Raw genomic sequence first — 57,671 nt, 5'->3', positions numbered from 1 at the left:
CACACTGAGCGGGTGAGCAGCACCTCCACGGACCCCTCCGGAACGCCTCCGGAGGGGTCCGTGCTCGTTCCACGTGGAACGGCCGGCGACGCGGGGATGCCGGAGCGGCCCGACCGCGTGGTGCCCTCCTGGGTCGACCCGGTCGTGGCGCAGGCCAGCGAGGCGGTGGGCGGGCCCTGGGGGCGGCACGCGGCCACCGGCCGCGCCTGGTTCTGGACGCCGCTGCGCGTGTGCCTGCTGTTCGCCACCTGCGTCCTCGCCCTGGCCTGGATGAAGCAGGCACCGTGCGCGGCCGGCGACTGGAGCGGCTCCCGCCAGTACACGCACTTCTGCTACTCCGACGCGGTGCCGCTCTTCGGCGGCTACGGGCTCGGCGACGGCGCGCTCCCCTACCTGGACGCCCGCGTCGAGTACCCGGTGCTCACCGGCGGTCTGATGGCGCTGGCGGCGGCCGGCGCGCAGCTGTACGACGACGCCTCGGCCGGGGTGGGCCTGCTGCCCGACGTCCCGCCCGTGCAGGCCTTCACGGTGCTGACCTGCCTGCTGCTGTCGTCCTGCGCGCTGCTGCTGGTGCGTGCCGTCCTCGGGCTCACCGGCCGCCGTCCCTGGGACGCCGCGATGATCGGCCTCTCCCCGGTCCTCCTGGTCCACGCCTTCACCAACTGGGACCTGCTGGCCGTCGCGCTGGCGACCTTCGCGATGTTCGCGTGGGCGCGGTCCCGGCCGGTGCCGGCCGGCCTGCTCCTCGGGCTCGGCATCGCCGCGAAGTTCTACCCGCTGCTGCTGCTCGGCGTCCTCTTCGTGCTGTGCCTGCGCGCCGGCCGGCTGCGCGAGTGGGCCACCACCCTGGCCGCCGCCGTGGTGGCCTGGTCGGCGGTGAACGTGCCGGTGGCCCTGCGGGCGCCGGACAACTGGTCCTGGTTCTTCGTCTTCAGCCAGCAACGGCCGGCGAACCCCGAGTCGATCTGGAACATGCTCCTGCACGCCACCGGCTCGCGGATCCTCGACGGGCCGCTCGCCGCGGGCGAGACGCCGACGGTGCTCAACGCCGTGGTGACGGCCTGCCTGCTGGCACTCGCGGCCGGCGTCGCCTGGCTGGCGCTGGCCGCGCCCGTGCGGCCGCGGGTGGCCCAGCTGGCCTTCCTGCTGGTGGCCGGCTTCCTCCTGCTCAACAAGGTGTGGAGCCCGCAGTTCTCGCTGTGGTTGCTCCCGCTCGCCGTCCTGGCCCGCCCGCGCTGGCGCTCCCTCCTGCTCTGGCAGGCGACGGAGGTGCTGGTGTGGGTCGTGACGATGCTGCACTACCTCGGCACCGACAACCGGGGCATCGAGGTCGAGTGGTTCTTCTTCGGGGTCCTGCTGCGGGACGCGGCCGTCGTCGTCCTGATGGTCCTGGTCGTGCGCGACGTCCTGCGCCCCGACGGCGACGTCGTCCGGACCAGCTGGCTCGGGATCGACGACCCCGCGGGCGGCCCGCTGGACCACGCCCGCGACCGCGTCGTCCTCCGCGGGTGGCGGCTGGTCGCTGCCTCAGCCGCCCAGGGCCGTCCTCAGCAGGCTGATCTCCGCGGCGTGCGACGCGGCGTCGCCGGGCGTCTCGAGCACGATCGGGCAGTCGGCGGCCCGGGCGACCTCGAGGAGTAGCTCCGTCGGGATCTCGCCGTCGGCCAGCGGCGCGTGCCGGTCGCGGCTCGAGCCGTGCGGGTCGCGGCTGTTGTTCAGGTGCACGAGGTCGATCCGGCCGGTGCGGGCGCGGACGTCGTCGACCACGGTGGCGAGGTCCCACCCGGCCGCCCAGGCGTGGCAGGTGTCGAGCACGAACCCTGCCCCGTGGTCCCCCACGGCGTCGAAGAGCCGGTCGACCGCGTCGAGGTCGCGCGCCATGGCGTTGCCGCCGCCGGCCGTGTTCTCGATCAGCAGCGGCAGGGGGAAGCCGCCGTCCTTCTCCTGATAGGCGAACGTCTTGCGCCAGTTGTCCACGCCGACCGCCGGGTCGTCCTCGGCCAGCACGTGGCCGCCGTGCACGACCAGGCCCGCGGCGCCGATGGCCGCGGCCGCCGAGGCGTGGGCAGCGAGCAGCTTGCGGCCGGGCACGCGGATCCGGTTGTTCGTGGTCGCCACGTTGAGCATGTACGGCGCGTGGACCACGACGACGACGTCGGAGGCCAGCAGGTCGGCCTGGTCGGGGCGCGGCTTCGGGTTCTTGTAGCTCTGCGGGTCGGTGAGGAACACCTGCACGCCGTCGGCGTCCATCTCCGCCGCCCGGGCCAGCGGCCCGCCGTCCTCGAGCTCGCCGTCATCGGTCAGGCCTGGTCCGACGTGTACGCCGATCGGGTGTCTGCCCACGCTCGCCGACCCTAGTTCGTCGGTGAATTCAGGTTTAGCCGTAACTGCGATCACACATCATCGTTCATGCAGCGTGACGGGGGTTACTCGCCAGTAGGCGGGGTGTGGTTCCGCAGCGCACAGTGGAGGTAGAGCAGAACATGGCAACCGGTCGGATCCGTCGAACGGCGCAGCGGGGCATCGCCGCTGCCGTCCTCGGCTGGCTAGGTGTGGCCGCCTTCTCGGTGCTGATGGCCCCCAGCGCCGCCGCAGCCCCCACGGCCACGATCGAGATCAGGAACCTGACGCCCCCGGTGGCGAGCGTGGACGCCGGCGGCACGATCACCTTCGTCAACAAGATCCCGGCCGCGAACAAGGGCGGGATCAACCTCGGCATCGTCAGCGTCTCGGCGACGGTCTACACCGACGTCTCGGTGAGCTTCTTCGGCGAGCAGCGCACGCTGGCCCCCGAGCAGAGCACGGCCTGGACGTTCAGCGCTCCGGCGACCCCCGGCACCATCACCTACACCTACCGGGTCGTCCCGCAGGCGCAGCTGCCGCTGGGCGTCTCCGCCAACCAGGTGGTCAACGCCGTGCTCGGGTCGCTCCCCCCGCTCCCGGCCCCGATCCCCTACGTCGTCCAGACCATCGCGCCGAACCTGCCGAACCTGCCCAGCGTCGGGCTCCCGCCGCTGCCCCAGGTGAACGTGCCGCTGCCGACCGGCCAGGTCCCCGCGCCCCCGGGGACCGGCGCGCCGCTGCCGGCACCCGAGGGCGCCCCGGCGCCGACGGCGCCCACGAACCAGATCCCGCCGACGCCCGGCGACCCGTACGCCTACGACGTCGGCGGCTCGGCCCCGCGCATGTCGCCGTCGGACATCGTCGCCGCCGCCGCGTTCGACCCCTCGCGCTACTTCGTCCCGGGCCAGAGCCTGGGTGGCTCCGACCGTGCCGGCGCCGGCGGCGCCGGGGGCGTGCCCGGCAGCTACGACGGCGCCTCCGTCCCGGTCTTCGGCCAGCTCGCCGGGCTCGACGGCGCCGCGCTCGAGGAGGGCGACGCCGTGACCGAGGCGGCGTCGGAGTCCACGCCGGCGCAGGCACTGCCGGCTGCGGCCCTGGCCGCGGTCGTGGCCCTCGCCGCGGTGACCGCCGCGCTGGTCCGCACCCACCAGGCATCCCGCGCTTCGCGCTAGCCATCGCACGGCCGCCGGCCGCCGTCCCACGGGACGGCGGCCGGCGTCGTCGGGGGGCCCTGTGGACGGCGGAGGACGGCGCCGTCCGAGGCGCTGGTAGCCTCGTGCTGCGCGCTCTCGGCACGTGCCGGGGCGCGCTACGCATGCACGACCCTCCTGCTGCAGATGTCCTGCAGCCGCCAAGTCCAGAGGAGGTGGGGTTCTCCGTGCGGAATTACGAACTGATGGTCATCCTCGACCCCGAGCTCGAGGAGCGCACGATCGCTCCCTCGCTCGACCGGTTCCTGACCGTGGTCACCAAGGCCGGTGGCACCGTCAAGACCGAGATCTGGGGCCGGCGTCGCCTGGCCTACGAGATCAAGAAGCAGGTCGAGGGCATCTACGCGATCGTCACGATCGAGTCCGAGCCTGCAGCGGTCGCCGAGCTGGACCGCCAGCTCAACCTGAACGAGTCGGTGCTGCGCACGAAGCTGATGCGGCCCGAGGTCCACTGACCATGGCCGGCGAAACCGTCATCACCGTCATCGGCAACCTGACCGCCGATCCGGAGCTGCGCTTCACGCCGTCGGGCGCTGCCGTCGCCAACTTCACCGTTGCGTCGACCCCCCGCACCTTCGACCGCCAGTCGCAGGAGTGGAAGGACGGCGAGGCGCTGTTCCTCCGCTGCAACGTCTGGCGGCAGGCCGCGGAGAACGTGGCCGAGTCGCTCACCCGCGGCTCGCGGGTCATCGTCAGCGGCCGGCTCAAGCAGCGTTCCTTCGACACGAAGGAAGGCGAGAAGCGCACCGTCATCGAGCTCGAGGTCGACGAGATCGGCCCCTCGCTCCGCTACGCCACCGCGAAGGTCACCCGTGCCTCGCGCGGTGAGGGCGGCGGCAGCTTCGGTGGTGGCGGCGGCGGCTTCTCCGGCGGCGGTGGCGGCGGGGGCGGTGCGAGCGACCCGTGGTCGACGCCCGCCGGTCCGTCCGACGAACCGCCCTTCTGATCTCACCTCCCTGAACGACACACCTGGAGAACCCGGTGCCCAAGCCCCCCATCCGCAAGGTCAAGAAGAAGGTCTGCCAGTTCTGCAAGGACAAGGCGACCTACATCGACTACAAGGACACGACGCTGCTGCGGAAGTTCATCTCCGACCGCGGCAAGATCCGTGCCCGCCGCGTCAGCGGCAACTGCAGCCAGCACCAGCGGGACGTCGCCACGGCCGTCAAGAACAGCCGTGAGATGGCCCTGCTGCCCTACACCTCGACGGCGCGCTGATCATGAGCACGATGAAGCTGATCCTGACGCAGGAGGTCACCGGCCTCGGTTCCTCCGGCGACACCGTGGAGGTCAAGGGCGGGTACGGCCGCAACTACCTGCTGCCTCGCGGCCTGGCCATCAAGGCCACCCGCGGCGCCGAGAAGCAGGTCGAGTCGCTCCGCCGGGCGCGTGCCACCCGTGAGGTGCGCTCGCACGAGGAGGCCACCGCCGTGGCCGGGCAGCTGTCCGGCCTCACGGTGCGCGTCCCGGCCCGTGCCGGTGAGGGTGGCCGCCTGTTCGGCCGCGTCACCACCGCCGACGTCGCCGCCGCGGTCACCGCTGCCGGCGGCCCGGAGCTCGACCGTCGCCGGATCGAGCTCCCGAGCAGCATCAAGACCACGGGCGAGCACACCGTCACCGTGCGGGTGCACCCGGAGGTCACGACCCAGCTGGCGATCGAGGTCGTCCCCGGCTGAGCCGGCTGGCAGCACCGCCCGGAAGGGGCGTCGGACTCCGGTCCGGCGCCCCTTCCGGCGTCTCGGGGCACCTCTGCGTGCACAGGGCCCCCGCGGGTCGTGGAACAGGGCGCTGTCGGCGGCCACCCCCTGCTCCGAGCCGTGGCTCGGGACCGACGAGGAGACGCGGTCGTCCTGGGCGTCGGAGCACATGGGCGAGGCGTCGACCGCGAGGCGGTCCCGGCCGGACGGGGCGCATGGGGGCAGCCCGTCACTCCTCCCTCGCCTCTGCGGCGACGTCGAGCACGCGGCCGGCACCCCAGCCCGGGGCAGCCGGCCGACCGGAGCACGACGCCGACCGGCTGCGCGTCGTCGGAGGCACCGGGTACCGCAGCTCCCCCGAGCGGCCCGTAGGACGGGCCACCCCGGTGTCCCGGGCCGCGGGACCCCTCACCGTCGCGGTGCAGCCGGAGAGGAGCGCTGACAGGGCCAGGAGGCAGGCTCCGCTGACGAACGCTCCGCCGCTCGGCACGGACGGAATCCAGCCGTGCCGGACGCCGGCCTGCCGGGAACACCCCGGGGAGTCGGCGGAACGGTGGACGGACGTGGGCGCGAGCTCCGCGACGGGTGGTGCGCGCCTGTGACACGTGGTGCACGACGGGGAAAAATGTGGAGAACTTTCTCCCGTCCACAGCCCGTGGGTGGCGTCAGCGCAGGTGACGAGGGGGAGGACAGGGGATGACCGCCTCGTGTCCCCCGACGTCTCCACATGTCGACAGGCGTGAATCCACCGACTTGTCCACAAGTTGTGCAGATCGACGTGCACACGGGTGTTGGACCTGGCCCCCTCCCGCTCCATAACGTCCTCCCCAGCTGCCGCCGGGCACCGAATCTGTCAGTGCCCGGCGGTAGCAATCACCGAACAGATGTTCGGTCCGGCGGCGCCCGTCGAACTCCGGCTTCCCCACGGAGTGGTGGTGCGGGCGCGCCCTGCACGAGATGGAGGAACCCAGCGTGGCGGTGGCCGACGAACTCAGCCGGCCCTCAGCGACGGCGCCGGCCTACGACCGGCAGCCGCCGCAGGACATCCCCGCCGAGCAGTCGGTGCTCGGCGGCATGCTGCTCAGCAAGGACGCGATCGCCGACGTCGTCGAGGCGCTGCAGGGCCCCGACTTCTACCGGCCCGCGCACCAGATCATCTTCGACTGCATCCTCGACCTGTACGGCCGCGGCGAGCCGGCCGACGCGATCACCGTCGCGGCCGAGCTCAACCGCACCGACCAGCTGTCCAAGATGGGCGGCGCGGTCTACCTGCACACGCTGATCGCCTCGACGCCCACGGCGGCCAACGCGGGGTACTACGCCGCGATCGTCGCGGAGCAGGCCGTGCTGCGGCGGCTCGTCGAGGCGGGCACCCGGGTGGTCCAGCTCGGCTACGGCGCGGCCGGCGGCAAGGGCGACGTCGACGACATCGTCGACCGGGCGCAGCAGGAGATCTACGACGTCACCGAGAAGCGGATGAGCGAGGACTACTCGCGCCTCGAGGACATCCTGCAGCCGACGATGGACGAGCTGGACGCCATCGCCAGCCGCGGCGGGGTCAGCCGCGGGGTCCCGACCGGCATCCGGGACCTCGACGAGCTCACCAACGGCCTGCAGGCCGGCCAGATGGTCGTCATCGCCGCCCGTCCCGGTGTGGGCAAGTCGACGCTCGGCCTGGACATCGCGCGGTCGGCGTCGGTGAAGCACCACCTGCCGGCCGCCATCTTCTCGCTGGAGATGAGCAAGCACGAGATCACCATGCGTCTGCTGTCGGCGGAGGCCAAGGTGCCGCTGCACCACATGCGCGCGGGAACGCTGAGCGACGAGGACTGGTCGAAGCTCGCCCGGCGGATGGGCGAGATCGCGGACGCACCCCTCTACATCGACGACTCCCCGAACATGACGATGATGGAGATCCGGGCCAAGGCGCGGCGGCTCAAGCAGCGCAACGACCTCAAGCTCGTGGTCATCGACTACCTGCAGCTCATGACGTCCGGCAAGCGCGTGGAGAGCCGCCAGCAGGAGGTCTCGGAGTTCTCCCGTGCGCTCAAGCTGCTGGCCAAGGAGCTCGAGGTGCCGGTCATCGCCATGTCGCAGCTCAACCGTGGCTCCGAGCAGCGTCAGGACAAGAAGCCGATGCTGTCCGACCTCCGCGAGTCCGGCTCGATCGAGCAGGACGCCGACATGGTCATGATGATCCACCGCGAGGACATGTACGAGAAGGAGAGCCCGCGGGCGGGCGAGGCCGACATCATGCTGGTCAAGCACCGCAACGGCCCGACCGCGAACGTCACGGTCGCCTTCCAGGGCCACTACAGCCGCTTCGTGGACATGGCGAACTGACGTGGCCGCCGCCATCGCGCCGGGCAGCCTCGTGCTGGAGGTCAGCACGCGTGCTGCCGACTCACCGAGCCAGGAGCGGCTCGGCCGGATCGCCGGCATGCTCCGCGCCGCCGAGATGGCCGCGCACCCGTCAGCGGGCCGGCGCAGGCCGAGGACGTGACCGCGAGAGGTCCGGGACCACGAGGTCCCGGGCCTCTCCGGCCCCCGGCGGCGGCGAGAGAACTTCCGGCTGGAAGGACCCGGTGGTGAGACCCACGTCACGCTGAGCTAGGAAGAGGGTCCACCGAGTCATTGGAGACCCCGTGCCCCACTCCCTCTGGCGCCGCACCAGCGCATCCCTGGTCGGCGCCCTGGCCCTGACGCTCACCGTCACGGCCACCGCCTCACCCGCCCTCGCCGCTCCGGCCAAGGCCGAGCCGGTGTCGTTCTTCCCGACCGACTCGCTGACCGTCCCCGATGCCCGCCAGCTCACCGGCCGGCGCGTGGCGCTGCCCACCCAGAACTGCGGTCCGGTCATCACCTGCGGGCTGGTGCAGCGGCTGAACGAGCTCGACGGCTTCGACCTCGACCCGCGGCTGGCGATCACCTTCAGCTCGCCGGTCGACCCGGCGCAGATCGCGCAGCGGATCACCGTCCAGGAAACGCGGGGCGGCTGGCGCACCGGTGTCGACCGGGTCGTCCACGACCCGGCGACGAACACGATCTACGCCCACCCCGCCGAGCAGCTCGCGCCCGGCACCACCTACCGGCTCAGCGTCCAGGGCGGCCCGGCCAACAAGGCCGCCCGGGACACGTTCACGACGCTGAGCGCCACGGACGGCCTCCAGGACCTCACCCGCCAGATCCAGTTCGGCAGCCGGGCGCTGACGGCCGTCGGCGTGACGCCCGGCCTGACGATCGACGGCGTCTTCCCGGTCGCGGGGACCACGGTCGCGCTGCGCCCGGACCGTGGCACGCTCGCCCAGCCGGTCCAGCCCACCGCACAGCTCCCCGCGGACAGCCGGCTCGTGTTCGGTTCCTACCTCGCGCCGTCGTGGCTGCGGCAGGACGTCACGATCGCGCAGACGCCGACCCGGGACCTCGGCCCTGCCCCGGTGGCCGCCGCACGGCTGCCCTTCGTGGCCGTCCTCCCGCCCGGTCGGGCACCGGCCGGCGGCTGGCCGGTCGCGGTCTTCGGCCACGGGTTCACCGCATCCATGACGTCGGTCCTCCTCGCCGCGCCGGCGAACGCCCGCAGCGGGATCGCCACGATCGGGACGAACGTCGTCGGCCACGGCTTCGGGCCGGGCAGCACCTGGGAGATCACCACCGCCGGCGGCACCCGCAGCCTGCCCGCCTACGGCCGTGGCGTGGACCAGAACGGCGACGGCCAGATCGGCAACACCGAGGGCTCGTCGGCCACCGGCGACGCGGCAGCCATCTCCTCGCGGGACGCCCTGAGGCAGACCTCGGCGGACATCTCCACCCTGATCCGCACCCTGGGCGGCACCGACGTGGACGGCGACCGCACGCCGGATCTCTCCGGACAGGGCGTCACCTACTTCGGGCAGAGCTTCGGGGGCATCTACGCGACCCTGCTCACCGGTGCCGACCCGGCGGTGACCCGGTCGGTGCTGAACGTCCCCGGTGGTCCGATCACGGAGATCGCGCGGCTGTCGCCGTCGTTCCGCCTGCTCACCACGCAGGCCCTCCAGGCGGCCGGGCTGCTCAACAGCCAGGACGCGACCCGGGCGTTCTTCCAGGAGCAGCTCCCGTTGCGCGGGGAGGGCCCGGTCACCGCGACGGTCCCGGGGGCGCTGGCGATCCAGGACTACCTGGCGAGGTCGACGTGGTTGACCCGGTCGGGTAGCCCGGAGGCGTTCGCGCCGCTGATCCGGCCCGAGCGCGTGCTCGTCCAGGTCGCGTTCGGGGACCAGACGGTGCCGAACCCGACGTCGTACACGCTGGTCGACGCCGGTGAGCTGTGGTCGCGCACGAGCCTCTACCGCAACGACAGGGCGGTGACGCCGCTGGCGAACCCGCACTCGTTCCTGCTGGTGCTGACCAACCCGGCCGCGGCGCAGGGACAGGCCCAGGTGACGGCCTTCCTGGGCCGGGGAGAGGTCATCGACCCCGACGGCGCCGGTGCCGTGTGGGAGGTGCCCGTCGCCGACCCGGCGGTGCTGCTGCGGCTGAACTTCCCGCAGCCGGCGCTGCGTCCCTGAGACAGGTAGGGACGGCGACCCGAGGGGCCCAGGACCGCAGGTCCTGGGCCCCTCCGGGTTCCACGTGGAACGCGCCCGGTCCTGTCGGACCCCGGTGCGAGGGTGCGGGCATGAAGCTGCTGACCGCGACGCACGACACCCAGGGAGCCCGGGAGGGCGACTTCTGCTTCGCGATCGAGGGCGAGCTGGTCCTGCTCGGCTACGTCTGCCCGGAGGACGAGGCCGACCCCGACGGCGGCTGCGGCTGCGGTCGGGCCTTCTCCGGGATGAGCTCGATGCGGGCGACCACGACGGCCCTGGTGCGCGACCTCGACGTCTCGCCGGACGACGTCCGCATGGCCGTCGAGGGTTACCACGTCTCCGCCGGGATCGGTCCGGACGTGATCGGGGGGACGGAGTTCCAGGAGGTGGTCGCGGCGACGCTGGAGGACCTGGCGCAGATCGCGCAGCTGCCGGTCGGCGCCGTGGTCGGCCGGCGGCTGGACCACCTGACCTGGCGGTCGGAGCCCAGCGGGATCGCGGAGCAGTGAACGCAGCGAGGCCCGGAACCAGGACGGTTCCGGGCCTCGGCGGCTCGACGAGCTGCGGAACTAGGCGGCGACGCGCGACAGCTGGCGGCGGACCTGCTTGCCGCCGAACGTCATGCGGGCCAGCTTGACGACCTGCGCCGGCGCGTTCTTCGGCGTCGTCTCGGCCAGCCAGCCGTTGGGCAACGACAGCCGGATCACCTTGTGCCACGCGCTCGCGACCTGCTTGTACAGCGGGGCGGAGTGGTAGGTCAGGCCGTAGCGGTCGAAGACGTCCTTCACCCGCGGCGCGATCTCGGCGTACCGGTTGCTGGGGAGGTCGGGGAACAGGTGGTGCTCCACCTGGTGGCTCAGGTTCCCGGTCATGATGTGCATGGCCTTGCTGCCCGAGATGTTGGCCGAGCCGAGCATCTGGCGCAGGTACCACTCGCCGCGGGTCTCGCCGTCGATCGACTTCTTCTCGAAGGTCTCGACGCCCTCGGGGAAGTGGCCGCACATGATCACCGAGTGCGACCAGAGGTTGCGCACCACGTTGGCCGTGAAGTTCGCGGCCAGGGTGGGCAGGAACGAGGGGCCCGAGAGCACCGGGTGGACCAGGTAGTCCTTGGTGGCCTGGTTGCGGATCTTCTTCAGCACGTTCTTGGCGTCGGCCCGGAACTTCGGGTTCGCCCGGCGCTTCTTGGTCGCCAGGTTCTTGCCCAGCTCGAGGTCGTAGGCGGCGATCCCGTACTCGAAGAAGCAGGCGTTGATGAAGTTCCACAGCGGCTGCGCCAGGTACATCGGGTGCCACTTCTGGTCCTCGTCGACGCGCATGATGCCGTAGCCGAGGTCGTTGTCCTTGCCGATCACGTTCGTGTACGTGTGGTGCAGCTCGTTGTGCGAGTGCTTCCACTGCTCGGCCGGGCTGGCCATGTCCCACTCCCACGTCGTGGAGTGGATCTTCGGGTCGCGCATCCAGTCCCACTGGCCGTGCAGGATGTTGTGCCCGATCTCCATGTTCTCGAGGATCTTGGCGACCGAGAGGCCGACCGTCCCGACGACCCAGGCCGGCGGGAACATCGAGACCAGCAGGGCCGCGCGGCTGCCCAGCTCGAGCTTGCGCTGGACGTCGATGACGCGGCGGATGTACTTGGCGTCGTCCTCGCCCAGGCTGTCGCGCACCTCCTGGCGGATGGTGTCGAGCTCCTTGCCGATGATCTCGATGTCCTCGGCGGACAGGTGGGCGATCGGGTTCTCGGACTTCTTCTGGATCACGGTCACGGTGGTCTCCTCAGAGGTCAGTGGTCGATGTCGCAGGCGCCGGCGGCGGCGCTCACGCAGGTCTGGATGAGCACGCCGTCGCCGGGTGCGGCGACGGTCAGCTCGCCGTTGCGCAGGTCGCGCACGGCGCCCTCGCGCAACGGGAGGACGCAGCCGTAGCAGATGCCCATGCGGCAGCCGCTCGGCATGAGGACGCCGGCGTCCTCGGCGGCGTCGAGGATCGGGGTCGCCCCGTCGGCCTCGAGCGTGGTGCCGTTCTTCGTGAACGAGACCGTGCCGCCCTCGCCGGTGACGACGACCGAGGGGCGGAAGCGCTCGGTGTAGAGGCGGTCGGCGATACCGGCCTGCGCGAAGTGCTCCTCGAGGGCCTCGAGCATCCCGACCGGGCCGCAGGCCCAGGTGGCGCGCTCGTGCAGGTCGGGCACCAGGTCGGCGACGGAGCGGGCGTCGAGCATCCCGGCGGAGTCGGTGTGCTGCTCGATCAGGGTGATCCGGCCCTCGGCCGCCATCTGCCGCAGGTCGGCGCCGAAGACGACGTCGTCCGCTGTGGGCGCGGAGTGCACCAGGACGACATCGGTCAGCTCGGGGTGGTTGCGCAGGATGCCCATCACCGGGGTGATGCCGGAGCCGGCGGTGACGAACAACGCCTTCTCGGGACGGTCGTCGGGCAGGCAGAACTCACCGGCGGCCTGGTCGAGCTGCACGATGGTGCCGGGCTTCGCGCGGTGCACCAGGTGGTTGCTGACCTTGCCGCCCGGGATGGCCTTCACGGTGACGGAGATGCAGCCGTCGGTGCGGGTCAGGTCGGACGTCAGCGAGTAGGCCCGCCACTGGCGGACGCCGTTCACGTCGATCCCGATGCGGATGTACTGCCCCGGCTTGTGCGGGCGCCAGCTGCGACCGGGTCGGATGACGATCGTGGCGGCGTCGCGCGTCTCGGGGTGGATGGCCTCGATGCGTCCGCGCAGGTCGGCGCCCGACCGCAGCGGGTCGACGAGGTCGAGGTAGTCGCTGGGGAGCAGGGGGGTGGTCACCAGCTCGGCGAATTTGAGCAGCCGGTCGCGCAGGGCTCCCGATGATCGACCACGGCGCGGCGCAGCCGTGGTCGGACGCGGATCGGTGGTCGTCATGCACCTAGCTTTCCCAGCCCAGCGCGCAACTACCTGTGCCCCCGACGTGAATCGGCGGGTAGGTTCTGTTCCCTGCGAACAAGAGGGTGGAATGACCGACGACGAACTGAGCATCCCACCGGCCGCGGCCGAGGCGATCCGCGACGAGCTGCCGGCGGTGGCCGAGCAGACCGTCGCCGCGATCGTGGTCGAGGTGCCCAGCTACGCCGATGCGTTCAGCGGCGAGATGGGGCCCAAGATCGAGACCGCCGTCCAGCTGGCGCTGGGTGGTTTCCTCGTGCTGGCCTCGTCCGGTGGATCCACCGACGCCAGCACCCCGATCCAGCCGGCGCTGGACGGCGCCTACGCGCTCGGCCGCGGCGAGGCGCGCAGCGGCCGGTCGATGGACGCGCTGCTGGGCGCCTACCGCGTGGGCGCGCGCGTGTCCTGGCGGCACATGGCGGAGAGCGGGGTCCGGGCGGGCCTCACCGCCGAGCAGCTCGCGCGGTTCGCCGAGCTGGTGTTCGCCTACATCGACCAGCTCTCGGCGGCCAGCGTGGCCGGGCACAGCGACGAGCTGGCCACCACGGGGCGGGTCAGGGAGCGGTACCGCGAGCGGCTCGCCGACCAGCTGCTGGCCGGCGCACCGCGGCAGGAGCTGGATGCGGCGGCGGAACGAGCCGACTGGACGCCGCCGCGGACCCTGACGGCCGTGATCGTGCCCGAGGCCCGTGTCCGTGGGGCGCTGGCCTCGCTGGACCCCCGAACCCTGCGCTCCACTGCCGAGGTGCCGGCGCCGGAGTCCTCGGGCGAGATGGTGGCGCTGCTCGTGCCCGACGCGGAGGGACGGTCGCGACCGGCGCTGATGCGCTCGCTGGCGGAGTCGGAAGCGGTGGTCGGGCCCGCGCGACCGTGGGAGCAGGTCGGGGGTTCCTACACGCGAGCCTGCCGGGCCGCCCAGCTCGGGCTGGCCCCGGACGGCGTGGAGCCCGTGGACACAGAGGTGCGGCTGGCCGAGCTGGTGCTCCGCGCCGACGAGGGAGCGCTGGCCGACCTCCGCGCCCAGGCGCTGGCCCCGCTGGCAGATCTCGGCGACAGCGCCCGCGAGAAGCTCACCGAGACCCTGCGCGCGTGGCTGCTGCACCACGGCCGCCGGGAGGCGATCGCGGCGGAGCTGTTCGTGCACCCGCAGACGGTGCGCTACCGCATGGGGCAGCTGCGCGAGCTGTACGGCAAGCGGCTGGAGGACCCGCGCACGGTCCTGGAGCTCACGTTGGCCCTGGGCGTCCCGTCGCAGTCATGATCACCTCATGACCGTCGACCTCGCCGCGGCCGCGGACTTCCTGGCCGGCTCCGCCCGGGTCCTCGACCGGCGCCGGTTCGACCTGCTGTTCGGCGACGGCGGACCCGAGGCGGTGCTCGCCGCCGTCGACGGCTACCGCAACCCCGACGGCGGCTACGGGTGGGGGCTGGAGCCCGACCTGCGCTCGCGCACCAGCCAGCCCGGCGGCGCCCTGCACGCGCTCGAGGTGTTCGCCGATGTCGCCCCGCTGGTCTCCACCCGCGCCGTGCAGCTGTGCGACTGGCTCGACGCGGTGACCCTCCCGGACGGCGGCCTGCCGTTCGCGCTGCCGATACCCGACCCGGCCGCCTGCGCGCCGTTCTGGTCGGGGGCGGACAGCGGGACGTCCTCCCTGCAGATCACCGCCGTCGTCGCGGCGGTCGCCCACCGGGTCGCGGCGGCGGATCCGGCGGTGGCGGGCCACCCGTGGCTGGAACGGGCGACCGGGTACTGCCTGCGGGCCGTGCGGGACCTGGACGACGAGCCGCACGCCATGGTGCTCGCCTTCGCCGCGCAGCTGCTGGACGCGGCGGCCCCGTCGGTCCCCGAGGCGGGCACGCTGGTCGACGCCCTCCGGCCGCACGTGCCCGAGGACGGACTCCTGCACGTGACCGGCGGTGCCGACGACGAGTTCATGCGACCGCTGGATCTCGCGCCGCTCCCGGGTGGGCCGGCGCGCACGTTGTTCGCCGACGGGGTGGTCGAGGCCGAGCTCGAGCGGCTCGCGGCCGGCCAGCAGCCCGACGGCGGCTGGGCGGTGGACTTCGCCAGCTACTCCCCCGCCGCCGCCCTGGAGTGGCGCGGCCACCGCACCGTCCAGGCGCTGGTCCTGCTGCGCGCCAACGGTGTCCTCGGGTGACCGGGGCCCGATTCACGGCGGCCTGACACCCGACTCACAGGTTGCCGCCAGGTTCGCCCGACACGGTCGTCCCGAGTCCTTCCCGCGCGCGGGCGCCACTGGTCGGGGCTCCCCGCTCTCCGTCGGGCGCACGGCCGTCTCCGGATCGGCGGTCGTGCGCCCGGCGGGTCAGAACGGTGGAGGGTCGTCCGCTGGTATGTGCGGCGGTGGTTCGGGTGGTCGCAGGCCCGGTGGCCGGGTGGTGCGGGTGATCCCGGACGGGCTGGTCACGTGCAGGGTGCCGTCGGCGTCCATGCGGAAGACCCAGCCGCGGGCGAAGGTCTTCAGCCGGTGGTGCGAGCGGCACGCGCAGCACAGGTTCGAGCAGGCCGTCGCGCCGCCCCGGGCGTGCTCGACCACGTGGTCGAGGTCGGCCCAGCCGACCCGCTGCCCGCAGTTGGGGAACCTGCAGCGGCGGTCCCGGGTCTTCACGAACCGCCGTTGGGCGGCCGTGGGCTCGTAGGCGTCGGTGGCCGGCGGCGCGTCCAGCACCGGGCACCGGCAGTCGGCGCCCGTCTGGCCGTCGGCGTCCGAGTGCTCGGGGCAGCCCCGCGTCGCCCGACGGTCGAGTTCGGCGGCGGAGAGGGCTGCGAGCAGCTGCCCGTTCTGGTCGGTGATCGCGACCGTCAGCGACCCGCCCTCCGGCGTGGTCAGGCCGAGCGCGCCGAGCCGGCGGAGCAGTTCGCGCAGGTGGGCAGCGGTGACCGGGAAGCCGTTGACCTCCCCGCCCCGGGCGCTGGAGCCCTCCAGACCGTCGAGGGCTGCGGTGACACTCAGGTCGACAGTGACCCCGGGCAGGCCGGAGTCCGCCGGCCGCAGGATCAACATGGAGTGGATCGAGGACCGGATCTCGCCGATCGGGCGCGGATCACCGTCGGCCTTCGCCATCGTCGCCAGCTGGTCGATCACGTCGTAGCAGGCGGCCGCCTCGTCGGCGGTCATGTCGGTGGTCAGGCTGGCCATGCCGTCGCCGGTGCCGTAGGCGCGCACGTCGGCGGCCCGCTGCGCCTGCCGCCGCCGCTCGTCCATCGCGGTGGCGTCGAGCTCGGCCAGCAGTTCCAGCGCCCGTGCCCGCAGCCGGGCCGGGGACAGGTCGCCCGCCTCGGGCAGCAGCCCCGCCTCCACCGCACGAGCCAGGTCGGGCGTGGTGTGCTGCAGCGCGTCGGCGAGCACCCCAGCCCGGCGCTCGTCGATCTCGCCGCAGTGCAGCGCGGCGAACGTCGCCGGGAGGTTGTCACGCCAGGTGTAGGCGCGCCGGGCACGGAACGCGGCCGTGCCGCGGCCGAGGTTGAGCGCGAGCGCGACCTCGTCGGGGAAGAACTCGCTCACCCCGGGGAACTCCGGGTCGGTTCGCCGCCAGGTGCGGCTGCGCCCACCGCGGCTGCCGGGGGGAGGGTCGTCCGTGTCGGGGCGCAGTTCGGCCAGACGGAGGATGAGGTCGGCTTCGCGTGCGGCGTCCCGCGCCCGGTTGCGCTCTATCCGCGCCAGTTCGGCGGTGACCTCCCCGTCGCCCAGTGATGTCAGGGGCCGCTGCAGCTCGGGCTCCGGTCGGCCGCGCAGCCAGTCGCTCACCAGGCTCTCGAACCTGGACGACGCCTGCATCCGCTGCATGAGGAGAACATACGTTCGACCAGTGACACTTTTCGGGGAAGGTCCAGGTCGCGGGCCAGTCGGGTCACAGCGGACGCCGTCATCGGCAACCCCGAGCGGTCCGCACGGGGACCGACGGACGAAAGGAGCAGACCCATGGACGACGTGGACCAGCAGCCCGCCCGCCGCGAACGGATCGGCGGCCACGCCTGGGTGCGCACGTTGGGCCTGGTCGCCGGCGGCACCCTGAGCGACGGCGCGACGGCGCGACGGCGCGACGGCACGACGACCGACGAGGACGCGACCACCGGCGGGGCGTCGAGCAGCGACCCGGCCGTCCAGGCCCCGGCTCGCGAACACCGGATGTCGCGCGGTCCGCCCCATGCCCCCAGGGTGGGCCGCGCGACGCCCGGTCAGGCCGGGCGGAGGACGGCCACCAGGAAGTCGGACTCCGGCCCGAAGGGACGCAGGTCCCAGGTGGACAGCAGCAGGTCGGGTGCCCAGCCGGCGGACCGGGCGTCAGCCAGGAAGTCGTCGAACTCGTAGCCCCGGCCGGCGCCGAACCCGATCGCCGCCCGTCCCCCCGGCCGCACGTGGGCGCGCATGCGGCGCAGCACCTCGGTCCGGGTGGACTCGGCCAGGAAGGTCACCACGTTCCCGGCGCACACGACGACGTCGAACGGCTCGTCGATCCCCGCGGCCGGGAGGTCGAGCTCCGCCAGGTCGCCCACCAGCCACCGGGCCCCCGGGTGCAGCCGCTCGGCCTCGGCGACGAGCACCGGGTCGCCGTCCACACCGACGACCTCGTGCCCCACCGACGCCAGGAAGCCGCCGATCCGGCCCGTTCCCGAGCCGGCGTCCAGCACCCGCGCGCCCCGGGGCAGCATCGCGTCGACCATCCGAGCCTCCCCGACCAGGTCGTGGCCGGCGGCGGCGAGGTCGCGGAAGCGCTGCACGTACGCGGTGGAGTGGTCCGGGTTCTCGGTCGTCATCCGCGTCCACGCGCTGGGTTCGGTCACGGTCCGGTTCTACACCGGGCCCACGAGCACCCCGGGGTTGAGGACCTCCGCCGGGTCGAGCGCCGCCTTGGCCGCCCGCAGCGCGACGGCGAACGGCTCCGGCCGCTGCCGGTCGTAGCCGGGGCGGTGGTCGCGGCCGACCGCGTGGTGGTGGGTGATCGTCGCCCGGAGCCGCCCGAGCACCTCGGTCGACGCCGTCTTCACCTCGTCCCACATGGCCACCTCCGATCCGGGCCGGCCGGCGGCGATCACCGTGAAGTAGGGCGCCGGTCCGTCGGGGTACACGTGCGTGAACCGGCAGTTGACCAGCCCGTCGGCCCCCGTCACCTCGCGCACGGCGGCGCCGACCTCCGCCCGCACGGTGGCGTAGAGCTCCTCGGCCCGGTCCCAGGTGCACGCCGTCTCGAAGGTCTCGACGACCGCGCTCATCCGGGCCATCCCGTCCCGGACGTACGGCATGCGCAGGAACGCCGAGCGCCACGTGTCGGCGGCCGACCCGCGGCTGCCCTCCTCCACCGTGCCGCCGGCGTCCTGCGCCAGGGCGGTGAGCTCCGCCAGCCGGCTCTCCACCGGGTGCACGGCCGACTCCACGCCCAGGACCAGCACGGGCGAGCCCGCCGACGCCCCCGACATGGCGGCCTCGCCGGGGTCGAGCAGGCGGCAGTTCGCCGGGTGCAGACCCGACTGCGCGATGGCCCGGACGGCGGCCGTGGCGGCCGTCATGTCCGCGAACGTCACCGACGCCGAGGCCTTGGACCGGGGCCGGTCCTGCAACCGCATCCAGGCCTCGGTGATGACGCCGAGCGTGCCCTCCGAGCCGAGGAACAGCCGGTCCGGTGAGGGGCCCGCCCCGGAGCCGGGCAGCCGCCAGGACTCGCTGACGCCGATCGGCGTGACCACCCGCATCGACTCGACGAGGTCGTCGATGTGCGTGTGCAGGGTCGCGTAGTGCCCGCCCGCCCGCGTGGCCAGCCACCCGCCGAGGGTGGAGAACTCGAAGCTCTGCGGGAAGTGCCGCAGCGTCAGCCCGTGCGGGCGCAGCTGCGCCTCCAGCACCGGTCCGAGCGCGCCACCCTGGATGCGGGCTGCCCGGCTCACCGGGTCGATCTCCAGCACGCGGTCCAGCCCGGTGAGGTCCATCGACACCCAGGGCCGGTCACCGCGGTACTCCACGCCGCCCACGACCGAGCTGCCGCCGCCGAAGGGGACGACGACGGTCCCCGCCGACGCCGCCCAGTCGAGCAGCCGCACCACGTCGTCCTCCGTGGCCGGGTGCGCCACCGCGTCGGGGGCGCCCCTCAGGTCGCCCGACAGGGCACGGACGACGTCCCGGTAGGCCTTGCCGTACGTGTGCGCCGCCCGGTCCGCCGGGTCGGTGGTCAGGGGGAGCGTGGACGGCGGGCCGACCCGGGGCGCCGGTAGTTCGAGGTCGGCCACGCGGGGCACCGGGCGCGGGCGGTCGGGCAGGCCGGGGATCATCGCCGCCAGGGCCGCGCACTCGTCGTCCGGCAGGGCGCGGTCGGTCGTTCCCCAACCCCACCAGGAACGTTCGGCGGCGATCACTCGGGGATCCTCCAGTCCGGCGGGTCGGCGGCGTGCAGCAGCGGGTCGTCGGCGGCCAGTGTGCGCACCGGGCCGGGAGCGGTCCGCGGGCCCTCGAAGCGGACGGTGACCCGGCCGAGCCCGCGTCCCCACACCCAGCCGGCCCCGAGCTCCTCGTGGCGCACGTCCTGCCCCGGCCACCAGCGCGTCTCGGCCGGTTCCAGCGGCGGCTCGGCGGCCGGCTCGGGGTCCGCCGTGCCGGCGGCGAGGACGTCGGGGGCGTCGGCGGGGTCCTCCTCGGCGAACAGGTCGCCCTGCGCGTACACCGACAGCCCCGAGACCCCGACGCCGAGCAGCCGCAGACCGCCGTGCGTGCCGGCCTCGCCCAGCAGCCGCCGGGCCGTGGTCGCGATGGTGCGGACGTCGTCGGTCGGCTGGGGCAGGGTCTGCGAGCGGGTGAGCGTGGTGAAGTCGTAGCGCCGCAGCTTCAGCGTCACCGTCCGCCCCGACACCGACGACTTCCGCAGCCGCTCCCCCACCCGCGCGGCCATCGAGTCGATCTCCCGCCCCAGGACGTCGAGGTCGGTGAGGTCCCGCTCGAACGTCTCCTCGTGCGAGACCGACTTTGCCTCCCGGTCTGCGACGACGGGGCGGTCGTCCTCCGCCCGCGCGAGCGCGTGCAGCCCGGCGCCGTGCGCGCGGCCGGCCAGGGCGACCAGGTCGGCCAGGGACTTGGCGGCCAGGTCGCCGACGGTCTTCACGCCCACCTGGTGCAGCCGCTCGGCCGTCGCCGGGCCGACCCCGCCCAGCCGGGTGACCGGCAGCGGGTGCAGGACGTCGAGCTCGCGGCCGGGCGGGACGACGACCAGCCCGTCGGGCTTCTGCAGGTCCGACCCGATCTTCGCCATGAGCTTCGACGTCCCGATGCCCACCGACCCCGTCACTCCCCCGGTGGCCGCCGCGATCCGCTCCTTGAGCCGCCGCCCGATCTCCGTCACGCCCTCCACCGACAGGTCGTGCCCGTCACCGGCCGCCAGGTCCACGTACGCCTCGTCCAGCGAGGCGGGCTCGACCAGCGGGGACAGCTCGCGCAGCAGGGCCATGACGACGTCGGAGGTCCGCCGGTAGGCGGCGAACCGCCCGCCGAGGAACGCCGTCCCGGCCGGGCAGCGCCGCCGGGCCTCGGCCGTGGACATGGCCGAGCGGGCGCCGTAGGCGCGCGCCTCGTAGGACGCCGTGGCGACGACGCCGCGGCCGCCGACGCCGCCGACGACCACCGGCCGGCCGCGCAGGGAGGGCTTGTCCCGTTGCTCGACCGCGGCGAAGAAGGCATCGAGGTCGAGGTGCAGCACGCTCGCCTCCCGCCGCATGCCCCCGATGATCGCCCGTGCCACCGACCGGCCGCGCCGCGGCCCCGCGTCACCCGACTGTGGATTTCCTTGCCGCGGCCGTGCCGGAACTGGGAGGCTGCGGCCACCAAGATCGACGAGGAGGACGCGCGGAGTGGCAACGGTCTTCCTCGTCGTCGGCGCGCTCGGCCTGCTCGTGCTCCTCGTCTCGCTGTTCGTCGGCGAGATCGGTGAGCTGGGGCTGGGCGACGTCGACGCGGACGGGCCCTTCTCGGTGCCGGCGATCGCCGCGCTCCTCGGCGGGATCGGCTTCGGGGGAGCGGCCGCGGTGAGCCTCCTCCCGGACGGCCTGCCCGACGCCGCGGCGGCCCTGCTGGCGCTGGCCGCGGGTCTCGTGGTCGCCGTCCCCCTGGCCTGGGGCGCGATCCGCCTCACGCGGGCGCTGAAGGACATGCCGACGCAGGCCACGCTGACCCGCGACGACCTCGCCGGCACGCAGGGCGTCGTCGTCTCGGCCGTGCCGAGCGCGGGCTTCGGCGAGGTCCGGCTCGCGCTGGCCGGCCAGCACCTCAAGTTCGCCGCCCGCAGCGACCTGCCGCTGCCCGCCGGCACCCCCGTCTACGTCGTCGAGGCGCTCAGCGACACCTCGGTGCACGTCGTCTCGACCGCTCCGCACCCCCTGCCCGAGCCCGGAGGAACCCCATGACGCTGCTCTACGCCATCGGCGGCATCGCCGTCCTGGTCATCCTGCTGGTCCTCCTGGTCCTGTCGCGGATCAAGGTCGCCGGGCCGAACCAGGCGTTCCTCGTGACCGGGCGCCAGGGGCGCCAGATCACCGACGCCTCGGGCGTGGTGTCCCGGGACAGCTCCGGCCAGAAGGTGGTCATGGGCGCGAGCGTCTTCGTGCTCCCCGTGGTGCAGAAGCTGCACACGATGGACCTCTCCAGCCGCCGGATCCCGGTCGGCATCCGCGGGGCGGTCTCCAAGCAGGGCGTGAAGTGCGACCTCGAGGGCGTGGCGATCGTCAAGGTCGGCGGGACGGAGAGCTCCATCCGCGCCGCCGCGCAGCGCTTCCTCAACCAGCAGGAGGGGATCGACACCTTCACCTCGGAGGTGCTCGCCGGTGCCCTGCGCTCGATCGTCGGCCGGCTGACGATCGAGGAGATCATCCGCGACCGCGCGGCCTTCGCCTCCGCCGTCGCCGAGGAGGCCGAGTCCTCGCTCACCGGGCAGGGGCTGGTGCTCGACACCTTCCAGCTCCAGGACATCCAGGCCGAGGGCTCCTACCTGGCCGACCTCGGCCGCCCGGAGGCGGCGCGGGTGCTCAAGGAGGCCAGCATCGCCGAGGCGCGGGCCCGTCAGGCCGCGCAGCAGGAGCAGCTGCTCGCCGACGAGGCGATCGCGGTCGCGCAGCGCCAGCTCGCCCTGCGGCAGGCCGAGATCACCGCCGAGACCGACGCCGCCAAGGCCCGCGCCGCCGCGGCCGGCCCGCTGGCGCAGGCCGCGCAGGACCAGGCGGTGCTCATGGAGCAGGAGAAGGTCGCGGAGCGGACGGCGGCGCTGACCGAGCGCCAGCTGGACACCCAGGTCCGGCGGCCCGCGGACGCCGAGCGCTACCGCGTCGAGCAGGAGGCCGAGGGCCGCAAGAACTCCGCCATCCTCACCGCCGAGGCCCAGCGCCAGGCCACCATCGCTGCCGCCCAGGCCGCCGCCGAGCAGGCGAAGCTCTCCGGTGAGGGCGAGCGGGCCCGCCGCTCGGCGCTCGCCGAGGCCGAGGCCATCGAGGGCGCCAAGCGCGGTGAGGCGGAGAAGCTGCGCCGCCAGGCAGTCGCCGACGCCGTCGAGCGCGAGGGTGCCGCCGAGGCGGCCGCGATCCTGGCCCGCGGTCAGGCCGAGGCCGAGGCGCTGGACGCCCGGTCGGACGCCTTCGCCAAGTACGGTGAGGCAGCCATCCTCGAGATGCTGGTCAAGGTGCTGCCCGACGTCGTCGGCGCGGCCGCGGCCCCCCTGTCGTCGGTGGACAAGATGACCGTCATCTCCTCCGACGGCGCCGGCGCGATCGGGAAGTCCGTGGCCGCCAACGTCGCCCAGGGGCTCCAGCTCTCCGGCGACCTCACCGGCATCGATGTCGCGGCGCTGCTGCGCCGCCTCAGCGGCAGCACGGCGAGCACCGTCGACGGCGTCACCCGCGTCCCCATCTCGTCGGACGGCGACGCGGCGGCGCAGAACGGGCACGCCTGACCCGACGGCGCGGGCCGGCCGGAGGGCCGACAGACTGGGTGCGATGACCGACCGACGCGCCGCCCAGCACTGGCCCTCGATCCCTGTCGCCGACTGGGTGGACACCCGGGACACGTTCCAGCTGTACACGCAGGTGATCGGCAAGATCCGGATGGCGAACACGACGCTGGCCAACCACTGGTGGAACGTCCCGTTGTACGTGACCGCCCGCGGGCTGACCACCTCGCTGATGCCGCACCCCACGGGTCCGTCCTTCCAGATCGACCTCGACCTCGTCGCGCACCGGCTCGAGGTCGTCACCGTCGACGGCCGGACAGGAGTGCTGCCGCTGAGGCCCCGCCCGGTGGCGGACTTCCACGCCGAGGTGGTGCGGCTGCTCGACGAGCTCGACGTCGGGACGGAGATCTGGCCGGTGCCGGTCGAGATCCCCGGTGCGATCCCGTTCCCCGACGACCGGGAGCACGCCAGCTACGACGCCGACGCCGTGCATCGCTTCTGGCTGGCTCTGGTGCAGATGACCCGCGTCCTCACCACGTTCCGGGACGGGTTCGTGGGCAAGTCCAGCCCGGTGCACTTCTTCTGGGGTGCCATCGACCTCGCCACGACCCGGTTCTCCGGCCGCCCCGCGCCCGAGCACCCGGGTGGCGCCCCCAACTGCGGGCCGCACGTGATGCTCGAGGCCTACTCGCACGAGGTCAGCAGCTGCGGCTACTGGCCCGGCGGCCCGGGCGAGGAGGGCGTCTTCTACAGCTACGCCTACCCCGAGCCGGCCGGCTACCGGACGATCGGTGGACTCCCCGAGGGCGCGCGCTGGGACGACGAGCTGGGCGAGTTCGTGCTGCCCTACGAGCTGGTGCGCACCGCCCCGGACCCGGACGCGCTGCTGCTGGCGTTCCTCCAGCGCACGTACGAGGCGGCGGCCGACCTCGGCGACTGGGACCGGACCGCGCTGGAGCGCGACGCGCGGGACCCATCGGCGCGCTGATCGGCCCTAGGGTCTCCGCGCATGAGCGTGATGGCGCAGGCCCGCGCCGAGCGGGAGGACCTGCTGGAGCTGCTCGAGCGGCTGCCCGACGAGCAGTGGCGGACGCCGTCCCTGTGCCCCGGGTGGACCGTCCGCGACGTCGTCGCCCACGTGCTGAGCTACGACGGTCTGGGTCCGCGTGAGCTGGCGACCCGGTTCGCCCGCGGCCGGTTCCTGGTCGACCGCACGAACGCCGTCGGTCTGGCCGACGACGGCGGACGCTCGCCCGCCGAGCTCGTGGAGCTGCTCCGGCAGCACCTCACGCCCCAGGGTCTGACCGCCGGGATGGGCGGGGCGATCGCCCTGACCGACGGCCTCATCCACCAGCAGGACATCCGCCGCCCGCTCGGGGAGCCGAGGACCATCCCGGCGGACCACCTCGTGCCGGCGTTCCGGACGGCGCTGTTCGGCCCGGTGCTGCGCGGCGTGCTCCGGGCGCGCGACGTCCGGCTCGTGGCCACCGACATCGACTGGTCGTTCGGGCGGGGGCCCGAGGTGCGCGCGCCGGCGGAGGCGCTGCTCCTGGCCGTCGCGGGGCGGGCCGCGGTGGCCGGTGAACTGACCGGCCCCGGAGCCGGCCGCCTCGCCGGGCGCCTGGGCTGACGGGGGCGCGCGATGGACCGGATCGGCGGTGTCTACCGGTGGGCGCTGGCGGCGTTCGTCCTGCTGGGCGCGGTGCAGATCTTCCTGGCCGGCCTGGGGGTCTTCTCCTCCCGCGGCGACCCCGGCTTCGAGCCGCACCGGTTCTTCAGCCTCGTGATCGCCGGGGCGGCCGTCGTCCTGTTCGTGCTGGCGATCGTCGCCCGGGCCGGGGTCCGGCACATCGCGGCGACCGCGGTCGTGCTGGTGCTGGCCGGTCTGGTGCAGCACCTGCTCGCGGACCTGGGGTTCGACGAGGCCTGGCTCGGCGGGCTGCACGCGCTCAGCGGGCTGGCGATCGTCGGCGTCCCCGCCTGGCTGCTGTGGACCTCGAGGAGACCGCCGGTCAGTCCTCGGTGAGCGCGGTGGCCGGCAGCCAGTCGGCGTCGAGGAGCTCGGCGATCTCCTGCAGGGACGAGGTGTCGGCGCCGGCCGCGGAGCCGCTGACCGCGAGCCGCTCCACCATCACCCGGGCGACCTGCTCCTCGACGGTGTCCTCGGCGAAGGCGATCCGCCACGGCGACACCTTCCCGTCGCGGTGCGTGCGGCCGGTCACCTGGCGGGCCTGGATGCCGGAGAACCGCGGCTGGTGGAACAGCCCGACGCGCGGGGTGCCCGACGCCGGGCGCCCGTCCGGGAGGGTCTCCCCGGCGTGCAGCGAGATGGACGCGGTCACGGTGAACACGCACACCATCGCCTCGCCCCGCTGGAACCGCAGCCGCTCCGCCTCCACGTCGAACCGGTCGCGTCCGTAGATCCCTGCCACCGGGATCCCTGCGTCCAGCAGCGCGTCGCGGATCGGGTCGGCCGCGGTCTCGACGAACTCGACCGACACCGCGACCTGCCGCTCGGCCTCGACCTGGGCGCGGATCCAGTCGACGGTGGCCTGCACGCGGATGAGCCCGGCCTTCTGGCGGAAGCGCAGCAGCGCCGCTCGGCCGCGCGCGCTCTGCCGGGCGCGCCGGGCCAGCTGCATCTCGGCGCGGAACTCCGACCACTCGGACTCGTAGGCGGCGCGCTCGGCGGGCGTGAGCGCGACGGGCGTGCCGGTGACCGACACCGGGCCCCAGGGTGCGGGCCGGTGCAGCGTCGCCGGCGGGTCGACGTCGGCCAGCCAGGACTGGAGCCGCGCGAGGTCGGTGCGGCGCTCGTCGGCGTCCTCGGTCCACTGCCAGCCGTAGCGGCCACGTTCCACGTGGAACCCGTGCGCCTCGAGCCGCTTCGGCAGGTCGGCCCACTCCCGGACGCCCTCGCCGTGCCGTGCGGCGAACTCCGGCGCGAGGTAGGGCAGCTCGAGCGGGGTGTGCGCGGGGGTGGCCGTCGTGGCGAGCACGTAGGGCGCGTCCTTCACCCGGCCGGCACCGGAGACGGCCTTCCAGTGCTTCCACCGCTGCGTCGTCGTGTGCCGCACCATGTGCGCCTCGTCGGCGACGACGACGTCGAACCGGAGCTTCGAGACCTTGGCCAGGCGGTCCCACGTGGTCACGCACCAGCGGATGCCGCCGTCGCCGAAGCCGGCGATGGACCGGGTCCAGTGCGGGATGGTGATGGCCGCGGGGCGGTCGGCGACGACCAGCACGGTGGACACCTCCCGCTGCTCGGCGATCGCCTTGACCGCGAGGATCGCCGTCCCGGTCTTGCCGACGCCGGGGTCGTCGCCGAGCAGGAACACCCGGCCGCCGGCCGCGGCGTGCGCGGCGACCACGTCGGCGCCGTCGCACTGCTGCTCGCGCGGGGTCATCGGCCGGGCCAGCGGGATCGGCCGCGGCTTCTCGTTCAGCTCGTCCTCGAGGAAGCGCTCGAACGTGTACGGCGGCGGGTCGTAGGACGCCAGCTCCGGGGGCAGCTCGCGGCCGACCCAGACGTGCGCCTGGAGGTCGCGGTGCCAGACGGCCCCGGGCGCGGGGGCGCGGAAGGGCACGGCCAGCACCCACACCCGCTCACCCGGCCCGGCGACCGGCTTCTCGGGCGCGGGCTTCGTCGAGCGCACCGGCGTGGTGGTGCGCGTCGTCGCGGTCCTGCGGGCGGTCGTGCTGGAACGCCGTCGTCGTCCGGGCATGGTTCTCCCCCTCGTCCCGGGGCACGGTAGGCGGGCCCACCGACACCGACGTGGTGGAATCGCCGGGTGAGCGAGGATCCCGACGGCGACGAGCGCCTCGCGACGCGCACCGTCGGGGAGTCCGGGCCGCACGTCGTCTTCGTGCACGGGCTGTTCGGCCAGGGCAAGAACTGGACGACGATCGCGAAGGGCCTCGCCGACGGGCACCGCGTGACCCTGGTCGACCTGCCCAACCACGGGCACTCGCCGTGGACCGACCGGGTCGACTACCAGGACATGGCCGCGCTGCTGGCCGCCGAGCTCGAGGGCCTGGGGGAGCCGGTCACGCTCGTCGGGCACTCGATGGGCGGAAAGGTGGCGATGACCCTCGCCCTGCGCCGGCCCGAGCTGCTGCGCGCGCTGGTCGTCGTCGACATCGCCCCGGTCGAGTACCCGCTGCAGGGCGGCCGGACCGACGACCCGGACGAGGAGGCGTCGCCGTTCGCGGCCTTCATCGAGGCGATGAAGGCGATGGACCTCGGGTCGCTGGCCTCGCGCGCCGACGCCGACGCCGCGCTGCTGACGGCGGTCCCCAGCCGGATGGTGCGCAGCTTCCTGCTGCAGAGCCTCGTGCGGGAGGGGGCGGGCGGCGACGGGTGGCGCTGGCGGCTGAACCTCGACCTGCTCGGCCGCGACCTCGGCGAGCTGCGCGGCTTCCCCGAGCCGCCGGACGGCGCGAGCTTCGACGGGCCGGTGCTGTGGATCGCCGGTGCGAACTCCACCTACGTGCTCGACGAGGACCGCCCGCACATGGACGCGCTGTTCCCGGCCACCCGGCTGGTGCGGATCAAGAACGCCGGGCACTGGGTCCACTCCGAGCAGCCGGAGATCTTCCTGGAGACGCTGCGGCGGTTCCTGGAGCGGGTGGAGCAGTGACGGTCGCCCGCTCGCTCGTGCTCTTCGGCCTGGCCGCGCTGGCGGAGATCGGCGGCGCGTGGCTGGTCTGGCAGGGCGTGCGGGAGCACCGCGGGTGGGTGTGGATCGGGGCCGGGGTGATCGCGCTGGGCCTCTACGGCTTCGCGGCGACGCTGCAGCCCGATGCGCACTTCGGTCGCATCCTCGCCGCGTACGGCGGGGTCTTCGTCGCCGGTTCGCTGCTCTGGGGCATGGCGGTCGACGGCTTCCGGCCGGATCGCTACGACGTCGTGGGTGCCCTGATCTGCCTCGTCGGCGTCGGCGTGATCATGTACGCCCCGCGCCCGGCCTGAGGTGGCGAGCCGCGAGTGGCGGCGGGCGGGTCCGGGTCGCGCCGCCGCCGGGGTGAGCGTCAAGATCAGCGCATGACCTCCCCGCGCGCCGGACAGCCCGCCCAGCCCAGCGACCTGGTCGACGTCCCCGCTCTCGTCAGCGCCTACTACACGGTGGAGCCGGATCCGGCCGAGCCCGCGCAGCAGGTCGTCTTCGGGACCTCGGGGCACCGCGGCTCGAGCCTGGACGCCGCCTTCAACGAGGCGCACATCCTGGCCACCACGCAGGCGATCTGCGAGTACCGCGCGGAACAGGGGTTCGACGGGCCGCTGTTCATCGGGCGGGACACCCACGCGTTGTCCGAGCCCGCGTGGACCTCTGCGCTGGAGGTCCTGGCCGCCAACGACGTGACCGTCCTGGTCGACGCCGGCGAGCGGTACACGCCCACGCCGGCCGTCAGCCACGCGATCCTCACCGCCAATCGAGGGAGGACCACGGGCCTGGCCGACGGCATCGTCGTCACCCCGTCGCACAACCCGCCCCGCGACGGCGGGTTCAAGTACAACCCGCCGCACGGCGGCCCGGCCGACACCGACGCGACCAGCTGGATCGCCGGCCGCGCCAACGACCTGCTGCGGGCCGGACTCAGCGGCGTCCGCCGCGTACCGGTGGACCAGGCCCGCGCCGCCACGCAGCCCTACGACTTCCTGGGCACCTACGTCGACGACCTGCCGAACGTGGTCGACCTCGACGCCATCCGGGACGCCGGAGTGCGCATCGGCGCCGACCCGCTCGGCGGGGCGAGCGTCGACTACTGGGCGGCGATCGCCGAACGGCACCGCCTCGACCTGACGGTCGTGAACCCGCTGGTCGACCCCACGTGGCGGTTCATGACGCTCGACTGGGACGGCAAGATCCGGATGGACTGCTCCTCGCCCTCGGCCATGGCTTCCCTGGTGGGCAAGCGCGACCGGTTCCAGATCGCCACCGGCAACGACGCCGACGCCGACCGGCACGGCATCGTCACCCCCGACGGCGGGCTGATGAACCCCAACCACTTCCTCGCCGTGGCGATCGCCTACCTGCTCAGCCACCGCCCGGGCTGGTCCGCGACCGCGGCCGTCGGCAAGACGCTGGTGTCCAGCTCGCTCATCGACCGGGTGGTCGGCGACCTCGGCCGCCCGCTCGTCGAGGTGCCGGTCGGCTTCAAGTGGTTCGTCCCCGGGCTGCTCGACGGCTCGGTGGTCTTCGGGGGCGAGGAGTCGGCCGGCGCCTCCTTCCTGCGCCGGGACGGCGGTGTCTGGACGACGGACAAGGACGGCATCCTGCTCGCGCTCCTCGCGAGCGAGATCCAGGCCGTGACCGGGCGCTCCCCCTCCAAGCTGCACAAGCAGCTGACCGACCACTTCGGCGAGTCCGCGTACGCCCGCATCGACGCGCCGGCCGACCGCGCGCAGAAGGCGGCCCTGGGCAAGCTGTCGCCCGACGACGTCGAGGCCACCGAGCTGGCCGGCGAGCCCATCACGGCCAAGCTGACCCGCGCACCCGGCAACGACGCCGCGATCGGCGGCCTCAAGGTGACGACGGAGAACGCGTGGTTCGCGGCCCGGCCGTCCGGCACGGAGGACGTCTACAAGATCTACGCCGAGTCCTTCCGCGGCCCCGAGCACCTCGCGCAGGTGCAGGAAGAGGCCCGGGCCGTGGTCTCCGCGGCGCTGGGTGCCTGAGGTGGCCGTGCCGACCCCGGACCTGGTGGAGCTCCTCCAGGAGCTGGTTCGGTGGCCGACCGTCTCGGGCAACCCCGCTCCGCAACGGCAGGTCATGGGGATGCTCGCGGAGGTCCTGCGGGAGCGGGCGCCGCACCTGCAGGCGGTCCGGGGCGAGGACCCCGACCAGCCGTGGACGCTGCTGCGCACACCGGCCGATCCGTCGCGGCCGCTGCTGCTGCTCGCCTGCCACGTGGACACGGTGCCGGTCCCCGATGCCACCGAGTGGGCCCGCGACCCGTTCGACGCCGACCTCGACGGCGGGCGGGTGTGGGGCCGGGGCGGCAGCGACATGAAGGCCGGCGTGGTCGCCGCTGCCGCCGCCCTGGCCGGCGTCGATCCGGAGACGCCGGTCGCGCTGCTGCTGACCAGCGACGAGGAGATCGGCTCCAAGGGCGCTGCCGCGGCCGCCGGGGCGCTGGCCGGTGAGCGCATCGGGGCGGTGATCGTGCCGGAGGCCACCGGCAACGAGGTCGTCCTGGGCCACAAGGGCGCCCTGTGGGTCGCCGTGCGGACCGCCGGGCGGGCGGCCCACGGCAGCACGCCCGAGCGGGGGCACAACGCCGTCCTGGACCTCGTCGCCGTCCTCGCGCGGGCCTGCGCGGAGCTGCCGCTGCGCAGCGACGACTTCCTCGGGACGGAGACCTGGAACACCGGCGTGATCAGCGGTGGCACCGTGCCGAACGTCGTCCCCGACCGCGCGGAGGCGGTGGTCGACATGCGCACCGTGGGCGCGGGCGCCGACCTGCTCGGGTGGTGGCAGGAGCAGCCGGAGGTCGTCGAGGTCGACGTGCGCGTCGACCTGCCGCCGGTCAGGACGTCCGCCGACGACCCGTGGGTGGCGGCCCTCCCCGCGCCGGTGCGCCCGGTCCCGGCCACCTACTTCACCGACGCCTCCGTGCTGGGCGAGGTCACCGGCGGCGCACCGATCGTCGTCTGGGGGCCGGGGACCCCGGCGGTCATGCACGCCCGTGACGAGTACGTCGAGGTCGCCGAGCTGGAGCAGGCGGCCGCCGCCTTCGGCGAGGTCGCGGCCGCCTGGGGCCGAGGCTCCTGACCCGGACGCACGGGAGGCCCGCTCCCAGCCGGGGGAACGGGCCTCCGCCGCGGAACGGGATCGGTCAGACCGAGAGGCGGAACCGCTCGACGAGACCGCTGAGCTCCTCGGCCGTGCCGGTCAGCTCGTCCGCGGCGGCGCGCAGCTCGCCGACGGAGCCGCTGGTCGACCGCGCGGCGGCCGTGATCCCCTCGATCCGGTCGGTCATGCCGCCGGCGCCGGCGGCCACCTCGCCGACGCCGCGGTTCATCTCGGCGGTGGTCGCCGTCTGCTCCTCGACGGCCGAGGCGATCGTGGTCTGGTAGTCGTCGATCTGCCCGATGATCGCGGTGATCTCCTCGATGGCCGTGGCGGCGCCGGCCGAATCGGCCTGGATCGCGGCCACGCGGCGGGCGATCTCGTCGGTCGCCGTCGCGGTCTCCTGGGCGAGCTCCTTGACCTCGTTGGCGACGACGGCGAAGCCCTTGCCCGCCTCGCCGGCCCGGGCCGCCTCGATGGTGGCGTTCAGGGCGAGGAGGTTGGTCTGCTCGGCGATCGAGGTGATCACCTTGACCACCTCCCCGATGCGCGCCGACGACTCCCCCAGCTCGCGCACCGTGTCGTTCGTGGTCGCTGCGACCGTGACCGCCTGGGCGGCGACCCGGGCGGCCTCGGTCGCGTTGCCGGAGATCTCGCGGATCGAGGCCCCCATCTGCTCTCCGCCGGCCGCGACGGCCTGCACGGACGTGGCGACCCGGCCGGCGGCGGCCGACACCTCGGAGGCCGACGACGCGGCGGTGTCGGCGTCGCCGGCCACCCGGTCCGCCAGGCTCAGCAGCTCCGCCGAGGAGGCGGCCAGGCCGGTCGCCGCGTCGCGGGTGGCGCCCAGCACACCGGAGAGGTCGTCGAGGCTGCTGTTGAGCGCGGCGGACAGCCGGCCCACCTCGTCGCCGGAGCGCACCGTCAGCCGCCCGGTGAGATCCCCCCGGGCGACCTGCTGCAGGACGCCGGCGGCGGTGCGCAGCGGTCGGGTGATGCCGCCGGCGAAGCGGGCCGCGACCAGGCCGACCACCAGGGCGGCCGCGCCTGCCACCGCGAGGATGGATCCGAGGAGGGCGCCGGCCGGGGCCGTCGCCTCGTCGGCGTCCTCGCGCATCAGGACCCCCCAGCCGTAGCCGGCGAAGCCGAGCGCCCCCTCGGACGCCGCGTACCCGTGCACCTGGTCGGTGCCGTCGGCGTAGTCGGCCCGGCCCGAGCCGGAACGTCCGTCGACCAGTGCCTCTGCGGCGGGGAGGCCGGCGGCGGCCAGGTCGAGCCCGTCGGTCCCGTCCGCGCCGGGGCCGGCGAGGACGACGCCGTCCGAGCGCAGCACCTGGCCGTCGACGGAGCCCATCCCCCGGTCGCGCAGCTTGGCCACCTGCTCGTCGAGGATCTGCCCCACCACGCGATCCCAGGAGGTGAAGTTCGCCCACACCCGGACCGGCGTGCCGTAGGCGTCGAGCACCGGCGCGGCGTAGGGCAGGGACAGCACCTCGCGGCCGGTCGCCGTCGTCACCAGGGGTTCGACGACCGCCTCGCTGTAGTGCGTCTCGCCCGCCGACAGGCCCATCGCCGCCTGGAACCAGGCGGCCGAGGCCACGTTCGTCCCGACGAGCGACGACGAGTCGACCGGCTGCCCGTCGCCGGTGACGGTGTTGGTCGCGACCACAGTGCCGTCGGCGTCGGCGATCAGCAGGACGTCGTAGATGCCGTAGTTCTTGCTGTAGAAGTCGGCTGCCGCCCGCACGGTGGCCGCGTCGCCCTGAGCGGCGGGGTTGAACGCGAAGGCCTGGACGTCGCCGTAGCGCTCGAACAGGTTGCGGTCGATCTTGTCGATGGTGGAGACGGCCTCGCTGCGGAGCAGGTCGCCCTGCGCGGAGAGCCAGTCGCCGCTGCTCTTGCCGTAGGCCACCGCCCCGAGCAGGCCCAGGGGTGCGATCACCAGGAGCAGGACGAACACGATGAGCTTGGTGCGCAGTGAGGTGCTGCGTGCGGCCATGGGGGCGCCTTCGGGACGACGGGATCGGTGCCTCCCCCATCGGCCGCCGGTCGCCTTGTCTCCACGCGGGCGTGACAGGTGTGACCGCAGGACACGCAGTGTTCTCACGCAGGCCCCACGTGCCCCCAGCGGGTGAGCCGTTCTCCTGGCGCCGCCGGATGTCGTCCCGGCCACGGCAGACTGGCGGCGTGGACGGACAGGCCAGCGCGCAGGACTGGGAGGCGTACCCGCCGGGGCAGGCGCCGCCGCCCGGGTACGGGCAGCCCGCCTACGGACCGCCCCCGGGGCACGGCCCCTCCACACCCCAGCCGTACGCCCCGCAGCCGTACGCCCCGCAGCCGTACGCCCCGCAGCCGTACGCCCCGCACGGCTGGCCCCAGCCCGGGTACGGCCCGTACGGCCCGGGCTACCCGCCGGCCCTCGCCGTGCCCCTCCCGTGGCCGCACGGGCCGGGCCGTCCGGGCATCGCCACCGCGGCCGCGGTCCTCGGGTTCGTCACGGCCGGGCTGACCGCCCTCGTGATGGTGGCGGTGCTGCTCGCCGTCGTCGAGGGGACGACCGACCCCGCCACGCTGCTCATGCTGCTGGGCGTCCCGTGCGCGATCACGCTCGTCGCGGGCGCTGCCGCCCTGCTGGACCGGCGGAGCGAGGAGATCCTGTTCCGCGGCGCCCTGGCATCCGTCGCCGTCCTCGTGGTCGTCCTGCTGGTCGGCATGGCCACGCTCTCCGGCCCGGACCGCGCCGGCATGGGGATGGTGGTCGTCGTGGCGCTGCCGCTGCCGATCCTGACGGCGGTCTTCGCGGCGCGTCCCGTGGTGCGGGCCTGGGTCGACGCGGGCTGACCCGTCAGGAGCCGGCGCGCTGCTCCCGGCGCCGGAGGGCCTTGTCGGCGTACATCGCGTCGTCCGCCTCGCGGATGACCTGCTCGTAGACGTCGCCGGGCTGCTCCCCACCGGCCACCGACCCGATGCCGATGCTCAACCCGACCGAGACCGTCGTCCCGCTGAGCACCAGCGGCTCGGTCACCGATCCGCGCAACCGGTCGGCGAGCACCTCCGCGTCGGCCGGCTGCGTGTTCTCGCAGACGATGCTGAACTCGTCCCCGCCCAGGCGGGCCGCGGTGTCGCTGGCCCGCAGCACCGACCGCAGGCGCTCGGCGAAGGTCACCAGCACCAGGTCGCCCATGGGGTGGCCCAGCTCGTCGTTGATGGCCTTGAAGCCGTCGAGGTCGGTGATCAGCACGCAGGTGGGGGTGTTCTCCCGGCGGCCGCGCTCCAGCGCGTGCCACAGCCTGTCCTGGAACAGCAGCCGGTTGGGCAGCCCGGTGAGCGGGTCGTGCAGCGAGCGGTGCACCAGCTGCGCCTCGAGCTCCTTCCGCTCGGTGATGTCCTCCACGATCATCACCAGGTGCGCGGCCAGGCCGTCGCTGCCCTCGGCCACCCACGAGGCGGTGACCTGGACCGGCACGTCGGAGCCGTCGGCCCGCCGCAACCGGGTCTCGTGGCGCATCGGGCGGACGGGGTCGGCGATCCACGACGCGTGCGCCTCGTTCGCGGCCACCACGTGGTCGGGGTGCACCTGGTCGAGCACCGAGCGGCCGTGCAGCTCCTCCTCGCCGCGGCCGAGCATGGCGCAGAGGGCCGGGTTGGCGTCGACGAGGACACCCGCCGGGGTGGTGAGCGCGATGCCCATCGGCGCATTGGAGAAGGCGCTGCGCCGGTCGCCGGGGGGCAGCGCGTCGACCACCTCGACCACGTGCCACCTCCCTTCTCCTGCCCACATCTTGCGTGACCGGTACCCCGTTGGATGCAGCAGGCGTCACGGATCCGTTCCGGGTCACCCGGCCGGGTGTCCGCGGGAAGGTGCAGGATGCGGGGGACCACCGACAGTCCGAGGAGCTCCCGTGTTCGAGTTCGACCTGGTGCTGCCCACGGCGGTCGACGTCCGCGAGGTCGGCATGCGCGACGGTCTGCAGCTGGAGGCCCCCCTCCCGCTCGACGCGAAGCTCGCCATGCTGGAGGCGCTGGTCGCGACCGGCGTCCGCCGCATCGAGGTGACGTCGTTCGTCTCCCCCCGGGCGGTGCCCGCCCTGGCCGACGCCGACCAGGTGGCCGCGGAGCTCTCCCGGTGGGGCGACGTGCACTGGTCGGCGCTGGTCGCCAACCCCCGTGGCGCCGTCCGCGCCGTCGACACCGGGATCGCCGACCTGGAGTACGTGGTGTCGGCGTCCGACGGGCACAGCCGCGCCAACGCCGGCCGACCGACCGCCGAGGCGGTCGCCGCCGTCGCCGAGATCGCCGGCCTGGCGCACGGCGCGGGTGGATCCCTCGAGGTGGTCATCGCCACCGCCTGGGACTGCCCCTTCGACGGCCGCACCCCGATCACGCGCACCGTCGACGTCGCCCGCGCCGCCGTCACCGCGGGCGCGGACCAGCTCTGCCTGGGCGACACGATCGGCACGACCACGCCGCTCCGGGTGGTCCAGCTGCTCGACGCCGTCCGCCGCGCGTGCCCCGGCGTCCCGGTCGGCGTGCACTTCCACGACACCCGGGGGACGGGCCAGGCGAACGCGCTCGCGGCGATCCAGGCCGGGGTGACCCAGCTCGACTCCTCCGTCGGCGGCTTGGGCGGCTGCCCGTTCGCGCCCGGCGCCAGCGGCAACATCGCCACCGAGGAGCTGGTCTACATGCTCGAGGAGTCGGGCGTGCGCACCGGGCTCGACCTCGACGCCGTCCTCGCCGCCGCGAAGGTCACGGAGGAGGCCGTCGGCCACGAGCTGCCGAGCTCGCTCTACCGCGCCGGCGGCCGCTCGGTCCCCCGCCCGGCGCCGGTGGCCGGGTGACGGGGGTGCCGGAGGGCACGCCCCGCATCGTCGACCCGGCGGTCATGCGCGACGTCCTCGGCCACTTCGCGTCCGGGGTCACGGTCGTCACCGCCGACACCGCGGACGGGCCGATCGGCTTCACCTGCCAGTCGTTCAGCTCCCTGTCGCTGGACCCGCCGCTCATCGCGTTCGCCCCGGCACGCACCTCGCGCACCTGGCCGCGACTGCGCGACATCGGCCGCTTCTGCGTGAACGTGCTGGCCGAGGGGCAGGACGCCGTCTCGCAGAACTTCGCCCGGTCGGGGGCGGACAAGTTCGCGGGGGTCGCCTGGACGCCGAGCCCGCACGGGTCACCGGTGCTCGACGACGTCGTCGCCTGGATCGACGGGGAGCTGGAGGCCGAGCACGAGGGCGGCGACCACACGATCGTCGTGGCGCGCGTCCTCGACCTCGGCGCCCATCCCGACCGGCGTCCCCTGCTGTTCCACCGCGGGTCCTACGGGCTGCTGCGCGAGGGCTGAGCCCGCTCCCGGTCCCCGGTCAGCCGAAGCGGACGGCGATCAGCGCCACGTCGTCGCGGTGGTCGAGGGCCCCGCTGACCGCCGCGTCGCAGAGCTCTCGGGGACCTGCGCCGGCCGGCGCCGCGGCGATCCGGCCGCACAGCTCGCTGATGCCCTCGTCCATGTCCGCACCGGGCCGCTCGATCAGCCCGTCGGTGTAGGCCAGCAGCGTCGAGCCGGGCGGGACCTCGAGGGAGACGGTCGTGCGCTGGGTCGTGGCGTCGACGCCCACGAGCATCCCGGTCACCTCCGCCAGCACCCGCACCGAGCCGTCGGGGGTGCGCAGCAGCATCGGCGGGTGCCCGGCGTTGGCCACGTGCAGCCGCCACGGCCGGCCGGGCGCATCGGGCCGCAGCGCGCGGGCGTAGACCATGGTCGCCATGGGCGCCACGCGCAGGCCCTGGACCAGCCGGTCCACCCGGCCCAGCACGACCTCGGGGTCGGCGTCCTCGGCCTCCCAGATGCTGGCCCGCAGCACACCGCGGAGGTGGCCCATCGCGGCGGCGGCCGCCACGTCGTGCCCGACCACGTCGCCCACCACGATGGCGACCGACTCGTCGGGCAGGGCCAGCAGGTCGTAGAAGTCACCGCCGACGTCCGCCGCCTGGGACGCGCTGACGTAGTGCGCGGCCGACTCGATGCCGGGGATCTCCCCCAGCACCGGCAGCAGCGAGCGCTGGAGCGTGTCGGCGACGGCGTGCTCGCGCTGGTAGAGCCGCACGTTGTCGATGGCCAGCGCCGCGCGACCGCCGAGGTCCGCCGCCAGGTCGACGTCGTCCTGGGAGAAGGGCAGGTTGCCCGGCGCGCGGACGAGCGCGATCGCCCCGAGGGTGCGGCGTCGGGCGATCATCGGGACGGTCAGCACCTGCTGCCCGCCCAGCTGCTGGAAGGCCTCCAGCGCGCCGGGATGGGTGAACACCCGCCGGAGCGTGCCGTCGTCGAGCTGGTCGAGCAGCACGGGGCGGGCGGTGGCCATGCTGCGCAGGCTGGGCGACCCCGAGCCGAGGTGCATCACGTGCAGCGACGCGAACTCGTCGAGCTCCTCCCCCCGCCCGTCGCGGTGCCGGGCGGCCCACCGGCTCATCTGCCCGTGGTCGTCGAGGAGGGTGACGAACACCCAGTCGGCGAGGGCGGGGGCGCACAGGCCGGCGAGCAGGTCCAGCAGCTCGTCCATGTCGAGGGTCGCGATGAGCGCGCTCGTCGCCTCGGCCATCAGCGCCAGCCGCCCCTGCGCCCGCTCCGCGGCCTCCTGGGCCTGCTCGGCGTCGCCGCGCGCCTGCTCGGCGACCGCGCGGGCCAGCTCCGCCTCCTGGCGTGCGGTCTGCTCGGCCGCGAACGCGGCCTCCCGCTCGCGCTCCACGCGGACGCGCTCGGTGACGTCGGTCTGCACGCCGACGAAGCTGACCAGCTCGCCGTCGCCGTCGAACACCGGGCTGACCGACAGCTGGTTCCAGAACGCGGTCCCGTCCTTGCGGTAGTTGAGCAGCGTCGTGGTCACGGTCCGCTGCGCCGCCAGGCCCTCCCGGATCTCCGCCACGGCGGCCCGGTCGGTGGCCGGGCCCTGGAGGAAGCGGCAGTTGCGGCCGATGGCCTCCTCCGCCTCGTACCCGGTGACCCGGGTGAACGACGGGTTCACCCAGACCAGCGGGTTGTCCGCCTGGCGGGGGTCGGTGATCGTGAAGGTGATGTCGGTGGCGATGACCGCCCGCTCGCGCAGCGCCTGCAGATAGCCCTCGGGGTCCTCGACCTTGTCCGGCGGGTCCAGGTGGAGGAACACGACGAGGGAGAGCTGCTCCTCGCTGCCGATCTGCGACAGCGGGAAACCGGTCACCCAGAGCAGCTGGTCGTCGCGCCCGCCGTCGTCCGCGGCGTCCGCCCGGCCCGGCTCCGTGCTGGTCCCGGGGGCCAGGCGCACCGCCTCGCCGGTCACCGGCCGGCCCTGCGCGACCGTCGACAGCGGGCCGCTGGAGCTCGCCAGCGGTTCTCCGGAGACATCGGTCAGCCCGGCCGAGGCGCCCCAGGTGTCCACGTCCACCGGCAGGTGCACGTTGCCGGCGAGCTCGACGGCGGCCGTGTTGGCGTAGACGACGGAGCTGCTCAGCCGGTCGATGACCAGGACGGCGACCGGCACGTCGGCGAGCACCCCGGGCAGGGAGGCCTCACCGGTGTGGCCGTCCCGGCCGGCGACCGCGGCGCTCGCGGCGGTGACGATGCCCGCCTGCTGGCCCAGGCCGGCGTCGGAGGCGGGGGTCGACCCGGGACGGTCGCGCTCGGAGGGCACACAGCCATTTAACCGTGTGCCACCGATCGTTTCACGCCGCCGACCCCCTCTGACCAGGACGTACACCGGACGGGTGTGGCCGGGGAACGCACGGGGAACGCCCCAACCCAGCCGTTCGTCACCGGGGGTGGGCACCGCGCCCCGCGGTTCCGCCGAGAGGAAGCGCCATGGGACTGCTCGACCGGCTCTTCGGCCGTCGTCCGCACCAGGAGCAGCACCCCCGGCCGCAGGGACGGCGGGAGCAGCTGCCCGACGACCAGGCCATCGCGCGCTACCGGTACCTGCTGCGCACCGCTCCCCCGGAGCAGATCGAGCAGGCGCACGCCGAGGCCTTCGCGCAGCTGACCACCGACCAGCGGCAGCAGGTGCTCGCGCAGCTCGCCGCGGCGGTGCCGGTCGGCGAGCGGCCGCGGACCGACGATCCCGGGACTCTCGCCCGGGTCGCCACCAGGGCCGAGATGCGCCGGCCGGGGACGCGGGAACGCGCGCTGGGCGGCTACGGCCCGGGCTACGGCGAGCAGCCGTACGGCCGCGGCGGGTACGGCTACGGCGGCGGCATGGGCATGGGCGGCATGATCGGCGGCAGCCTGCTCGGCACGATCGGCGGCCTGGTGATCGGCACCGCGGTGGCCGACGCGCTCTTCGACACCGGCATCGGTGACGGCGGCCTCTTCGGCGGCGGCGACGAGGAGGCCTACGCCCAGGGGTACGAGGACGGCGCCGGCGGTTACGGCGCCGACAACGGCGGGGACTACGGCGACGTCGGGGGCGGGGACTTCGGCGGTGGCGACTTCGGCGGCGGGGACTTCTGAGCCCGGTTCCGGCGCAGCAGGAGCAGCCCCAGCACCGGCAGCACCAGCGGCACGAAGTAGTAGCCGCGCCCGTACGCCGACCAGACCGTCTCGTCGGGGAACGCGGCGCGGTCCGCGAGGGAGAGCGTCCCCACGACGAGGACGCCGACCAGCTCCACGGTGATCGCGGCCAGCGCCAGGCGCCGTCCCCGCGGCCCGCGGGCCAGGCCGACGGTGGCGACGACGTAGACGACAGCGGCGAACGCCGACAGCAGGTAGGCGACCGGCGCCTCGGAGAACCGGGTGGCCAGCTGCACCCCCGCTCGGGCGCCCGCGGCGAGCGCGAAGGTGCCGTACACGGCCACGAGCACCCGGCCGGGACCGGACGTGCCCTCCTCCGCGGGCGCTCCCAGCGCCCTCTCCTCACGCACCGGTGGCCTCCCAGAGCTGCAGCAGCCGCCAGACCATGACGCCGACGACGGCGCCGGCCACGGCGAGGACGGTGCCGGCCCACCGCGTGCGCTCGGTCCGCGCCCACAGCACCCCGGCGACCGGCACCAGGACGACGCCGAGCAGGTAGCCCAGGAAGGTCGCGGTCTCCTCCGGCCGCTCACCGCCGAGCAGGGCCGCCGCCGCGATGACCGCCTGCACCAGCAGCAGCGCCTCCAGGACCCCGGCGGCCGCCAGGTGCACCAGGCCGATGCGCCGGTGGGCCAGCGTGGAGAGCAGTCCGAGCAGGGTCATCGCCGCCGCCACCACGGTGATCGTGCCGACCAGGAACGGCGTCACCGGCGGAGGTCCGGGGCGGAGGGGCCGGTCAGCACCGGCCCATCCTCTCGCGGTCGCCCGCCCCGGCCGCAGCGAGGTCCCCTCAGCGGTGGACGGTGGACATGTCCGGGTAGCGGTCTCCCTGCGCCGCACCGACCGGGGCGGCCTGGTCGATCCGGGCGAGCTCGTCCGCGGTCAGCTCGATGTCGGCGGCCGCCGCGTTCTCCTCGAGGTAGGCCACGCGCTTCGTGCCGGGGATCGGGACCACGTCCGGACTGCCCGGGCGGTCGCTCTGCGCCATCACCCACGCCAGCGCCAGCTGGCTCGCGGTGACGCCCTTCTCGTCCGCGATCTCGCGCACCCGGTCGACGAGCCGCAGGTTCTGCTCGAAAGCCTCGCCCTGGAAGCGCGGGTTGTGCCGGCGGAAGTCGTCGGAGGCCAGGTCGTCGACGCTGCGGATCTCCCCCGACAGGAAGCCCCGGCCGATCGGTGAGTAGGACACGAACCCGATCCCCAGCTCGGCGCAGGTCGCGAGCACGCCGTTCTCCTCGGGGTCGCGCGTCCACAGCGAGTACTCCGTCTGCACCGCCGTGACCGGCTGCACCGCGTGCGCCCGGCGGATCGTCTCCGGGCTGGCCTCGGAGATTCCGGCGTGCCGGATCTTCCCGGCGGCCACGAGCTCGGCGAGGGCACCCCACGTGTCCTCCACGGGCACGGTCGTGTCCACGCGGTGCTGGTAGTAGAGGTCGATGACGTCGACGCCGAGCCGCTGCAGCGAGGCGTCGCAGGCCGTCCTGACGTAGTCGGGCCGGCCGTTGACGCCGCGGTAGGAGCCGTCCTCGCCCCGCTCGTTGCCGAACTTGGTCGCCAGCACCACCTCGTCGCGGCGGCCGGCGATCGCCTGGCCGACGAGCCGCTCGTTGGTGAACGGGCCGTACATGTCCGCGGTGTCGAGGAAGGTGACGCCGAGGTCCAGCGCGCGGTGGATGGTCCGCTCCGCCTCCGCCTGGTCCGCCGTCCCGTAGAACTCGCTCATCCCCATGCAGCCGAGCCCCTCTGCCGGGACGGTCAGCTCGCCGAGTCTCCGTGTGCGCATGGCCTGCTCCTGCCCGGTCCGCGACTCGGGCAACCGGACCCAGGCCTACCGGGCAGTAACCCCGGCGCCCCGCCCTCGTTGAGACAGCGCACACATCGCCGTGGACCCGCGAGGAGTGCCCATGAACCGGTCGTTGCGTCGAGCTCTCGCCGTGGGAGGTCTGTCCGCCCTGACGGCGGCGGTCCTCGCCACACCCGCCCAGGCGGCGCCCGGACCGCTGGCTCCCGTGCAGGACTTCCTCGCCGAGCAGCTCGACGGGCTGACCGGCGCGGCGCAGGCGACCGTGCTGGTGCACGGCACCGACATCGACGCGGCACGGGCCGCCGTGGCGTCGGCCGGGCTCCGGACGGTCACCGAGTTCGAGCGGATCGGCGTCGTGGTGGCGTCGGGCACCGCGGAGCAGATCGAGGCGACCCGCGGCGAGCCCGGCGTCACCTACCTCGAGGGCAACACCCCGATCGAGTTCAGCCAGGAGACCTCCAACGCCGCCACGCGCGGGGCCGAGGCGGTGCAGACGCTGACCGGCGCGAACGGCCAGGCGCTGGACGGCAGCGGGGTCTCGGTGGCGGTCATCGACTCCGGTGTCGACCCCACGCACCCGTACTTCCGGAACGACGACGGCAGCAGCGCCGTCGTCGCCAACCTCAAGAGCGTGTGCCTCGTCGAGTCCGACACGGGCACCGACTGCGTGCTCCGCGTGCCGGGCGTGCTCGACACCGACACCATCTCCGGCGGCGGGCACGGCACGCACGTGAGCGGCATCGTCGCCGGCCGGCCGACCACCCTCGCCGACGGCGGTCAGCTGCAGGGTGCCGCGCCCGGCGCCAGCATCGTCTCCATCTCGACCGGCGCCGTCCTGCTGATCGTCGGCGCGGACTCCGCGCTCAACTGGGTGCTGGAGAACCACGAGGCGCCCTGCGGTGCGGGCGTCCCCGCCGCCACCTGCCCGCCGATCAAGGTCACCAACAACTCCTACGGACCGAGCGGCGGTGGCGAGTTCGACCCGAACTCCGCGACGGTGAAGCTGCAGCGGGCCCTCGTCGAGGACGGGGTCGTCACCGTCTGGGCGGCCGGCAACGACGGCGGCGACGGCTCCGCGTCGCTGACGAACCCGCCCGGCCAGGACCCGACCGGCGGCATCCTCTCGGTGGCGTCGTACTACGACCAGGACACCGGCACGCGCGACGGCGTCGTCAGCGAGTTCTCTTCGCGCGGCGCGGCGACCGACCCCTCCACCTGGCCCGACCTCTCGGCGCCGGGCGAGAACATCACGTCCTCCTGCCGGCTCTACCTGCCGATCTGCTCGACCGGTCTCGACCCGCGCAACGGTCCCGGCCTCCTCGACGTCGGCACGTTCAACACCATCAGCGGGACGTCGATGGCGGCGCCGCACATCGCCGGCATCGTGGCCCAGCTCTTCCAGGCCGACCCGACGGCCACCCCGGCCGAGGTCGAGGCGGCGCTGAAGGGCACCACCCACCGGTTCACGGACGGCGCGGCCTACCAGTCCGTCGACGGCTACCCGACCTCGTACGACAAGGGCACCGGCCTCGTCGACGTGGTCGCGGCGGTGGCCCGGCTGACCGAGTAGCCGTTCCACGTGGAACACCGGCCCGGGGCGGCGTGAACTGCGCCACCCCGGGCCGGTTCCGACTCGCCAAGGCCGCGACGCCCGAGTTGGATAGGTCTGCATGTGCGGCCTCTGCGGCGAGATCACCTTCGACGGGTCCCTGGCCGACACGACCGCGGTCGCCCGCATGGTCGAGTCCCTCGTCCCCCGGGGACCGGACGGCCAGGGTTCGTGGAGCAACGGGCGGGTGGCCTTCGGTCACCGCCGGCTGTCGGTCATCGACCTGTCCACCTGCGGCTCGCAGCCCATGGTGGACAACGACCTCGGGCTGACCGCCGTCTTCAACGGCTGCATCTACGACTACCAGGAGCTGCGCGCCGAGCTCGAGGGCCACGGCTACCGGTTCTTCTCGCACAGCGACACCGAGGTGATCCTCAAGGGCTACCACCACTGGGGCACCGACGTCGTCTCGCACCTGCACGGGATGTTCGCCTTCGTGATCCACGAGCGGGACACCGGCCGCGTCGTGATGGCCCGCGACCGGCTGGGCATCAAGCCGCTCTACCTGGCCGAGACGCCGGGGAAGCGGCTCCGCTTCGCCTCGACGCTGCCTGCGCTGCTGAAGGGCGGTGACGTCGACACCTCGATCGACCCCGTGGCGCTGCACCACTACCTGACGTGGCACGCCGTGGTCCCGGCGCCGCGGACCATCCTCAGCGGCGTCCGCAAGCTCCCCCCGGCCACGGTGCGGGTGATCGAGGCCGACGGCACCAGCACCGAGCACCGGTACTGGAACGCCACCTACGAGCGCCGCCCCGAGCACGCGGGCTGGTCGGCGCGCGACTGGGAGGACGCCGTCGAGGAGGCGCTCCGGGTCGCCGTGCGCCGGCGCCTGGTCGCCGACATCCCGGTCGGCGTGCTGCTGTCCGGCGGGCTGGACTCCAGCCTCATCGTCGGCCTGCTGGCGCAGGAGGGGCAGACCGGCCTGGCCACCTACTCGATCGGCTTCGAGTCGGTCGGCGGGCGCGAGGGTGACGAGTTCGCGTACTCCGACGTCATCGCCGAGCACTTCGCCACCGACCACCACCGCATCCGGGTGACCTCCGACGAGCTGTCCGCCGCGCTCGGGCACGCCATCGGGGCGATGGCCGAGCCCATGGTCAGCCACGACGTCGTCGCCTTCGACCTGCTCAGCGAGCGGGTCAGCGAGACCATCCGCGTCGTCCAGTCGGGGCAGGGCGCGGACGAGGTCTTCGCCGGCTACCACTGGTACCCGCCGCTGGCCGGAGCGGGCCGGGACGAGGCCGTGGAGAGGTACGCGAAGGCCTTCTTCGACCGCGACCACGAGCGGATGCGCTCGGTCGTCTCCGACCGCTACCTGCTCGACCAGGACCCGAGCCTCGCCTTCGTGCGCGAGCACATGTCCCGTGCCGGCGCCGAGACCGCCGTGGACGCCGCCCTGCGCCTCGACAGCGAGATCATGCTGGTCGACGACCCGGTGAAGCGGGTCGACAACATGTCCATGGCCTGGGGGCTGGAGGCCCGCGTGCCGTTCCTCGACCACGACCTGGTCGAGCTCGCGGCGCTGTGCCCGCCGGAGCTGAAGCTGGCCGACGGCGGCAAGGGGATCCTCAAGGCGATCGGCCGGCGGATCATCCCGCCGGAGGTCATCGACCGGCCCAAGGGCTACTTCCCCGTGCCGGCGATCACCCACCTGCAGGGCAAGGTGCTCGACCAGGTGCGCGACGCCCTCGCCTCCGACGCGGCCCGTGACCGCGGGCTCTTCCGGCCGGAGTACGTCGACGCGCTGCTCGCCGACCCCAACGGCGAGCTCACGCCGCTGCGGGGCAACAAGCTCTGGCAGCTCGGCCTGCTCGAGCTCTGGCTGCAGGCCCACGCGGTCTGAGGAGGGCTCCCGTGTCACCCCGGCTCGCCGGCCACCGCCGTCGCACGCCCGTCTCCCCCGCCCCCGCGATGACCAGCCGCTCGTGGAAGGCGCCCTCGCAGCACGAGCGGCAGGGCATGCAGACCGACGTCGTCCTCGACCTCGCGTGGGGGCGGCTGGTCTTCGGCCAGACCTTCGCCGACCTCCTCGACATCGTGGACGCCATGCGCGCCGAGGAGGCCGGCGAGCGCGACATCTGCATCTACCCGCGGGACCCGCACGTGCTGGTGGGGCTCGCGCCCGACGAGCTGTTCATCGACCCGAGCTACACCTACCGGCTCGACCTGCACCGGTACCGGCCGCGCACCGAGCTGATCCGCGGCGTGTTCGTGCGCACGGTCACCTCGCTGGCCGACATGGAGGCGATCAACGAGATCTACGCCCGCAACGGGATGGTCGTCGGCGACGCCGAGCTGATGTGGCGCAACCACCGGACCCGCGCCTTCACCTACCTCGTGGCCGAGGACCAGCGCACCGGCGCGATCGTCGGCACCGTCACCGGCGTCGACCACCAGCTGGCCTTCGACGACCCGGAGGGCGGAAGCAGCCTCTGGTGCCTGGCCGTGCACGCGCAGGACGCCCCGCCCGGCACCGGTGAGGCGCTGGTCCGGGTGCTGGCCGAGCGCTACGTCGGCCGGGGGCGGTCCTACATGGACCTCTCGGTGATGCACGACAACGCGGGGGCGATCCGGCTCTACGACAAGCTCGGCTTCACACGGGTGGCGGCGGTCTGCGTCAAGCGGAAGAACCCGATCAACACCCCGCTGTTCGCCGCCCGGCCGCCCGGGCTCGAGGACGTGAACCCCTACGCCCGGATCATCGCCGAGGAGGCGCTGCGGCGTGGCATCCGGGTGGAGGTGACCGATCCCGAGTGGGGCGAGATGCGCCTGTCGGTCGGTGGCCGGACGGTGCTCACCCGGGAGTCGCTGTCGGAGTTCACCAGCGCCGTGGCGATGAGCCGCTGCGACGACAAGCGGGTGACCCGCCGGATCATGGAGCGGGCCGGCGTCCGGGTGGCCCGGGGTGCGCTGGCCTGCGAGGGCGAGCTGGACGACGCGACGGCCTTCCTCCGCGACGTCGGGCAGGTGGTGGTCAAGCCCGCGCGTGGCGAGCAGGGCCGGGGCATCACCGTCGGCGTGAAGGACGAGGCCGGCCTCGAGCGGGCGGTCGCGCTCGCCCTTCAGTTCTGCCCCGACGTCCTGGTGGAGGAGCTGGTGGACGGCGACGACCTGCGGGTCGTCGTCATCGACCGCGAGGTGGTGGCCGCCGCCGTCCGCCGTCCGGCCGAGGTCGTCGGGGACGGCCGGCACACGGTCGCCGAGCTGGTCCGCTCCACCAGCCGCCGCCGGGAGCGTGCGACGGGCGGGGAGTCGCGCATCCCCCTCGACGACGCGACGGCCGAGGTCGTCGCCGACGCCGGCTACGCGATGGACGACGTCCCACCCAACGGCGAGCGCATCCGGGTGCGGCGCACGGCGAACCTGCACACCGGCGGGACGATCGTGGACGTCACCGACCAGCTGAACCCGGAGATCGCGGAGGCGTCCGTGCGGGCGGCCTCGGCGCTGGGCATCCCGGTGACGGGGCTGGACTTCCTGGTGCCCGACGTCGAGGGGCCGGACTACGTGTTCATCGAGGCGAACGAGCGGCCGGGGCTGGCCAACCACGAGCCGCGGCCCACGGCCGAGCGCTTCGTCGACCTGCTCTTCCCCGAGACCCGCCGCCGCTGAGGACCGGCTTCCGGTACGGAAAGCCGGTCTACAGGCCGAGTTCGGCGCGGATCTCGGCGTCGTGCTGGCCGGGTCGCGGCACGGAGCCCACGGCTCCGGGAGTGACCGAGAACCGGGGCGCGACCTCGGGCTGCACGACGCCGTCGACCTCGACGAAGACACCGCGCTCGCGGTTGTGCTCGTCGCGCGTCGCCTCGAGCAGCGACCAGACGGGGGCCACGCACGCGTCGGTGCCGGCGAAGACCGTCCACCACTCGTCCCGCGAGCGTGCGGCGAACGCCTGCGTGAACCGCTCGCGCAGGGCGCCCCACTGGCGCGGGTCGTTCCGGTCGGGCAGCGACTCGTCGCCGGCCAGCCCCAGGCCGTCCAGCAGCGCCGCGTAGAACTGCTCCTCCAGCGCCCCGACGGCGAGGAACTGGCCGTCGGCGCAGCGGTAGACGTCGTAGAACGGCGCTCCGGTGTCGAGCAGGTTGCGGCCCCGGCGGTCGGTCCAGACGCCGGCGTCGAGCATCCCGTGGATCATCGTGGTCAGGACGGCGGTGCCGTCGACGATGGCGGCGTCCACGACCTGCCCCTCCCCCGTCGCCCGGGCGTGCACGAGCGCCGCCACGGCACCCAGGGCCAGGAAGACGCCCCCACCGCCGAAGTCGCCCAGCAGGTTCAGCGGCGGCGCCGGTCGCTCGTCCGGCCGGCCCGAGGCACCGAGCGCCCCGGTGAGCGCGATGTACCCGATGTCGTGCCCGGCCGACGACGCCAGCGGGCCGGTCTGCCCCCAGCCGGTCATCCGGCCGTAGACCAGCGACGGGCGCAGCGCCAGCAGGTCGTCGGGCCCCAGCCCCAGGCGCTCCATGACGCCGGGCCGGAACCCCTCCAGCAGGACGTCGGCCCGCGCCACCAGCGCCCGCACGACGGCCAGATCGGCGTCGTCCTTGAGGTCCAGGGCGATCGAGCGCTTGCCGCGGTCGAGCAGGGACGTCGCACCGAGGGCGCCGATCAGGCCGCCGCGCGAGCCGCGCCGGTCGATCCGGACCACGTCCGCGCCCAGGTCGGCCAGCAGCATGCCGCAGAACGGCCCGGGCCCGAGCCCGGCGAACTCCACGACCCGTACGCCCTGCAGCGGTCCGCCCACCGTGGCTCCTCCTCGGACTCGGGCCGCCGGCGTGCGACCCTCCTCCGGGCATGCTGCCCGACCCCGTACCGACCCCGAGCAGGAGGTCCCGGCCGCCGATGGTCTACCTCGTGGTGGCGCTGGGCGGTGCGCTGGGCGCGCTGGCGCGGTGGGCCGTGGGCGAGGCGCTGCCCTCCTCCCCCGCCGGCTGGCCCTGGCCGACCCTGGCGGTCAACCTCACCGGCTGCCTGCTGATCGGGTTCCTGCTGGCGGTCCTGCTCGAGCGCTTCCGCACGATGACGCTGCTGCGCCCCTTCCTGGCCACCGGTGTGCTCGGCGGGTTCACGACGTACTCGACCTTCGCCGTCGACGTGGTCCGGCTGGCCGACGCCGGCGCGTGGGCCGTCGCCGGCGGCTACGTCGTCGCCTCCGTGCTCGGTGGTCTGCTGGCCGTGGTGGGCGGGCTCCTGCTCGGCCGGACGGCGATCCGCGCCACCGCCACCGCGGACGAGGAGCTCGTGGCCGGGGAGGGTCGCTCGTGACCGCCGTCTGGGTGGCCCTGGGCGCCCTGGCCGGTGCACCCCTGCGCCTGCTGGCCGACCGGCTCGCGGTCGCGCGCCGAGGACCGGGCAGCGTGCTCGGCATCCTGACCGTGAACGTCGTCGGCAGCGCGGTGCTCGGAGCGCTGCTGGGGGCGCGCGGGCTCTCCCCCGCCGTCGTCGCCCTCGTGGGCACCGGCTTCTGCGGCACGCTCACCACGTTCTCCACGTTCGGGTACGACGTGGTCCGGCTGGTCGAGGAACGCGCCGTGGGCCGGGCAGCCGCCTATGTCGCCGCCAGCCTGGTGCTGGGTCTCGGTGCCGCGGCGACCGGGTACGCGCTGTGCCGATAGGGTCCTAGGCGGTATGGCGGACGAACCGGGGGACATCCCCACGACAGCGCGGCCGGGGGCGGACAGCCCCGTCGTGGTCGTGGCCAACCGGCTGCCGGTCGACCAGGTGACCGAAGCAGACGGCAGCACCCGCTGGCAGCGCAGCCCCGGCGGTCTGGTGACCGCCCTCGAGCCGTTCGTGGCGGGTCGCGGTGGCGCGTGGGTCGGCTGGTCCGGCTCGGCCGGCGAGGCACCCGAGCCCTTCGAGTCCGGGGGCATGTCGCTCATCCCGGTGGCGCTCACCGACGAGGAGGTCGACCGCTACTACGAGGGCATGTCCAACGCCTCGCTGTGGCCGCTCTACCACGACGTCGTCGAGAAGCCGGAGTACCACCGGACCTGGTGGGACACCTACGTCCAGGTCAACAAGCGCTTCGCCGAGCGCGCCGCGGCGGTGGCCGCCGAGAACGCGATCGTGTGGGTGCACGACTACCAGCTGCAGCTGGTGCCCGCCCTCCTGCGCCAGCAGCGCCCCGACCTGACGATCGGCTTCTTCCTGCACATCCCGTTCCCGCCCTACGAGCTGTTCACCCAGCTCCCGTGGCGGTCGGCCATCGTCGAGGGCCTCCTCGGCGCGGACCTCGTGGGCTTCCAGCGCCCGTCCGCGGCGACGAACTTCGTGCAGCTCGCGCGGCGGCTGCACGACCTGCCGGCCCGCAAGAACGTGATCGAGTACGACGGCCGGACGGTGACGGCGAAGGCGTTCCCCATCTCGATCGACGTCGCGGCCTTCGACGAGCTGGCGCGCTCGCCCGACGTGCTGGCCCGGGCAGAGGAGATCCGCAAGGAGCTCGGCAACCCGGAGAAGATCATCCTCGGCGTCGACCGGCTCGACTACACCAAGGGCATCAGCGTCCGGCTCAACGCGTTCGAGGAGCTGCTCGAGGACGGCGCCGTCGAGGCACCGGGCACCGTGCTGGTGCAGGTGGCCACTCCCAGCCGGGAGCGCGTGGAGCACTACGTGCACATGCGGGAGCAGATCGAGCAGCAGGTCGGCCACATCAACGGTGTCTTCGGCTCGATCGCGGGCCCGGCGGTGCACTACTTCAACCAGTCCATGCCCCGCGAGGAGCTGGCCGCCCTGTACCGGGCGGCCGACGTCATGCTCGTGACGCCGTACCGCGACGGGATGAACCTCGTCGCGAAGGAGTACGTGGCCGCGCGGTCCGATCTCGGCGGCGCGCTGGTGCTGTCGGAGTTCGCCGGGGCCGCCGCCGAGCTCAAGCAGGCGTTCCTCGTGAACCCGCACGACATCGCCGGGGTGAAGAACCAGCTGGTCCGTGCCCTGCGGGTGGATCCGCGGGAGGCGGCCTCGCGCATGCGGGCGATGCGCCGGCACCTGGCGAAGAACGACCTGGAGCACTGGGCGTCCTCCTTCTTCGACGCCCTGAAGGCCCAGGACGGCGGCCAGCCCGTCGGGCGGCCCGCCGGGAGGACGGCCACCCCGCTCTCCGCGGGGCGGGGTGGGGCGCAGGGATGACCGAGTTCCCCGCCGAGTCCCCCGCCGCGCTCCCCGCCGACCTCGCTGCCGCCCTGGCCGCCCTGGCCGGTCGCCGGCCGCTCCTCGTGGCCAGCGACTACGACGGCGTCCTCGCCCGGTTGCGCGACGACCCGTCCGACGCCGTCCCGGAGGAGGGTGTGGCCGAGGTGCTCGCTCGGCTGGCCGCGGTCGACGGCGTCACCGTGGCCATGGTGAGCGGACGGGGCGTGGCCGATCTCCGGGCCACGAGCGGCCTCACCGGTCCGCTCCGCTGGGTGGGCAGCCACGGGGCCGAGTTCGACGGTCCGCTCTCCGGCGAGCTGGCCCACCGCCGGGACGCGCTGGCCGAGCGGCTCGCGCCTCTCGTCGCCGGGACACCCGGCGCCCGGCTGGAGGTGAAGCCGGCGAGCGTCGCGGTGCACGTCCGCCAGGTCGCCGACCGCGCCGCGGCCGCCGGGCTGCTCGACGAGGCCAGGTCTTCGGCGGATTCGTCACTGACGATGAAGCCGGGCAAGGACGTCCTGGAACTCGCGGTGACCGACGCGGACAAGGGCAGCGCCATGCAGCGTCTCGGCGCGGAGCTCGGGGCGGCCGGGACGCTCTACCTCGGTGACGACCTCACCGACGAGGACGCCTTCCGCAGCCTCGGACCCGGCGACGTCACGGTCAAGATCGGCGACGGCGACACCGCGGCCCGGCACCGGGTGCCCGACACCGCCGGCGCACTCGCCGTCCTGGAGCACCTGGCCGACCTGCTCGGCTGAGCCCCCGCACGGGTCCGTGTCGCGTGCGACCGGAGAGGACGAAAGTCCCGACGGGTCGGTGACCTCCCCGTCGATGTCGACAATCCCGGAAAAGCGCAGGCCGATCCGGAGCAGGACCGGCCGGCGGGTCGGGATGACCGGTCGGCGGAGTCGACAAATGGTCGGTGACAATGCGCTGACCCCCATCAAACATCACATTCCATCTCGCCCGCGCCGCCGAACCGGGAAATCCTGCGTGGAGTCACAACAATCTCCGTGTCACCACATCCGGCACGTGCTCCACATTCTTCTCAGGACGGTCCTCGTGAAAGCCACTCCCTCCTCCCTCGCGCCCGGGCGGCGAAGCGGCTGGTTCGCCGACCGTCCGCTCGCCGTCAAGTTCGGCGTGCTCCTCGCCGCCGTCGTCCTCGCCCTCGGCGGCGTCCTCGGCGCGGTGCTCATCGGCAACGCCGACGTGCGCGAGGCGAACACCGATCTGGAGCACCTGAACGAGGCGGAGGAGCTGGTCCTCCAGCTCGACACCCGCGCCAGCGAGCTCAAGGTCGACGGCTTCAAGACCATCACCCGGGACAACCCGGCCGAGCAGCTGCCGGAGCTCGCCGACGACATCGCCACGCCCGAGGCGATGCTGGCCGAGCTCGACACGATCCCCCTCACCGGCGACTCGGCCGAGGCGGTGGCCGGGCTCTCCGAGGCCTTCGGCGCCTACACCGACGCGATCTCCGCGTGGGTGGACCTGGCGGTGGCCGACCCCGCTGCGATGCGGTTGCGCTGGGAGGAGATCCAGCAGGCCAACGACCTGTCCGACGGTGCGGTCGGAGCGGCCAAGGACGCGCTCGCCGCCGAGAGCGACGCGGCGCAGGTCCGCCTGGACGAGGCGATCACCCGCTCCCAGCTGCTGGGTTCGGCGATCACCCTGGGCGGTCTGATCCTCATCGCGCTGGTCTGCTGGGTCACGATGCGCTCGATCACCCAGCCGGTGAAGCTGGTGAAGGCCTCGCTCGAGGCCCTGGCGGCAGGCGACCTCACCCGGTCCACGGGGATCCGGTCCAAGGACGAGGTCGGCCAGATGGCCGCCTCGCTGGACACCGCGCAGGCCAGCCTCCGCGAGGTGCTCGCCGGCGTCGCCTCGTCGGCCCACGCCGTCGCGTCCTCCTCGGAGGAGCTGAGCATGACCTCGGCGCAGATCTCCGCATCGGCCGAGGAGACCTCGACCCAGTCCGGCGTGGTCGCCTCCGCGGCGGAGGAGGTCTCCCGGAGCGTGGAGACGGTCGCCGCGGGTGCCGAGCAGATGGGCGCCTCGATCCGCGAGATCTCGCAGAACGCGGCGGAGGCCAGCGAGGTCGCCCAGCGGGCGGTGGACGCCGCCGCCACCACGAAGGCCACGGTCGACAAGCTCGGCGAGTCCTCGACGGAGATCGGCAACGTCGTCAAGGTGATCACCTCGATCGCCGAGCAGACCAACCTCCTCGCCCTGAACGCCACCATCGAGGCGGCCCGGGCCGGCGAGGCGGGCAAGGGCTTCGCCGTGGTCGCGAACGAGGTGAAGGAGCTGGCGCAGGAGACCGCGAAGGCGACCGAGGACATCGCCAAGCGGGTTCTCGCCATCCAGGGCGACACCACCGCCGCCGTGGCGGCCATCGACGAGATCTCCACGATCGTCGCGCAGATCTCCGACCGGCAGACCACCATCGCCAGCGCGGTGGAGGAGCAGACGGCGACCACGAGCGAGATGTCGCGGTCGGTGCAAGAAGCCGCGGGTGGCACCGGTGAGATCGCGGCCAACATCACCGGCGTCTCCTCGGCGGCGGAGTCCACCACCCAGGCGCTGACCCAGACCCGGGTCGCGGTCGACGAGCTGTCGCAGATGGCGGCCGACCTGCGTGCGACCGTCGGTCGGTTCACCTACTGACAGCTGCTCCTCCAGCTCCGTCGGGGGCGGTGACCGGTGACGGTCACCGCCCCCGACGGCGTCCCACCGGTGTTCTCGCCGCAGCCATTCCTGGCCATACATTGTCGACATATCTGCGACGGGGAGCCGCTCGCTGATGTTTCCAGGAAACATCGAGACACACCCGAATCGTGTAACGACTACACCGGCGGGCGCTGGAACACTTCCATTGTGCGCAATCGAGCGCGCCCATTCGCTCGCAGGAGAACGGTCATGAGATCCACGGAAGAGTCGCTCCGGTCCCGTCGGCTGTTCGCCGACCGCAGGATCACCACCAAGCTGATGACCCTGCTGGTCACGCTGCTGCTGGTGGCCGGAGCGGTCGGTGGCTTCGCCATCGTGCAGCTCGGCTCCGTGGCCGCCGCGGCGGACAGCATCTACGACGCCGGCGCGGTCCCGCTGCGCGACCTCGCCGAGGCCCAGCAGGCCAACAGCAGCATGCGCCAGCGGGTGCTCCTGCACCTGGCGGGGCCGGTGGCCGACAAGCCCCGGCGCGAGGCCGAGATCGCCGAGCTGGACGCCCAGTTCGACGGTCTGGCGCCCTCGCTCGAGGAGGAGTACCGGGCGCAGGGAGACCTCCTGGCCCGGTACCTGGCGGCGGTGGCCGACTACCGGACGTTCCGCGACGCCACCATCGTTCCGGCCAGCCGGGCCATGGACCCGAACGTCGACGTCGCTCCCATCCTTGCCGAGTGCGACCGGCTGTTCGGCATCGTGGTGTCGCTCGGCGACGAGCTCAGCGACGCGCAGGTGACCACGGTCGACCAGACCAAGGAGCACGCGGAGAGCACCTACCGGGCGGGCGTCGTCGAGGTCGCCGTCGTCCTGGCGGCGGGGGCCCTGATCGGCGTGGGGCTCGCCCTCGCCATCGCCCGGCAGATCACCCGTCCGCTGGCGCGGGTCAAGCGCAGCCTGGACGCCCTCGCGGAGGGCGACCTCACGAAGGACGCCGCCGTCGACTCGGCCGACGAGGTGGGCCAGATGGCAGGCGCGCTGGCCCGGGCGCAGCAGAACCTGCGCGCCGTGCTCGGGTCCGTCGCCGCGAACGCCGATGCGGTGGCGGCCTCGTCGGAGGAGCTGAGCGCCTCGTCGGCGCAGATCTCCGCGTCGGCGGAGGAGACCTCCGCGCAGTCGGGTGTGGTGTCCAGCGCGGCGGAGGAGGTTTCCCGGAACGTGCAGACCGTCGCGGCCGGCGCGGAGCAGATGGGCGCGTCGATCCGGGAGATCGCCTCGAACGCCGCCGAGGCCAGCGAGGTCGCGGCCCGCGCCGTGACCGCCGCGGGGACGACCACCGCCACCGTGGCCAAGCTGGGCGAGTCCTCGGCCGAGATCGGCAACGTGGTCAAGGTGATCACGAGCATCGCGGAGCAGACGAACCTGCTGGCGCTCAACGCGACCATCGAGGCGGCCCGGGCCGGCGAGGCCGGCAAGGGGTTCGCCGTGGTCGCGAACGAGGTGAAGGAGCTGGCGCAGGAGACGGCGAAGGCGACCGAGGACATCGCCCGCCGGGTGCTGGCGATCCAGGGCGACACGACGGCGGCCGTGGCCGCGATCGAGGAGATCTCCTCGATCGTCGGGCAGATCTCCGACCGGCAGACCACTATCGCCTCGGCGGTGGAGGAGCAGACGGCGACGACGAGCGAGATGTCGCGCTCGGTCCAGGAGGCTGCGGGCGGCACGACGGAGATCGCGGCCAACATCACCGGCGTCTCCTCGGCGGCCGAGTCCACCACCCAGGCGCTGACCCAGACCCGCACCGCGGTCGACGAGCTCTCGCGCATGGCCGCCGACCTCCGCAGCACCGTCGGGACGTTCACCTACTGAGGAAGCGATCCGCGCATCGGCGCCGATCCGGACGGAGAGAGGAGCGCACGACCCGGCCGGGTCGTGCGCTCCTCTGCATTCCCACGCCACGAATTGTCGACAAGAGGACGCCATTCGGGCGATGAGCGGTCGATTTCCCCCGCGGTCCGCGACACGCCACTGCCGTACGCATCCGCACCCGAGAAATGCGCCACTCTTCCCGCGTCCGGGACGACGGCGGTTGTCCGGAACACCACTCCCTGCGAAGCCCCGCACCCACTGGAGCCCCGTCATGACCGTCCCAGCCCGCACCACCCGAACCGGGGGCGGTTGGTTCGCCGACCGGCCGATAGGCGTGAAGATCGGCGCCGTCGTCGCCATTCTCGTCGTCGTCCTCTTCGGTACCAGCGCCCTCGCCATCTCGCGCATGACGGAGATGTCCCACGACCAGGAGCGGATCTACGAGGAGAACCTCGAGCCGCTGAACGCGCTCTCCGCCGTCCAGCGGGCCACGGCCGCGCACCGGGCCCGCGTGCTCGAGTACGCCGTGTCCGACCCGGCCCGCCGGCTCGAACTGCTGGGCGAGATGGACGAGAAGCAGGCCGACGTCGACGCCGCCCTGGCGGAGTACGAGCCCTACGTCATCTCCCCGGAGGCGATGGGCAAGTACCAGGACGCCCGTGAGCAGTTCCTGGCGAGCAGCGCCACCCAGTTGTTCCCCGCGGCGGACGCCGGCGACCTGGCCACCTACGCGCAGATCTACCGCGACGTCTCCAGCCCGCTGCTGACCGACATCGCCGACGGCCTGGAGGAGGAGGGCATCGCCCAGTCCGAGGAGGCCGCCGCCCGCAACGCCGAAGCCGAGGAGGACGCGTCGTCGGCGATCACCCTTCTCCTGACCGCAGGGCTGATCTCGACCGTGGTGGCCGTCGGCATCACCGTCTACGTCGTCCGGCGGATCACCCGCACCGTGAGGGCCGTGCAGACCTCGGCCGAGGCCATGGCGGCCGGCGACCTCACGGTCGCCACCGGCGTGACGGCGAACGACGAGCTCGGCCGCATGGCTGCCGCGCTCGACGCCGCCCAGGACAGCCTGCGCGGCGTGCTCTCCTCCGTCGTCGCGTCGGCCGACGCGGTCGCCGCCTCGTCGGAGGAGCTGAGCGCCTCCTCGGCGCAGATCTCGGCCTCTGCCCAGGAGACCTCTGCCCAGTCGGGCGTCGTGTCCAGCGCGGCGGAGGAGGTCAGCCGGAACGTGCAGACCGTCGCGGCCGGCGCGGAGCAGATGGGCGCCTCGATCCGGGAGATCGCCTCGAACGCGGCGGAGGCCAGCGAGGTCGCCGCCCGCGCGGTCACCGCGGCCGAGACCACGACGGCGACGGTGGCGAAGCTGGGCGACTCGTCGGCCGAGATCGGCAACGTGGTCAAGGTGATCACGAGCATCGCCGAGCAGACCAACCTCCTCGCCCTCAACGCGACCATCGAGGCGGCGCGGGCCGGCGAGGCGGGCAAGGGATTCGCGGTCGTGGCCAACGAGGTGAAGGAGCTGGCGCAGGAGACGGCGAAGGCGACCGAGGACATCGCCCAGCGGGTGCTGGCGATCCAGGGCGACACCACGGCGGCCGTGGCCGCGATCGAGGAGATCTCCTCGATCGTCGCGCAGATCTCCGACCGGCAGACGACCATCGCCTCGGCGGTGGAGGAGCAGACCGCGACGACGAGCGAGATGTCGCGCTCGGTCCAGGAGGCCGCGGGCGGCACGACGGAGATCGCCGCCAACATCACCGGCGTCTCCTCGGCGGCCGAGTCCACCACCCAGGCGCTGACCCAGACCCGCACCGCGGTCGACGAGCTCTCGCGCATGGCCTCGGACCTGCGCGGCACGGTCGGACGCTTCAGCTTCTGAGCCGCCTGGGAGTGGACCGGCACTGATCCCGGAGGACGACGAGAGCGCACGGCCCCTCCAGGCCGTGCGCTCTCGCCATTCCGGCGACCATTCCAGGTCGACAAATGGTCTCCGCCGGGACGGTCGGCGCACGATCTCGGGCGATGCCGCGACACGATTGTCTCAGCGCTAAATAATCCGTTCTCGTATCGCAGACTTCCTCGCAGTGCGCACCACGCGTCACGGGCCGATCAGGCGGCGCCCCCGGGCAGCGCGCCGGACGAACGAGGAAAGAGCACATGACACACGCACGAGGGGCACAGTTCCGCGAGGCCGGACCCACCCGGCACTGGTACCGGGACCGCGGCATCGCGACCCGCATCTTCGCCGTCAGCGCGGCCCTGCTGCTGGGCACGCTGGCCGCGACCGTGTCGGGCGTCGCGGGCACCCAGCGGGTGGGCGACCTGCACGAGGAGGCCACGGCCGCCGTCGCGGCCCAGCGCACCGTGGAGGATGCCCGCTACGACCTGCTGTGGGCGGCGAACTGGCAGAACATCACCGCCTGGAACTCCCGGGTGGTCGGCGGCGAGGTGGCGGCCGCACCGGACGGCGACAACATCGCGAACTACACCGACGGGGCGGAGGGCTTCGAGCGGCTGTTCGACATCGACCGCAGCCAGCTCGACGGCGACGCGGAGGCCAGCCTCGCCGTCATCCAGGAGAACTGGACGACGATGAGCGGCTACAACGACCAGATCTTCGCGCTCTGGCAGCAGGGCCGGCTCGACGAGGGCGACGCGATGTCCACCGGCGAGAAGTGGGACGTCTTCTACGTGCTCGACCAGGCGATGACCGAGCTCGTCGACTCCGTGGACGCCCGGGTGGCGCGCACCGAGCAGGCGGTCGCGGACGCCAAGACGGAGACGCTCGTGGTCTCGGTGCTCGTCTCGGCCCTGGCCTTCGTGCTCGGTGGCGGGCTGGCCTGGTTCGTGTCCCGGGGCATCGCCCGGGGTGTCCGCGAGGTGCACGGCGGGCTCGAGCGGCTCGCCGCCCGCGACCTCACGGTGCGGACCCCGGTGCGCGGCCGCGACGAGCTCGGGCAGATGGCGACGGCTCTCAACACCGCCGCGGATGCGATGGCCACGACGGTCGAGGAGATCGTCGCGTCGGCCGCCGCGGTCGCGTCGTCCTCGGAGGAGCTGTCGGCGTCGTCGGCGGCCATCTCGGCCTCGGCGGAGGAGACGGCCGCGCAGTCCGGCGTGGTGTCCGGTGCGGCGGAGGAGGTGTCGCGCAGCGTTGCCACGGTCGCGGCCGGCGCGGAGCAGATGGGTGCCTCGATCAGGGAGATCTCGCAGAACGCGGCGGAGGCCAGCGCGGTCGCCGCCCGCGCGGTCACCGCTGCGGAGACGACGACGGCGACGGTGGCGAAGCTGGGCGAGTCGTCGGCCGAGATCGGCAACGTGGTGAAGGTGATCACGAGCATCGCGGAGCAGACGAACCTGCTGGCGCTCAACGCCACTATCGAGGCCGCGCGGGCCGGCGAGGCCGGCAAGGGCTTCGCGGTCGTGGCGAACGAGGTGAAGGAGCTGGCGCAGGAGACGGCGAAGGCGACCGAGGACATCGCCCGCCGGGTGCTGGCGATCCAGGGCGACACGACGGCGGCCGTGGCCGCGATCGAGGAGATCTCCTCGATCGTCGGGCAGATCTCCGACCGGCAGACCAC

At 73.6% G+C, this 57,671-nt stretch carries 51 protein-coding genes; 36 read left to right on the top strand and 15 right to left on the bottom strand.

Features of this window, described 5'->3' with window-relative positions:
• Positions 1 to 60 precede the first annotated feature (60 nt).
• Positions 61 to 1,641: a glycosyltransferase family 87 protein gene (locus DCS98_RS14340; protein WP_241038006.1), complete on the top strand. Its 1,581-nt coding sequence runs from the start codon at positions 61 to 63 to the stop codon at positions 1,639 to 1,641.
• Here DCS98_RS14340 and DCS98_RS14335 read toward each other — a convergent pair.
• On the bottom strand, positions 1,528 to 2,343 hold the full coding sequence (locus DCS98_RS14335; RefSeq protein WP_116452050.1) for a deoxyribonuclease IV: 816 nt from the start codon (positions 2,341 to 2,343) through the stop codon (positions 1,528 to 1,530). The two genes, DCS98_RS14340 and DCS98_RS14335, sit on opposite strands and share 114 nt — an antisense overlap.
• Before the next feature lie 140 nt (positions 2,344 to 2,483).
• On the opposite strand from DCS98_RS14335, the gene DCS98_RS14330 reads away from it, so the two are divergent.
• The 9 genes from DCS98_RS14330 to DCS98_RS14300 all read left to right on the top strand — a co-directional run bounded on the left by DCS98_RS14330 (position 2,484) and on the right by DCS98_RS14300 (position 10,328).
• Complete coding sequence (locus DCS98_RS14330; protein ID WP_164704573.1) at positions 2,484 to 3,515, top strand: hypothetical protein; 1,032 nt, start codon at positions 2,484 to 2,486, stop codon at positions 3,513 to 3,515.
• 206 nt (positions 3,516 to 3,721) lie between these two features.
• On the top strand, positions 3,722 to 4,009 hold the full coding sequence (gene rpsF, locus DCS98_RS14325; RefSeq protein ID WP_034952381.1) for a 30S ribosomal protein S6: 288 nt from the start codon (positions 3,722 to 3,724) through the stop codon (positions 4,007 to 4,009).
• 2 nt (positions 4,010 to 4,011) lie between these two features.
• Positions 4,012 to 4,500, top strand: coding sequence for a single-stranded DNA-binding protein (locus DCS98_RS14320; protein WP_116452048.1), 489 nt, complete (start codon positions 4,012 to 4,014; stop codon positions 4,498 to 4,500).
• A 35-nt stretch (positions 4,501 to 4,535) separates the two neighbouring features.
• A complete protein-coding gene (gene rpsR, locus DCS98_RS14315) occupies positions 4,536 to 4,772 on the top strand; it encodes a 30S ribosomal protein S18 (protein WP_116452047.1) in 237 nt (78 codons plus the stop codon).
• A gap of 11 nt (positions 4,773 to 4,783) precedes the next feature.
• A complete protein-coding gene (rplI, locus tag DCS98_RS14310) occupies positions 4,784 to 5,230 on the top strand; it encodes a 50S ribosomal protein L9 (protein WP_116452261.1) in 447 nt (148 codons plus the stop codon).
• A gap of 993 nt (positions 5,231 to 6,223) precedes the next feature.
• Positions 6,224 to 7,594: a replicative DNA helicase gene (gene dnaB, locus DCS98_RS14305; protein ID WP_206340273.1), complete on the top strand. Its 1,371-nt coding sequence runs from the start codon at positions 6,224 to 6,226 to the stop codon at positions 7,592 to 7,594.
• Between the two features lies 1 nt (position 7,595).
• Positions 7,596 to 7,754 (top strand): hypothetical protein, encoded by a 159-nt coding sequence (locus DCS98_RS23060; protein WP_164704572.1) that lies wholly within the window; start codon positions 7,596 to 7,598, stop codon positions 7,752 to 7,754.
• Positions 7,755 to 7,896: 142 nt separating this feature from the next.
• Positions 7,897 to 9,798 carry an Ig-like domain-containing protein gene (locus DCS98_RS23360; RefSeq protein ID WP_206340272.1) on the top strand — a complete coding sequence of 634 codons (1,902 nt, stop codon included), beginning with the start codon at positions 7,897 to 7,899 and terminating at the stop codon, positions 9,796 to 9,798.
• Positions 9,799 to 9,908: 110 nt separating this feature from the next.
• The gene (locus DCS98_RS14300) at positions 9,909 to 10,328 is read left to right on the top strand and encodes a DUF7715 family protein (RefSeq protein WP_116452045.1); all 420 of its coding nucleotides are present in this window, start codon (positions 9,909 to 9,911) and stop codon (positions 10,326 to 10,328) included.
• Positions 10,329 to 10,388: 60 nt separating this feature from the next.
• Here DCS98_RS14300 and DCS98_RS14295 read toward each other — a convergent pair whose 3' ends face one another.
• Positions 10,389 to 11,585 (bottom strand): fatty acid desaturase family protein, encoded by a 1,197-nt coding sequence (locus tag DCS98_RS14295; RefSeq protein ID WP_116452044.1) that lies wholly within the window; start codon positions 11,583 to 11,585, stop codon positions 10,389 to 10,391.
• A gap of 17 nt (positions 11,586 to 11,602) precedes the next feature.
• Positions 11,603 to 12,715 (bottom strand): ferredoxin reductase, encoded by a 1,113-nt coding sequence (locus DCS98_RS14290; RefSeq protein WP_116452043.1) that lies wholly within the window; start codon positions 12,713 to 12,715, stop codon positions 11,603 to 11,605.
• A gap of 91 nt (positions 12,716 to 12,806) precedes the next feature.
• Here DCS98_RS14290 and DCS98_RS14285 point away from each other — a divergent pair, with 91 nt between their 5' ends.
• Both DCS98_RS14285 and DCS98_RS14280 read left to right on the top strand, forming a co-directional pair.
• Entirely contained in the window at positions 12,807 to 13,997 is a 1,191-nt protein-coding gene (locus DCS98_RS14285) for a PucR family transcriptional regulator (protein ID WP_116452042.1), read from the top strand.
• Between the two features lie 7 nt (positions 13,998 to 14,004).
• The gene (locus DCS98_RS14280) at positions 14,005 to 14,895 is read left to right on the top strand and encodes a hypothetical protein (RefSeq protein ID WP_116452041.1); all 891 of its coding nucleotides are present in this window, start codon (positions 14,005 to 14,007) and stop codon (positions 14,893 to 14,895) included.
• A gap of 168 nt (positions 14,896 to 15,063) precedes the next feature.
• Here DCS98_RS14280 and DCS98_RS14275 read toward each other — a convergent pair whose 3' ends face one another.
• The 4 genes from DCS98_RS14275 to DCS98_RS14260 form a co-directional block, all read right to left on the bottom strand.
• Entirely contained in the window at positions 15,064 to 16,545 is a 1,482-nt protein-coding gene (locus DCS98_RS14275; protein ID WP_116452040.1) for an HNH endonuclease signature motif containing protein, read from the bottom strand.
• A gap of 392 nt (positions 16,546 to 16,937) precedes the next feature.
• Positions 16,938 to 17,543 (bottom strand): class I SAM-dependent methyltransferase, encoded by a 606-nt coding sequence (locus tag DCS98_RS14270; protein WP_206340271.1) that lies wholly within the window; start codon positions 17,541 to 17,543, stop codon positions 16,938 to 16,940.
• A gap of 9 nt (positions 17,544 to 17,552) precedes the next feature.
• A complete protein-coding gene (locus DCS98_RS14265) occupies positions 17,553 to 19,106 on the bottom strand; it encodes an FAD-binding oxidoreductase (RefSeq protein ID WP_206340270.1) in 1,554 nt (517 codons plus the stop codon).
• Positions 19,103 to 20,455, bottom strand: coding sequence for a DNA polymerase IV (locus DCS98_RS14260; protein WP_116452259.1), 1,353 nt, complete (start codon positions 20,453 to 20,455; stop codon positions 19,103 to 19,105). Before DCS98_RS14260 ends, DCS98_RS14265 begins: the two co-directional genes overlap by 4 nt.
• A gap of 133 nt (positions 20,456 to 20,588) precedes the next feature.
• Here DCS98_RS14260 and DCS98_RS14255 point away from each other — a divergent pair, with 133 nt between their 5' ends.
• The 5 genes from DCS98_RS14255 to DCS98_RS14235 are packed head-to-tail and all read left to right on the top strand — an operon-like array spanning position 20,589 to position 24,698.
• Positions 20,589 to 21,140 (top strand): hypothetical protein, encoded by a 552-nt coding sequence (locus tag DCS98_RS14255; protein WP_116452038.1) that lies wholly within the window; start codon positions 20,589 to 20,591, stop codon positions 21,138 to 21,140.
• The gene (locus tag DCS98_RS14250; RefSeq protein ID WP_116452037.1) at positions 21,137 to 22,675 is read left to right on the top strand and encodes a flotillin family protein; all 1,539 of its coding nucleotides are present in this window, start codon (positions 21,137 to 21,139) and stop codon (positions 22,673 to 22,675) included. The genes DCS98_RS14255 and DCS98_RS14250 overlap by 4 nt, the downstream gene beginning before the upstream one ends.
• Before the next feature lie 43 nt (positions 22,676 to 22,718).
• The gene (locus DCS98_RS14245) at positions 22,719 to 23,660 is read left to right on the top strand and encodes a DUF5996 family protein (protein WP_116452036.1); all 942 of its coding nucleotides are present in this window, start codon (positions 22,719 to 22,721) and stop codon (positions 23,658 to 23,660) included.
• Between the two features lie 21 nt (positions 23,661 to 23,681).
• On the top strand, positions 23,682 to 24,302 hold the full coding sequence (locus DCS98_RS14240; RefSeq protein ID WP_116452035.1) for a maleylpyruvate isomerase family mycothiol-dependent enzyme: 621 nt from the start codon (positions 23,682 to 23,684) through the stop codon (positions 24,300 to 24,302).
• 12 nt (positions 24,303 to 24,314) lie between these two features.
• Positions 24,315 to 24,698 carry a DUF6220 domain-containing protein gene (locus tag DCS98_RS14235; RefSeq protein WP_116452034.1) on the top strand — a complete coding sequence of 128 codons (384 nt, stop codon included), beginning with the start codon at positions 24,315 to 24,317 and terminating at the stop codon, positions 24,696 to 24,698.
• On the opposite strand, the gene DCS98_RS14230 is transcribed toward DCS98_RS14235, so the two are convergent.
• Positions 24,685 to 26,397 (bottom strand): DEAD/DEAH box helicase, encoded by a 1,713-nt coding sequence (locus DCS98_RS14230; RefSeq protein ID WP_116452033.1) that lies wholly within the window; start codon positions 26,395 to 26,397, stop codon positions 24,685 to 24,687. The two genes, DCS98_RS14235 and DCS98_RS14230, sit on opposite strands and share 14 nt — an antisense overlap.
• 66 nt (positions 26,398 to 26,463) lie before the next feature.
• Here DCS98_RS14230 and DCS98_RS14225 point away from each other — a divergent pair, with 66 nt between their 5' ends.
• From DCS98_RS14225 to DCS98_RS14210, 4 genes are all read left to right on the top strand, one after another.
• Positions 26,464 to 27,312: an alpha/beta fold hydrolase gene (locus DCS98_RS14225; RefSeq protein ID WP_116452032.1), complete on the top strand. Its 849-nt coding sequence runs from the start codon at positions 26,464 to 26,466 to the stop codon at positions 27,310 to 27,312.
• Complete coding sequence (locus DCS98_RS14220) at positions 27,309 to 27,644, top strand: YnfA family protein (protein ID WP_116452031.1); 336 nt, start codon at positions 27,309 to 27,311, stop codon at positions 27,642 to 27,644. The genes DCS98_RS14225 and DCS98_RS14220 overlap by 4 nt, the downstream gene beginning before the upstream one ends.
• Before the next feature lie 72 nt (positions 27,645 to 27,716).
• Entirely contained in the window at positions 27,717 to 29,351 is a 1,635-nt protein-coding gene (gene pgm / locus DCS98_RS14215) for a phosphoglucomutase (alpha-D-glucose-1,6-bisphosphate-dependent) (RefSeq protein WP_116452030.1), read from the top strand.
• Between the two features lie 7 nt (positions 29,352 to 29,358).
• Entirely contained in the window at positions 29,359 to 30,447 is a 1,089-nt protein-coding gene (locus tag DCS98_RS14210) for a M20 family metallopeptidase (RefSeq protein ID WP_241038004.1), read from the top strand.
• Between the two features lie 64 nt (positions 30,448 to 30,511).
• Here DCS98_RS14210 and DCS98_RS14205 read toward each other — a convergent pair whose 3' ends face one another.
• On the bottom strand, positions 30,512 to 32,464 hold the full coding sequence (locus DCS98_RS14205; protein WP_241038002.1) for a methyl-accepting chemotaxis protein: 1,953 nt from the start codon (positions 32,462 to 32,464) through the stop codon (positions 30,512 to 30,514).
• A 188-nt stretch (positions 32,465 to 32,652) separates the two neighbouring features.
• Between DCS98_RS14205 and DCS98_RS14200 the strand changes: the two genes are divergently transcribed.
• Positions 32,653 to 33,306, top strand: coding sequence for a hypothetical protein (locus DCS98_RS14200; protein WP_116452029.1), 654 nt, complete (start codon positions 32,653 to 32,655; stop codon positions 33,304 to 33,306).
• Positions 33,307 to 33,310: 4 nt separating this feature from the next.
• Here DCS98_RS14200 and DCS98_RS14195 read toward each other — a convergent pair whose 3' ends face one another.
• Positions 33,311 to 34,219, bottom strand: a complete 909-nt coding sequence (locus DCS98_RS14195) for a GGDEF domain-containing protein (protein WP_116452028.1) — start codon at positions 34,217 to 34,219, stop codon at positions 33,311 to 33,313.
• Positions 34,220 to 34,367: 148 nt separating this feature from the next.
• On the opposite strand from DCS98_RS14195, the gene DCS98_RS14190 reads away from it, so the two are divergent.
• Both DCS98_RS14190 and DCS98_RS14185 read left to right on the top strand, forming a co-directional pair.
• Positions 34,368 to 35,306, top strand: a complete 939-nt coding sequence (locus tag DCS98_RS14190; protein ID WP_116452027.1) for a hydroxymethylglutaryl-CoA lyase — start codon at positions 34,368 to 34,370, stop codon at positions 35,304 to 35,306.
• Positions 35,303 to 35,809 (top strand): flavin reductase family protein, encoded by a 507-nt coding sequence (locus DCS98_RS14185; RefSeq protein WP_241038000.1) that lies wholly within the window; start codon positions 35,303 to 35,305, stop codon positions 35,807 to 35,809. Before DCS98_RS14190 ends, DCS98_RS14185 begins: the two co-directional genes overlap by 4 nt.
• Positions 35,810 to 35,828: 19 nt before the next feature.
• Here DCS98_RS14185 and DCS98_RS14180 read toward each other — a convergent pair whose 3' ends face one another.
• A complete protein-coding gene (locus tag DCS98_RS14180; RefSeq protein WP_116452026.1) occupies positions 35,829 to 38,129 on the bottom strand; it encodes a SpoIIE family protein phosphatase in 2,301 nt (766 codons plus the stop codon).
• 167 nt (positions 38,130 to 38,296) lie between these two features.
• Between DCS98_RS14180 and DCS98_RS14175 the strand changes: the two genes are divergently transcribed.
• Positions 38,297 to 38,941 (top strand): hypothetical protein, encoded by a 645-nt coding sequence (locus DCS98_RS14175; RefSeq protein ID WP_116452025.1) that lies wholly within the window; start codon positions 38,297 to 38,299, stop codon positions 38,939 to 38,941.
• On the opposite strand, the gene DCS98_RS14170 is transcribed toward DCS98_RS14175, so the two are convergent.
• The 3 genes from DCS98_RS14170 to DCS98_RS14160 form a co-directional block, all read right to left on the bottom strand.
• Entirely contained in the window at positions 38,881 to 39,351 is a 471-nt protein-coding gene (locus DCS98_RS14170; protein ID WP_241037998.1) for a hypothetical protein, read from the bottom strand. The genes DCS98_RS14175 and DCS98_RS14170 overlap by 61 nt on opposite strands.
• On the bottom strand, positions 39,344 to 39,709 hold the full coding sequence (locus tag DCS98_RS14165; protein ID WP_116452024.1) for a hypothetical protein: 366 nt from the start codon (positions 39,707 to 39,709) through the stop codon (positions 39,344 to 39,346). Before DCS98_RS14165 ends, DCS98_RS14170 begins: the two co-directional genes overlap by 8 nt.
• Positions 39,710 to 39,791: 82 nt before the next feature.
• Positions 39,792 to 40,784: an aldo/keto reductase gene (locus DCS98_RS14160; RefSeq protein WP_116452023.1), complete on the bottom strand. Its 993-nt coding sequence runs from the start codon at positions 40,782 to 40,784 to the stop codon at positions 39,792 to 39,794.
• 121 nt (positions 40,785 to 40,905) lie between these two features.
• Between DCS98_RS14160 and DCS98_RS14155 the strand changes: the two genes are divergently transcribed.
• From DCS98_RS14155 to ngg, 3 genes are all read left to right on the top strand, one after another.
• Positions 40,906 to 42,375, top strand: a complete 1,470-nt coding sequence (locus DCS98_RS14155; RefSeq protein ID WP_206340269.1) for a S8 family serine peptidase — start codon at positions 40,906 to 40,908, stop codon at positions 42,373 to 42,375.
• Positions 42,376 to 42,475: 100 nt separating this feature from the next.
• Complete coding sequence (locus DCS98_RS14150; protein ID WP_116452021.1) at positions 42,476 to 44,260, top strand: N-acetylglutaminylglutamine amidotransferase; 1,785 nt, start codon at positions 42,476 to 42,478, stop codon at positions 44,258 to 44,260.
• A gap of 11 nt (positions 44,261 to 44,271) precedes the next feature.
• Complete coding sequence (gene ngg, locus DCS98_RS14145; RefSeq protein WP_241037996.1) at positions 44,272 to 46,029, top strand: N-acetylglutaminylglutamine synthetase; 1,758 nt, start codon at positions 44,272 to 44,274, stop codon at positions 46,027 to 46,029.
• A 28-nt stretch (positions 46,030 to 46,057) separates the two neighbouring features.
• On the opposite strand, the gene DCS98_RS14140 is transcribed toward ngg, so the two are convergent.
• Positions 46,058 to 47,158 (bottom strand): CaiB/BaiF CoA transferase family protein, encoded by a 1,101-nt coding sequence (locus DCS98_RS14140; protein WP_206340268.1) that lies wholly within the window; start codon positions 47,156 to 47,158, stop codon positions 46,058 to 46,060.
• Positions 47,159 to 47,256: 98 nt separating this feature from the next.
• Between DCS98_RS14140 and crcB the strand changes: the two genes are divergently transcribed.
• The 8 genes from crcB to DCS98_RS14100 form a co-directional block, all read left to right on the top strand.
• Complete coding sequence (gene crcB / locus DCS98_RS14135; RefSeq protein WP_116452020.1) at positions 47,257 to 47,679, top strand: fluoride efflux transporter CrcB; 423 nt, start codon at positions 47,257 to 47,259, stop codon at positions 47,677 to 47,679.
• The gene (locus DCS98_RS14130; protein WP_116452019.1) at positions 47,676 to 48,029 is read left to right on the top strand and encodes a fluoride efflux transporter FluC; all 354 of its coding nucleotides are present in this window, start codon (positions 47,676 to 47,678) and stop codon (positions 48,027 to 48,029) included. Before crcB ends, DCS98_RS14130 begins: the two co-directional genes overlap by 4 nt.
• A gap of 13 nt (positions 48,030 to 48,042) precedes the next feature.
• Entirely contained in the window at positions 48,043 to 49,548 is a 1,506-nt protein-coding gene (locus DCS98_RS14125; RefSeq protein ID WP_241037994.1) for an alpha,alpha-trehalose-phosphate synthase (UDP-forming), read from the top strand.
• The gene (gene otsB / locus DCS98_RS14120; protein ID WP_116452018.1) at positions 49,545 to 50,312 is read left to right on the top strand and encodes a trehalose-phosphatase; all 768 of its coding nucleotides are present in this window, start codon (positions 49,545 to 49,547) and stop codon (positions 50,310 to 50,312) included. The genes DCS98_RS14125 and otsB overlap by 4 nt, the downstream gene beginning before the upstream one ends.
• A 304-nt stretch (positions 50,313 to 50,616) precedes the next feature.
• Positions 50,617 to 52,224 (top strand): methyl-accepting chemotaxis protein, encoded by a 1,608-nt coding sequence (locus DCS98_RS14115; RefSeq protein ID WP_241037992.1) that lies wholly within the window; start codon positions 50,617 to 50,619, stop codon positions 52,222 to 52,224.
• 252 nt (positions 52,225 to 52,476) lie between these two features.
• Complete coding sequence (locus tag DCS98_RS14110; protein WP_116452016.1) at positions 52,477 to 54,087, top strand: methyl-accepting chemotaxis protein; 1,611 nt, start codon at positions 52,477 to 52,479, stop codon at positions 54,085 to 54,087.
• A gap of 271 nt (positions 54,088 to 54,358) precedes the next feature.
• Positions 54,359 to 55,969, top strand: coding sequence for a methyl-accepting chemotaxis protein (locus tag DCS98_RS14105; protein WP_116452015.1), 1,611 nt, complete (start codon positions 54,359 to 54,361; stop codon positions 55,967 to 55,969).
• A 278-nt stretch (positions 55,970 to 56,247) separates the two neighbouring features.
• The coding region (locus DCS98_RS14100; RefSeq protein ID WP_164704589.1) for a methyl-accepting chemotaxis protein at positions 56,248 to 57,671 on the top strand (1,424 nt) is incomplete at its 3' end.

The organism is Blastococcus litoris, from assembly GCF_003075095.1.
Lineage (GTDB): Bacteria > Actinomycetota > Actinomycetes > Mycobacteriales > Geodermatophilaceae > Blastococcus_B > Blastococcus_B litoris.
Note: the sequence above shows the minus strand (reverse complement) of the source record. Positions and strands in the feature narration are given on the sequence as shown.

Excerpts from the sequence above, each read along its gene's own strand:
- DCS98_RS14330 (WP_164704573.1), top strand. The coding sequence starts at position 2,484 with ATGGCAACCGGTCGGATCCGTCGAACGGCGCAGCGGGGCATCGCCGCT.
- DCS98_RS14320 (WP_116452048.1), top strand. The coding sequence starts at position 4,012 with ATGGCCGGCGAAACCGTCATCACCGTCATCGGCAACCTGACCGCCGAT.
- rplI (WP_116452261.1), top strand. The coding sequence starts at position 4,784 with ATGAAGCTGATCCTGACGCAGGAGGTCACCGGCCTCGGTTCCTCCGGC.
- DCS98_RS14300 (WP_116452045.1), top strand. The coding sequence starts at position 9,909 with ATGAAGCTGCTGACCGCGACGCACGACACCCAGGGAGCCCGGGAGGGC.
- DCS98_RS14290 (WP_116452043.1), bottom strand. The coding sequence starts at position 12,715 with ATGACGACCACCGATCCGCGTCCGACCACGGCTGCGCCGCGCCGTGGT.
- DCS98_RS14285 (WP_116452042.1), top strand. The coding sequence starts at position 12,807 with ATGACCGACGACGAACTGAGCATCCCACCGGCCGCGGCCGAGGCGATC.
- DCS98_RS14280 (WP_116452041.1), top strand. The coding sequence starts at position 14,005 with ATGACCGTCGACCTCGCCGCGGCCGCGGACTTCCTGGCCGGCTCCGCC.
- DCS98_RS14275 (WP_116452040.1), bottom strand. The coding sequence starts at position 16,545 with ATGCAGCGGATGCAGGCGTCGTCCAGGTTCGAGAGCCTGGTGAGCGAC.
- DCS98_RS14260 (WP_116452259.1), bottom strand. The coding sequence starts at position 20,455 with ATGCGGCGGGAGGCGAGCGTGCTGCACCTCGACCTCGATGCCTTCTTC.
- DCS98_RS14250 (WP_116452037.1), top strand. The coding sequence starts at position 21,137 with ATGACGCTGCTCTACGCCATCGGCGGCATCGCCGTCCTGGTCATCCTG.
- DCS98_RS14245 (WP_116452036.1), top strand. The coding sequence starts at position 22,719 with ATGACCGACCGACGCGCCGCCCAGCACTGGCCCTCGATCCCTGTCGCC.
- DCS98_RS14240 (WP_116452035.1), top strand. The coding sequence starts at position 23,682 with ATGAGCGTGATGGCGCAGGCCCGCGCCGAGCGGGAGGACCTGCTGGAG.
- DCS98_RS14235 (WP_116452034.1), top strand. The coding sequence starts at position 24,315 with ATGGACCGGATCGGCGGTGTCTACCGGTGGGCGCTGGCGGCGTTCGTC.
- DCS98_RS14230 (WP_116452033.1), bottom strand. The coding sequence starts at position 26,397 with ATGCCCGGACGACGACGGCGTTCCAGCACGACCGCCCGCAGGACCGCG.
- pgm (WP_116452030.1), top strand. The coding sequence starts at position 27,717 with ATGACCTCCCCGCGCGCCGGACAGCCCGCCCAGCCCAGCGACCTGGTC.
- DCS98_RS14205 (WP_241038002.1), bottom strand. The coding sequence starts at position 32,464 with ATGGCCGCACGCAGCACCTCACTGCGCACCAAGCTCATCGTGTTCGTC.
- DCS98_RS14175 (WP_116452025.1), top strand. The coding sequence starts at position 38,297 with ATGGGACTGCTCGACCGGCTCTTCGGCCGTCGTCCGCACCAGGAGCAG.
- DCS98_RS14160 (WP_116452023.1), bottom strand. The coding sequence starts at position 40,784 with ATGCGCACACGGAGACTCGGCGAGCTGACCGTCCCGGCAGAGGGGCTC.
- DCS98_RS14155 (WP_206340269.1), top strand. The coding sequence starts at position 40,906 with ATGAACCGGTCGTTGCGTCGAGCTCTCGCCGTGGGAGGTCTGTCCGCC.
- DCS98_RS14150 (WP_116452021.1), top strand. The coding sequence starts at position 42,476 with ATGTGCGGCCTCTGCGGCGAGATCACCTTCGACGGGTCCCTGGCCGAC.
- crcB (WP_116452020.1), top strand. The coding sequence starts at position 47,257 with ATGGTCTACCTCGTGGTGGCGCTGGGCGGTGCGCTGGGCGCGCTGGCG.
- DCS98_RS14125 (WP_241037994.1), top strand. The coding sequence starts at position 48,043 with ATGGCGGACGAACCGGGGGACATCCCCACGACAGCGCGGCCGGGGGCG.
- otsB (WP_116452018.1), top strand. The coding sequence starts at position 49,545 with ATGACCGAGTTCCCCGCCGAGTCCCCCGCCGCGCTCCCCGCCGACCTC.
- DCS98_RS14110 (WP_116452016.1), top strand. The coding sequence starts at position 52,477 with ATGAGATCCACGGAAGAGTCGCTCCGGTCCCGTCGGCTGTTCGCCGAC.
- DCS98_RS14105 (WP_116452015.1), top strand. The coding sequence starts at position 54,359 with ATGACCGTCCCAGCCCGCACCACCCGAACCGGGGGCGGTTGGTTCGCC.